Origin of the sequence: Luteibacter sp. UNCMF366Tsu5.1, assembly GCF_900119235.1 — a bacterium.
GTDB classification, from domain to species: domain Bacteria; phylum Pseudomonadota; class Gammaproteobacteria; order Xanthomonadales; family Rhodanobacteraceae; genus Luteibacter; species Luteibacter flocculans.
This window is the reverse complement of the sequence record NZ_FPIS01000001.1, coordinates 2,000,429-2,058,099: the sequence shown is the minus strand read 5'-3', so window position 1 is coordinate 2,058,099 and position 57,671 is coordinate 2,000,429. Positions and strand designations below refer to the sequence as shown.

The following is a 57,671-nucleotide window of genomic DNA, read 5'->3' as shown; positions in this document are numbered from 1 at the left end:
GATCAACGGCGAAGGCACCGGCAAGGGCCTCGGCAAAGGGTTTCCGTACGTGATCGCTGGCAAGAGCGGTACGGCGGAGCGCTTCTCGCGCACTACCAACGCGTACAACGAAAACAAGAACACGGCCTATCTCGCCACGCGCCACCGTGCGCTGTTCATTGCCTACACGCCTGCCGAGGATCCGCGCATTGCGGTGGCGGTGGTGCTCGAGGCCGGTGCGTGGGGTGCGAAGGATTCCGGCCCCATCGCCCGCAAGATCCTCGACCAGTGGGTCGTGGACGAGGGCGGCCAGCGACCGACCGATCTGTCGCCTGCCGACGTCGTCACGTCAGACGCCTTGCCCGAAGCGGCACCTGCCAGCGAGGGCACGGCGCCCGCCTCGGCCGCGAGTGCGCAGGCATCTCCCGACGACGACAACGTCGAGGACCAGGGCCAATGATCCAGAACCTCTCCGCCCGGCTCAAACGCTTCGGCCTGCGCCTGCTCACCCGGCCGCGGCTCGACCTGCCGTTGTTGCTGGCGTTGTTCGTGCTCGGATGCACCGGCTTGGCGACCTTGTACAGCGCAGGCAACGGCAATCTGTCGCTGGTGACGGGACAGGCGGCGCGCTTCGTGCTCGGCGGTCTGCTGCTCGTTGTGATCTCGCGCATTCCGCCGCCGGTACTGCGGTCGTGGACGCCATGGCTCTATCTCGGCAGCACCGCGTTGCTCGTGGTGGTGGCGGTGCTCGGTGAAGGTCGCGGCGCGTACCGCTGGCTGGACCTCGGTGTGATGCGCTTTCAGCCGTCCGAACTGCTCAAGCTCACCATGCCGATGATGGTGGCCTGGTATCTGCATCCGCGCCAATTGCCGCCAAGCTGGAAGGACATCATCGTCGTCGGCTTGCTGATCGCCGTGCCTGCCGGGCTCATCGCCGAGCAGCCCGATCTGGGTACCGCGCTGCTGGTGGCAGGCGCAGGCGCGTTCGCGCTGTTCCTTTCCGGCATGGCATGGTGGCGCATCGGACTGCTGGTCGGTGCCGTGGGCGCTGCCATTCCCGTCGCCTGGCAGTTCCTCCACGAATACCAGCGTAACCGCGTGCGCACGCTGCTGGACCCGGAGTCCGATCCGCTGGGCAACGGCTGGCACATCATCCAGTCGAAGATCGCCGTAGGCTCGGGTGGTGTATTCGGCAAAGGGTGGCAGCACGGTACGCAGTCGCGCCTGGAATTCCTGCCTGAGCACACGACCGACTTCATCTTCGCCGTGTTCTCCGAAGAGTTCGGCTTGGTCGGCGTCATCGCCATCATGCTGCTTTACGCGTTCATCATCGGCCGCTGCCTGTGGATCGCGATGAATGCGCGCGACACCTATTCGCGCCTGCTGGCCGGCGCCATCGGCATGAGCTTCTTCGTCTACGTGGCAGTCAACGGCGGCATGGTCGCCGGCATCCTGCCCGTGGTGGGCGTACCCATGCCGCTCATCAGCTACGGCGGTACGTCTGCCGTATCGTTGCTCACCGGCTTCGGCGTGCTGATGTCGATACACGCCAACCGCAAATTACACGACTGATCGATGTAATTCTTCGCCAAAGGGGGTGCTACGTGAATTCCAAGTTGCTGGGAACGGCGAGGTTCTACGCGTTGCTCTGCGCTGGAGGGATGCTATTCGGTTCAAAGGCATTTTCGACCGAGGTGTCCTCTCCGGTCATTGTCGCCACCTCGGCAGAATTGACGCAGGGTACGCTTGCCAATTCACAGCCAGACGCGCCGCTGTCCTCCTATAGCGTCGCGGGAACTCGCTACTGGCTGGGGTCGCAATGGAATTATTCGGGCAAGATCATCCAGTCGCTTATGCAGGGAGACGCTGAACATCCCTTCGGTTCAGTGCTATGGACGAAATCGACCTGCAATCTGGATCCTGCCACGACATATTGCGTCAACGGCCCCAACGCCGCGTTCACCAAGTTAAACCCTGTAGATGTGCGTAGCCTTTGGTTCGTCGGCTTGTATCAACCCCAACCGAATGACGGCGGCTTACTGGCGATCATCCACGAGGAGAACGCTGGGGCAGCCCACCGCAATCGCATTGGGCTCGCATGGTCATCGGACAATGGGAATACGTGGAATTACCTCGGTCGCATCATTAGTCCCTATGGCGATCCCGACGGTGTGAACATCCAGGGTGCACCTTATTTGATCAAAGACGGGTTCCTTTACGTCTACTACACCGATGTGGGCGACGAAACGCTACCTCCTGGGTCAAACGGCTTGTCCGTCGCGCGAGCCAATTTGAACGATGTGCTCAGCGCAGCAAGGTCGGGTGGCATCGGGACGAATCTCTGGCACAAGTACTATGGCGGGAGCTTCTCGGAGCCAGGGCTCGGGGGGCGCGCAACGCTCCTTGGGCCTTACGGCATCACTCATACGCAAGCAGTCCATAGTCAGTACACGGGTAAGTACTACGTTCTCTTGTCTGTCATGGCCTGGGGTGGCGCGAACTCGTTCGTGAAGCTGTACGAGTCGACCGACGCCATCAGCTGGACGCCAAGTGCGACGTTGGCTGACGAGGCGGCCGCCAGTCTCCGTCCCAATGGAGGTTATCAATACTGCAGCATTGTCGATCCGGGCGGTGTCGCCAACGGCGAGGCGAACGATATTTTCAACGTCTATTGCGCGAAAGATCCCCTCTCAAGCGACTCGCCGCATGTGGCGCTATATCGCTGGCGCGTCAACTTGTCCGACCGGCCGGAGTACTACCGCCAGTCTGTCAATTACTCGTCACAGCAGGGGCCTCGGTGGTGGTATCAGACGGGTCGCAATTCGACGATCTATGACATGAGTTTCGAGAACGGTTTCTGGCAGGGCACGGATCGTTGGTCGGCCATATACACCGATTCCATGCACCCAGCAGAAAATGAGATTCCCGTTCTGAAATGGGTCGCCCCACGCGCAGGAACAGTCAGGATCGAAGGAACCGTAAGGGATGCCGACGTTGGCTGCGGTAACGGCGTGAGCACTTCGATCGTGCATAACGGTTCATCAATCTTCGCCGCCGATATCGATAACGGGGATACCGTGGGTAAAAGTATCGACGTGGTTCGACAAGTCGCCGCGGGCGATGGCGTTTTCTTTATGGTGGCGGCGAGAGGGACGGATTATTACTGTGATAGCACTCGCTGGGATCCTTCCATCGAGTATCAGTGATCTGCCCGAACGCCGTCACTCGACGCCGTATCGCTGCTTACTGGCTCGCGGTGCTGTATGACTAGCGTCGTGCAGCACCGCGAAGCCGGTCTGCTCGTCAGCGACTGAGGTTGCTCAGCGCCAGGTCCACAATGGAGTCGCCGCGGCCGCTCATCACGGCCTTCAGCGCGTAGAGGCTGAGGCCCTTCACTTGCTCGCCGCTGATCTTCGGCGGGATCGACAGCTCGAGGCGGTTGCTCACCACGTCGAGCAAAGCCGGGCCTTCATGAGCCAGCACCTCGGCGATGGCCGACGGCAGATCGCTGGCGCGGGCAACACGGCGACCGTGGATGCCCATCGCATTCGCCATGGCGGCGAAGTCGGGGTTCTGCAGCGCCACGCCGGTTTCGAGGAGACCGGCTGCCTTCATTTCCAGCTCGACGAAACCCAGCGTGCCGTTGTTGAGCACGATCACTTTCACGGGCAGCTTCTGCTGCGCCAGGGTGATGAAGTCGCCCATCAGCATCGTGAAGCCGCCATCGCCCGACAGCGAAATCACCTGCCGCTCCGGATAGGCTGCTTGCGCGCCGATCGCCTGCGGCATCGCGCACGCCATCGAGCCATGGACCCAGGAGCCCAACAGTCGGCGCTTACCATTCATGCGCAGATAGCGGGCGGCCCAGATGGTGGGCGTACCGACGTCGCAGGTGAACACGGCATCCTCTTCCGCCAGCTCGCTTACCAGTCGGGTGACCTGCTGCGGGTGGATGAGATCGTGGCCTGGCTCGATCCGCGCCAGTTCGTCCAGGTCGTGACGGGCGCGCTCGTAATGCGCAAGGCAGCGATCCAGATGACCACGCACGCGCTTGGGTTCGATGCGCGGTAGCAGGGCGCGGAGGGTCTCGCCAACGTCGCCCACGATGCCGAGATCGACACGGCAGCGTCGGCCGATATTGCCGGCGCGGATGTCTACTTGGGCGATCTTGGCATCTTCGGGGTAGAACTGCCGATACGGGAAATCGGTACCGAGCATCAGCAGCGTGTCGCAGTCTTCCATCGCGTGGTAGCCCGAGCTGAAACCGATCAGGCCGGTCATGCCCACATCGAACGGATTGTCGTACTCCACGAATTCCTTGCCGCCCAGCGCATGCACGATCGGTGCTTTCAGCGCATCGGCCAGGGCAATCAATTCGTCATGCGCGCCCGCGGTCCCACGACCGCACAGCAGTGTGACCCGCTTGCCTTCGTTGAGCAGGGCCGCGAGCGCATCGAGCTGGCGCTCGGCCGGCACGACGCGCGGCGCTGCGGGCAACAGGCTAGCGGCAGGCGTTGCGGCCTTCACCGGTGACTTGCGCATCGCGACGTCGCCTGGAATCACCACCACCGCCACGCCGCGTTGGCCAACGGCGGCACGAATCGCGGCGTCGATCACGCGCGGCATCTGCGCCGCGTCGGAAACCATCTCGCAGTACACGCTGCACTCGCGAAACAGTTCGGTCGGATGCGTTTCCTGAAAGTAGCCGTTGCCGATTTCCGCGCTGGGGATGTGCGCTGCGATCGCGAGCACCGGTGTGCGCGAGCGATGGCAATCGAACAGACCGTTGATGAGATGCAGGTTGCCCGGACCGCAGCTGCCGGCGCACACGGCAAGCTCACCGGTGAGTTGCGATTCGCCACCGGCGGCAAAGGCGGCGACTTCCTCGTGGCGTACGTGGACCCAGTCGATGCGTTGTCGCTGGCGCAGGGACTCGGTGATGGCGTTGAGGCTGTCGCCGACGACGCCGTAAATGCGGCGGACGCCGGCTTCTTCGAGAGTTTCTGCGATCAGGTCAGCGACGTTGGCAATGGACATCGATAGGCTCCTTGGGCGCGAACGGCCATTATGCGGCCGTCGCTATCAAGGTGCCGTCGTCGTGCCATGCCATTCGTAGAGGAAGTCCCATACGCCGTGGCCGAGCCGCATGCCGCGACGCTCGAAGTGCGTCTCCACGCGCCATGCGGGACGCTCCGCTGTCAGCCCCGGCCCGAGGCGGTTACGCCAGCCCGGCGCCGCTTCCATCGTTTCTCGCATGTGCTCGGCGTACGCTTCCCAATCCGTCGCCAGATGAAGCAGGCCGCCCGGCGCCATGCGCGACGCAAGCAGCGCCACGAACGCCGGCTGGACGAGACGACGCTTGTTGTGACGCTTCTTGTGCCATGGGTCGGGAAACCAGATACGGACTTCGGACAGGCTGCCGGCAGGGATCTCGTGCTCCAGCACTTCTACCGCGTCGTGCTTGTAGAGACGCACGTTGCTGGCATCGCGAGCCGCGAGCGCATTCATCAGCCGACCGACACCCGGGCCGTGGACTTCCACGCCGACGTAATCGCGAGCGAGATCGTGCTCGCTGGCCCACGCGAGCGCTTCACCGTTGCCGAAGCCGATTTCCAACACGCGCGGCGCATGGCGACCGAAGGTCGCGTCGAGGTCGCGTTCCGTGCCGGTGTAGTCGAGGCCGAAGCGCGCCCAGTGATCGTCGAACGCGCGCTGCTGTGCGGGCGTCATGCGTCCCTCGCGCAGCACGAAGCTGCGGATGCGGCGGTGAAACGGCGCGTCGCCGGAGGTCTCGTCGTCGTGGGTCATGACCATGCCGTTCCGCCGAAAGAGGATGAGCATTCCGCAACGCGATGCACAGCGATGCGGGGCAGGGAGAGTGAGTTCATGCAGGCTATCCGTCGAAGGGCGCGGCATGGCCGCTGCCTATGGCGTGAATCGTTGGGTGGCGACTCCGGGGAGTCGCACGCGGAATGAGGCGACAGACTCGACCTGCGATGTGTTTCCATCCCCAATGCACTGGGCCTGGCAGAAGCACATCGCAGCGGCGCGCATGCGCGTCTGGATGTCGGGTCGTCAACGGACAGGCATTGTAACGGCCGGTACGCGTGGCCGCAGCCGCTGGTGGCGTAGATCAGCGGCCGTCGCCGCGCCAGCCGCCATGCAGAGGAACGCCGGTACCTGGCTGGTTGCCCGAGCCGATGCCCGTGCCAGGCTGGGGGCCGCGGCTGTTCGTTCGGCCGGTGCCCGGCTGCGGCGCGCGGCTGTTGGTCATGCCCGTGCCGGGCTGCGCGGCGCGCGCGGCGTCCTCCGGCCGCACGGGCAGGTTGTTGCCGTAGCCGGGGTTCCAGCCGTGAGTCCAGCGGTCGCGATCCGACTGTCCCGGCTGGCGCTGTGGTGCGAGCTTCACGCCCGCGCCGCTGGCCGACGGTGCGCCACCACTGCCGGCGGCAAGGCTGAGGGGGCGTCCTTGATCGCGGTCGTTATCGCCATGGTGACCATCCGGGCCATCGTGATCGTGGTCATGGTCGGGCCGATCGTGGCCGCGCCCATCGCGATCGTTCCAGCCATAACCCGGCGGGTAGCCGCCGCCGTAGTAGCCGCTGTCGCCGTAGTCGTCCTGCTGCTGGTAGCTGCCGCCGCCCACGGGGACCTGGCCGCCGACATAGAGCCGGGCCGGCTGGGGCAGGGTGCCGGTGCTCACCGTCTCCCGACGCACGGGCGCCGACGGCCCCGAGATATAGCTCACCCCCGGCTTCGGCATGTCCGCCGTGGACACGCTGCGGGATTGCGCAGCGACCGAACCCGCGGCAAGCGCCAGGCCCGCGACGATGGAAAGCGAAAGTATCCGATGCATGCCCCGGCCCTCATGGGATTCCCGGCAAGATTATGCGCGCCCCGCCGACACGTAGCGCAGCCGCCACCGGATACGTTCAGCGACCCGCCACCTTCCCCCCATCGCCGCACTCGTATTACCATCCAGGCCCGACGCGGGTGTAGCTCAATGGTAGAGCTGTAGCTTCCCAAGCTACTGACGAGGGTTCGATTCCCTTCACCCGCTCCAGCATCCCTTGTAGCCTTTGCGGCACATCGGTTGCAGGCAATCAGCGATACCCGGAAACGGCCTTCAAAAAGGTATCGTTTGAGGTATCGCCTTCGTGCCAAAGCCCCTTTTCCTGCATCGCCCTGCCGGACTCTACGTCCGCTTTCGTGTGCCTGCGGACCTGCTGCCCGTGGTTGGCTCCCACTTCTTTGTCCGCCGCCTGCGGTTGGTAACCGCCGGCTTCTCATGCCGCTCCGTGAGGTGTGTAGGAAATCCCTGACAGACACGGGTGCGAATGAGCTGGATGATTTCCCAGATGGGGTTGCCGGATGTGCATGCCCTGCTAACTGGGGAAGGGACATGCAGAACGCTTCAAAACTGGTCCGAATGACCATTCGCAATATCGGATGCGTCGGGCCGGACGGCCTGACGGTCGAGCTCGACAATGTTGTGTGTTTGGTTGGCAAGAACAACGCCGGCAAATCGACAGTCCTAAAGGCTTACGCACTTGCCGTTGGAGCAGAGACTTTTTCCGCCGAGAAAGACCGGTGCCAGCACTCGAAAGATGATGAGTTCAGTGAGGTCGAGCTTGAGGTACACATTCCCAAAGGAATTGGCAACGTCGACGAAAAATGGAAGCGGCCAGAGGGCGAACTCCTGATTGTTCGAAGCCTCTGGCGATGGGCGGCGCCTGCATATAAAGCAGACCGTTGGACTTGGGATCCTGAGACGGCTGAGTGGTCAACCGAAGGCAAGGCGGGAGGCGCAGACAATGTCTTTAAGTCGCGACTGCCCAAGCCCATCCGCATCGGTTCCCTCCAGGACGCCGAGGGGATGGAAAAGACACTGTCGACCATGGCCCTTGCTCCGTTGCTGGCAACCATCGAACTTGAAAGGGCGAATGCAGGGTCTCAACTGGCTGGGGCCATTGCTTCAGTCGCCGAAAAGCTTGCGGGACTCGGCAATGCACATGAGCAGCGTTTCAATGAGATATCCGAAAAGGTCGGGCAGAGTTTCCAGGGTGTCTTTCCCGGGCTAGGAGTTCGCCTTACCGTTCAGCCGACCCAGGTTGTTCCAAAGGTTGAGTCTGGCCTGAAGGTCAAGGACGGCGACGCTGAAACAGCGATCCCCCAGCAGGGCACGGGTGCCCGCCGGGCGCTGTTCTGGGCGATGGTTCAGGTCCACAACGAGCTGACCCGGTCGGAGAAAACCCGTTCGACGTATCGGGAGCGGCTCGTCAAGCAGTTGGCTGAGGCCAAGGCTCCGAAAGGGAAGAAGGCTGTTGTGGACGAGGACGCCGTGGCGGCCCTGCAAGCACAATTCGATGCTTTCGAAGCTGGAGGTGCGATTCCAGAGGATGCCGATGACCCCGCCTTTCCAGGTTACTTGCTGCTCATCGACGAACCAGAGAATGCCCTTCATCCCATGGCGGCGCGTGCCGCCCAGAAGCACCTCTATCGGTTGGCCGAAAGTGCGGACTGGCAGGTCATGATGACTACTCACTCTCCATATTTCGTCAATCCGTTTGAAGACCACACCACCATTGTCCGGCTGGAGCGCGGCGGCGACGGCAAGAGGGTGAGTCCGAAAACATATCGGTCGGACGACATCACCTTCGAGGGAGAGCAAAAGCAATGGCTCCAGGCCATGCAGCACATTGACCCGAGTCTTGCGGAAATTTTCTTTGGGTCCTATCCGGTGCTTGTCGAGGGCGACACGGAGCATGCGGCATTCATGGCTGCCGTCCTCGAACAGGAGCACCAGCTCGCTGACAAGGTCACAGTGGTTAGGGCTCGGGGAAAAGCCATCCTGCCAGCGCTCATCTCCATTATGGAGCACTTCAAGATTGACTTTGGCGTTGTCCACGATTGCGACACGCCGTTCAGGAAGGACGGATGTGCCAATGGCATGTGGGCGCAAAACGAGACCATTCGGGCCGCCATAGAAAAGGCGAGGGCCGTCGGAATCAATGCGCGCCATCGGGTGAGCGTGCCTGACTTCGAGAGGTTTCTCGGTTACGAGGAGCAATCGAAGGACAAGCCCCTTTCAGCATATCGGGAGGTTGCGAAAAATGCGGAGTTCAGGGCGAAGGTACAGGCCCTACTCGATGGTCTGACCACTGGAAATGACCACGACCCCTATCCCACCGAGGGTATCCAGAAGGAAGGTTATATGACGCTTCTTCGGGCTTCGATTGATAAGTGGGCGACGGAAGCGGGCGTTGAAACCAATCCGCGTTTCAAGGGGAACACTTAATAGTCACCAAGCGGAGCAGTGTGCACGCCCCTTCCTTGAGGATACATAGTCACCGACCACGCAATGAACAAAATGTTAGAGAAAACCGGAATGGTGTTGGTGAAGGGTGCCCAAGTTGTGTTGGTTGACGAGGAACGGGGCATCGTTACTGTGATGCATCACGGTGAGCCCTCGCTGTTTAGATTTTCGTTCCGAAGATGCCAGAGACTTGGCCACGAAGGGTGCTGATGGGACTCTTGATCGACGCCGAGGCAACAATGGTGACTCATTCAAGTTCAGACAATTCCGGTCCCGATATATGGCAGTAGGAGCCTTTTTCGCAGGGTTCCCGGACGTCCGCGACGAAATGCATTGGGTCGACGAGGTCGAGTCGCCAATGGAGATTGAGGTCGTGTCCGTGGGAGAATAATTTTTCTCACACGTTGAGACGGCGGTTGGCCACGCTTCGCGGCTGGCCAGATTTAATCGGTCAACCGCCACCACCGGTGAAATGTCCATGCGAAAGACCGAACAAGCCGCCTGGTTCAACCCCCACGCCTCGCCCCTTGAGCGTTACATGGCCTGCAAGGCCATGGCGAAGGGGTATGCCGAGAGTCGCAAGACCGACAAGGCCCGGCTGAGCCATGCCCGGGCATTTTGCGCAGCCGTGCTCGATGCCTACTGGGCTGCAATGTGCAAGCAGAACGCCTCCGGCATGAAGGCCAAGGCATTCGAGGCGGACTTTGCTTCGTTGCCGGCCGAGGCGGGCTCCATGGCCGGACAGATGGGCGAACTGGTAGCCACATTCCCGGTCGAGGACGCAGGGTTTCTGGTCGGTTCGATCTATACCGTTATGCTTCCGGACGCCCTCCGGTCCAGTCTTGGCGCGTTCTATACCCCACCCCCCTTGGTCAGCCGACTTCTGGACCTTGCCGAGGACGCGGGGTTCGATTTTGTCTGCGGCAGCGCGATTGACCCGGCTTGCGGTGGGGGGGCCTTCCTCGCCCCCGTAGCGCTGCGCATGGTCGCAGCGGCCGAGCAAGCAGGGGAGGAGCCGAGCTGGATTCTGGCCCGACTTGGCAAGCGTCTGGCCGGCGCAGAAATCGATCCCTTCGCCGCCTGGATGACCCGGGTCCTCCTGGACGCCGCCCTTATCCCCCTGTGCAAGGCCGCCGGCCGGCGTCTGCCGGACGTGGTCCGGGTTGGGGACTCCCTCCAGGGTGACCTCGGGGAGGGCTTTGACCTTGTGGTGGGCAATCCTCCCTATGGCCGGGTGACCCTGGGCGAGGACATGCGGGCAACCTACGCCCGGTCGCTTTTTGGCCACGCCAACCTCTATGGCCTGTTTACCGACCTGGCCCTCCGGCTTACTAAGCCGGGTGGGGTGGTGGCGTACCTGACCCCGACGTCCTTCCTCGGCGGCCAGTACTTCAAGGAGCTTCGTCGCCTGTTGACCACAGAGGCCCGGCCGGTCGCCTTCGACCTCGTGGCCGACCGAGACGGGGTCTTTGACGACGTCCTCCAGGAGACGCTCCTGACCACCTACCGGGTCGGGGGTGGGGCGGCTCCGGCAACCGTCTCCCTGGTTGTCCCGAAGGGACTGAATGCCGCCACGGTCCGCCCCCTTGGTCCGGTGTCGCTCGATGCTTCGGGTGACCCCTGGCTCCTGCCCCGATCGGAGGCGGATGCAGCCTTCATGGGGACCATGGCCGGCATGGCGACCCGCCTGGCGGACATCGGCTATGCGGTCTCCACCGGACCTCTCGTGTGGAACCGGCACAAGGACCAGCTCCGTACCAAAAAGACCAAGGGCGTTTTGCCCATCATCTGGGCCGAGAGCGTGACTGGGGAGGGCTTTGCCTTCGCCGCTGACCGCCGGGGGCACGTGCCCTTCATCGAGCTTAAGACCAGGCAGGATCACCTGGTCGACACCCAGGCCTCCATCCTTGTTCAGCGGACGACCTCCAAGGAGCAGGCCCGGCGCATCATCGCTGCCGTCATGCCCCAGGACTTCATCGACCGGTTCGGTGGGGCGGTGGTCGAAAATCACCTCAACCGCATCGTGCCGACCACGCTGGTGCCGCCCGCAATCCGGCCAGAGACCCTGGCCGTGGTCCTCAACACCGAAGTCGTCGACCGCGCGTTCCGCTGCATAAGTGGGTCGGTCGCGGTTTCGGCCTATGAACTCAATGCCATCCCCTTGCCCTCCATCGACGGGCTCCAAGCCGTCGAACGCATGCTGGAGGAAGGTGCACCCCTGGTCGCCATCGAACGGAAGGTGGCTAGCTTCTATGGATTGACCCTATGACGTTGCCCGTTGTCCCGCCTGTCTCCCTCATCCTTGAACGTCTGTCCCTGATTTTCCCGGAAGGGACCGAGCACCGGAACTACGTGGTCCGGACCATGGCGGCCAACACCGTGTTCGTCATGCTCTATGTGGGGGCGGTGGAAGGCACGGATCGGTTCCTGCGACCGAGCCAGGTCACCGACATGTCCGACGCGCAGGCGGAGCGGCTTGGGGACGACGACCGGGAGGCGTGGACCAAACTGTCCCTATCATCCACCAAGGACCGACCAGCCAACACCTGGTACAAGCCCAATACCCGGGAGCCCATCCGGGACGAGACCTTGCGCCTTGGGTTGATTCCTCTCGGTGCGGTGGTCGAGCGGACGGATCTCCCGACGACGTCGGCCAAGCCGAAATACGCCCTTGCTCGGGACTTCGTTGCCCTGTTTGATGAGGATCTGATCGGAGATGCGCTGGAAACGGCCATTGCCGCGTGGCGTCGGGCCCACCTTTCCCAAGCGGCCATGGCTCGCATGCACATCATTCGGGAGGGGCGAGTTCGTTACAACGACTCCGTGGTTGTGACCTTCCCCAGCGGAGAGACCAGGTCGATGAAGGCGGGCAAGTCCAGCGTCATCACAAAAGCGGTCATTGAGGAGTACGCGGTTCGCTTCCTGAAAGACCCAGTGGTGCTCTGGCTGTCGGAGTCGGGCAACAAGGTCGTCCAACAGGATGACAATCTGGCCCGGAGGTTGAAGCTTCGCATCGACCCGTCGAAGGCGCTCCCGGACATCATCCTGGTCGACCTTGGTGAACAGGTCGATGGGTCGGAGCTATTGGTGGTTTTCGTGGAGGTGGTGGCAAGCGATGGTCCTGTGCATGCACACCGCAAGAAAGCCCTTACCGAGATTGCCATCCAAGCGGGATTTGAGTTGTCGAGCCTGCGGTTCCTGACCGCATTCGAGGATCGGAGCGACCCCGTATTCAAGAAGACGGTGTCGGAGCTGGCATGGGACACGGCAGCATGGTTTGTGTCAGAGCCAGCGCACATCGTGCTATTTGAGTCCTCCGTCGCTTCAATCATGACGAAGACAGACACATGACCAGTCTTTGGGAAAACACTATGGCGGCAGTGCTGGGGGAAGCGGATTCGGCATGTGAACCACGGTGGCAGTTTGCTTCCCGACGGACTGCTCTGGTTGCCGGACTGAAAGGCTGAGTAACTCTATTTCTGGCCGATCCGTGAAAGTCAAATTTGGAATGGAATCGTAATGAACTTCAAAACATTTGCATCTGGTCTCATGGTATTGGGATCGTTGTGGATGTCGCAGCTTGCACTGGCGACGCCACAGTCCGGAACGAAGTTGCCCTCTTGGGCCATAGGCTTCTGGAAGATCTCGTACAACGAAGACGCGCTCCCGCCAGACACATTCGAACTCACCGCCGACGGACATTATGTGTCGCAAGGCATGCATTGCGATGCTCACTACGTCGGAGACGTGCACGTGTACAAGGGGGAGTTCTATGTCAGAGGGGTCATCCCAGGGAAGGGGCCTATGGCGTTCCTGCTTGTGCCAAATGAACACCACCAACTCGGCTTTACATCTACGCGAACAGGGAACAATGCGGTCTACAGCAAGCTCGCTGAAAACCCATGCAAAGAGGCTGCCGCCGCTCCGCTGTCGCGCTGACCGCTGTATTCAATCCAAAAGGCGTGGTGGTTTGGAGAGGGCTAAGGCACAGATTCAATCTCCACGGACGAGGGCGTTCACCCAGACTCAAGACGCGATGTCCGCGTCCGCGCGAACCGCGTGCGTGTAGCGCGATGCTCATGCGCGACGGTGCGGCATCGGCGAAGGCCCCGTAGCCCGGAAGATAGGTAGGCATGGGCGTACCCAGCAGGTCACGACTGCACGTGACGTGATCGAACATCTGCACCTTCGGACCGCATCGACCATCGCTTCAGGCCGCTCAATGACTATGGAGCGGCGCGGCCACTACACGGCTACATGCCATGCCCACCGTGAGACATGACCGGACCTTGCGATTGCATCTGCTGCTGCGTCACCTGCTGGCCTTGCGCCTGCTGTTGCGCTTGTTCGAACTGCTGCATGGCTTGCGGCCATTTGGCGCCGCTCTGCTCCATCGGCGTCATCGCTTCCGCCGTGGGCACGCTCGTCCGCAAGTCGAACAAATGGTCCGTTCGCCCCGGCGGGGTCTGCACCGACCACAGCCGCTGGCCGTCGGTCGATAGCGCGACCATGTCGATGCGCTGCAAGCCATCCGCGCGGGCTTGCACGGCGGCCGCCGAAGCCAACTGGTCGGTGTGAACGTCCGGGGTTCGGCCCAAGCTCTGGTCTAGGGCGACAACATGCCCACGAGCTTGTTGGTAAAGCGCATGGTCCGGGTGCGACGGATCGTCCAGGCGCTGTGGCGCCACGGGCACATGCTGGTATTGATGCGGACCGTCCGCCGTGTGGTCGAACGCGTGCTGAGTGGCCGGTTGGGTGCTGCTATCCAGATACGGGATGGACTGCTTCGAAGGCGCCAGATTTAGCCCTGCCTTCTCCATCATGTCCTCGTACAACCCGGCGTGTTGCATGTTGATCTGAATTTGCGGCGCCGGGCCTCTGCCGTGTGAGGCGGCTCGCTCTTCGGCGCCGATGGTTGCCACTGCCCAGCCGGCGTAATAGTTCGGGTAGTCCTCCACACCGCTGTGTGCCAAGGCCATCGGATTGCGGTTGTCGCCCGGCTGTCGATGTGCGGCCGTAGGTCGATCGAAATAGTTGTGGCCCATTGCGGCAACGTTCGCTGGCGTGAAGGGCATGCTCAAGTCAGGATTGAGTTGAACATTGCCATGGGCGACAAACCCCGCCCCATGCCGCTCGATGAAGTCAGCCGTCCGCGCAGGCAATGCATTGGCCATGTCGGTCAGCGTGACGTGGCCTTGGTCGTGCTGCACGCGGCTGCGCAGCGCATTCCACCCGGCAATTTGCGCGCCGGCTTCGTCATCACGCCCACTCTGAATGTGCCGCTCGATCAACGCGGTGTAGTCATGCACCGGACCGGGCGAGGCAGCCATCGTGCGCACATCATGAACAAACACGGTCCTTGCTTGCGCGGCAGCTTGTGCGTTGAATCCGTGTTGGACTTCATGCCCGATGACGAAGGTCAAATCATGCGGGTTGTAGGTGCCCGAACTGTGCGCACCTCGGGTCATCAGCGATTCGCTGACCAGGTTCATGGCGTGGTCGGAGGCGTTGAAGCTGCCTCCTACGCCCGCACCGGGTGCGGTGAACGCAAAGGATTCGAGGATGCGGTGCGACGGTTGAAGTGGGTCGGTCGTCGTGGCGGCTCGCTTGATTTGTTCAGCCAATGCTGGCGAATTGTTGAGCGTGCCTTGCAAGTTATTTAGCATGTCCGGGGTGACCGCTTGGCTCACCCCCGCGGCGTCGGTGTAACTCTTTGCGCCAAACTCCGTGACCATCGCTTGCACGCGCAGCACGGCACCTACGTCAGGGTGCGAGCCGGCGAAAGCGGATATGGGTAAGGTCATCGTGCCAGTCGTGCGGTCGTATTCGCCCACGGGGCGATCGGGCGTGCCAGCGGCCGCGAGTGCAAACCCGTTCAGCGCACCGCGCGCCGCCTGCGTATCCAGGCGTTGGCTCACGTCGGGGTCGGCGGACAACGCAGCGCGAAGTGCCGATACATCGGCGAGGCTGACGCCGGGCTGTTGAGCAAACTGCTGGACCGCCGCATCAAGAGCCGGATGGGGTGCTGCCATGGCAATCCTTTTTCGGTCAGTGACCGTCGCTGGTCTGGATGGCGAGCACGCAGGCGGTGCCGTCGATGTCCGTGCCGTCCCGCGGGGTCAGGGTCAACACCACATCGTTCTTGCTGAACTCGATGGCCAGGATGCTTCCGATTTCGGAAGGCACGGGTCGCTCGACCCAGCCGTGGGCAGTCAACGTGCTGCGCAACCGGTCAAGGGGCAATGCACACACCGGCGTGGCATCAGCCGACCGGTCCGGATGGTCGAACCAGAAACGGAAGCCGTTCTTCATCGACGGTCGGGCATCGGACTGCTGCACCCAGTAGGTCCAGCCTCGGCCGATATCCGGGCTGTGGTAGACCGTCCAGCCCGCACCGTTTTCGGAGTCGGGGCCGAGCGTCACACCGAAGGCATGTCCCAGCGGTGCGGGCTTGAGCTTATCGGTGCTGTCCAGGGTCGTCAGGAAAGCCAGCAAATGGTCAACGGCGTCGCGCGCCCCGGGCAGCGCGTGGGCTTCAAGGGAAGACGGCATGGCATGGTCCTGGGTGGAGAGCGGAGCCGGGCTGGCGGGAGTGCGTGGCGCGACTTGCTGGGCCGGTGTGGCGCAAGCGACCAAGATCGAGGCCAGAAGGCTAGCCAGTAGCGAGGCAGGGCGCGTCATCGAAGCATCGTCCGTGGCTCCTATCGGATTAGCCGCCTTGCGGGCGGGTGGTCCATCTTAACGAACAGCTCGCGCGCTTTTGTAGGACGTGGCGAACGGGGTTGACCCCTCATCAAAGGCTCGCGCCATCAACCTATCGCTTTATCGACGCTGGTAGACCACGCCCTGAACCAAGACCTGTTCGGTATCCGGCTTCTCGTCAAAACGTCTATGTGCATGGGCAATGGCGGCTTGGTTCTCGTTCGCCCAGTCGACCAGCGCCATGACCGGCTTCAGCAGCGTTCTTCCCAATTCAGTGAGTTCGTAATCGACGCGGGGAGGAATCGTCGGATACATCGTGCGCGTGATCAGGCCATCGCGTTCGAGTCCTCGCAGGGTCAGCGTCAGCATGCGTTGCGAAATGCCGTCGATGCCACGCTTCAATTCATTGAAACGCTTCGGACCGTTCGCCAGCGTGGCGATGATGTAGAGGCTCCACTTATCGCCGATGCGATCCAGGATTTCGCGGGTTGCCAAACAGCCGCCATCGTCTGGGGCGGGCATATCGCTAGGCTGCTCAATGTAACCAGGTGACATGCGTGTGCCTTCTTGTGAGGAAAGGGTAGGAACCATACGATCCTTCGTATGAGCTGGTAAGTAAAAATAAAAAAGCTACTTAGTTCTTACTTTATACCTTGGAGCGTTCATGAGCCATATCCTGCTCGTCACATCCAGCCCGCGCGGGGCTGAAAGCCTCTCCAGCCGCTTCGCCACGGACATTGCCGAAGGCATCCAGTCGCGCTTGGGTGGCTCGTTGACCGTGCGCGACCTCACCGTGAATCCGCCGCCGCACATCACGTCGGCCTATATCGAGGGCCGGACTGCGTCGCCTGACGATCGCACGCCGGAACAGGTGGAGGCGGTAAAAGTCGCCCAACATTTCGTCGATGAGTTGAAGGCCGCCGATGTGATCGTGCTCGGTTCGGGCATGATCAACTTCGGCCTGCCCACACAGCTCAAGGCGTGGTTCGATCATGTCACCTGGCCACGCGTCACGTTCGGCTATGGCGACACCGGGCCGAAGGGGCTGCTGACCGGTAAGAAGGTCTACCTCGTCACTGCGTCGGGTGGCGTGTTCTCGGAAGGTGCTTGGGCACCGTTCGACTTTCAGACCAACTATCTATTGCACCTGCTCGGTTTCATCGGCCTGACCGACGTTGAAGTAGTGCGTGTCGAAGGCACTGTCCTGGGCCCCGATGCGGTCAATGCCGCTATCGCTGACGCCGAAACGACCATTGCGGCGCTGCTGACGAAGGCGGCGTGAACTGATGGCCGAGAAAAAAACGATCGCGTTGTTCGGTGCGACCGGAGTAACCGGCAGCTACATCATCGAAGAAGCCTTGAGGCGTGGCTACAACCTGTCGGTCTATGCGCGCGATCCCAAGAAGCTCGCATCGTACGCGGGAAAGGTCGATATCGTCGTGGGCGATCTGCAGGACCGCGGTGCTATCGCGCAGTGCGTCAAGGGTGCCGATGCGGTCATCAGCGCGTTAGGTCCCAACAGCCTCAAGGTGCAGGGAGATAAGCCTGTCATGCACGGTCTGACTAATATCATGGCCGCCATGAAACAGGTCGGCGTGCGTCGCCTCATTCAGATTTCCACCGCAGCCTATCGCGACCCGAAGGATGGGTTTGCCTTCGGCACCCACGCATTCGCGTTCCTGTTCAAGGTGATTGCGCGGAAGGGATTCCAAGACGTCAAGGCGACGGCCGAGCTGATCGCTGGTTCGGATCTGGACTGGACGCTGGTACGCGTCCCGAACCTGAAAGATGGCGCCGCGAACGGCAGCGTCGATGCGGGTTGGTATGGGCAGACCAAGCTCGGCTCGAAGCTTTCCCGAGGCAATCTTGCGAAGTTCGTGGTCGGCCAGGTGAGTGACACGCAATTCGTGCGTGCCGCGCCAGGCATTGCCGATCATTGACGCAGAACCCCCCTCAGAAAGGTGAGGAAGGCACATGGATGAACCTCTGCGATGTACGCGCCCTCCACAAGCCACGACGCTGGCTCAGGAGCCTCTTTTCATGACCATCAATAATGCTGTCGCGGGGCACGCACCATGAGCGGATTTACCGATGCCGAAGTCCCCAATCAAGCGGGAAAGACGTTCATTGTCACTGGCGCAAACACCGGCATAGGTTTCGAAATAGCGAGCGCGTTGGCAGCGCGGCGAGCAAAGGTGCTTCTTGCATGCCGCGACGAGGCGAAGGCGCGAGCTGCCATGAGCCGGATTCGTCGTAACCATCCGGACGCGTTCCTGGTCTTCTTGCCACTTGATCTCGCCGACATGACGAGCGTACGTAACGCGGCACTATTGGCGGAAAAGGAACCTCGCATCGATGCGCTCATCAACAATGCGGGTGTGCAAGGGCCTCAGCTAAGACACACGGCGCAAGGCTTCGAACAGACATTCGGCGTCAATCACCTTGGAACCTTCGCATTCACCGCGCTCATGGTGCCCAAGCTGGCGAGGAGCCCGGGTTCGCGCGTCGTTGTCACGAGCAGCGGTCTGCATAAGGGCGCGAAGATCGATTGGGACGATCTTGATGCGGCAAAGAGCTACCAGTGGATGCCGCGCTATGCAGCCAGCAAGCTTGCGAATCTGCTTTTTGTCTTCGAGTTGGATCGGCGACTGCGGGCGGCGGGTTTACCTGTGATGGCGGTGGGCTGCCATCCAGGCCTTGCCGGAACCGACCTTGCGCGTAATAGCTGGTGGGGCAATATCGCCATGTCGATGATCGGTCTGCTCTTCAATACGCCAGCCCAGGGCGCGTGGGGAGCACTGCAGGCGGCGACTGGCCAAGTAAAGGCCGGCGGCTACTACGGGCCGACGAAAGCTTCGGAATTGCGCGGACCGTCTGGCGAATGCAAGCCGTCGGAGGACGCGCGAAACCCGGAGTTCGCAAGGCGACTGTGGGACGTATCGGTTCAACTGACCGGAATCGATCTCGAACTGCCCGCACATTCGTAGCGGGAATATCAGTCACGACGACGAAGTGAAGAGATTGCCTCGGCAATACAGGCTAGCCTTCGATGCGATCGCTCTCTGACGATCGCCCGCTGCTCACCTTCATGTCATGTTGCGCGCAAGCTCATTTGAGGTCTGGTGGTTCGAGCGGCGTCAACTTACGGGTGGGGCACAAAGTTACTGAACGCGCAACAGCACCTGAGCCACCGCATCGGCTACCGCTTCCGGCCGCTCGATGACCATCGCGTGGCCGGTACCTTCAATGATGAATTCGCCCTCTGCCATGTCGCGTAACCGTGGCGGCACACCCATTCCCTGAGGGGTGCGCTCGCCGTAGATGAGGAAGGTGGGGACGTGGGCCATCACCATCATCACGTCGGCCGAATATCCAGGGCGTAGCGTTTCCATCAGTACCGCACGGGCTGCGGCGTGGATCGTCTGGGCGTTTTGATGATTGAGCAATTCGCTCAGGCGTTCGAGGGCCTTACCGCTCAAACGGTACCCGTCTGAGGTGAGCAGGCCGCCGGGGTCGCGTCTGGCACCTTCGAGCCAATCCGCCACACCTTGCACCGTCATGGGCGCGAGGCGAGAGGAGAGAAACGCATCGCTCGGCGCGAGATTGCCCTCGGCGCTGACCAGCGCAGTGATGCGATGCGGGTACTTGCGCGCATAAGTGATGGCAACGGCGGCACCAGCGGAATGAGCGACCAGCACCGGAGGCTTTCCACCCAGTTCTCGGTCGATCCATTGAGCCAGATGGTCGACCTGATGCGCGATACTCATGCGCGATGGGGCAGCATCGGCGTACGGCCCATAGCCTAGAAGATCGGGGGCGTGGACGTACCCAGCAGGCAACCCCGTCGACAGCTCCGGAAAGCGCAGGTGTCCAATGAATCCATGGATATAAACAACCGGTGTATGCATGCGCTCCCTCCCTGGTCTTTATCGGCCAAACGGTGATTCTCTGCAACGGGTAACGGTGCACGGGAGCGGCACAATGCAATGTGGTCCCGCATGTACTTCATGATCGCCCGTTGCGTGCCGGTGCGTTCGGGAAAGTGAATTTGGAACGCTGATCTGGCCACAACTTGATCACTATGAGATAAATCGGTCGTCAGGATGTGGCTTGGTGATTCGTTACCGCTGACGGGTGGGTTTGCTGCTCCTCGCACTGACCGCATGTGTGAATCGTTCGATATCGGTGGCTGGCAGTAGGCGCACGCGTGAGGGTCAATGAACGATTGGGGGGGCGGATGAGCGGTCGCAGCACGCTACAGGTCGTTTCGATCATGGTGATCGCCCTCGCTATCTCTGCATGCAGCTTCTTCGACGTCACACCGGCCAAGCCGGACGCGACAGGCGTCGTTCGCATCGGTTGCAGCATGATGAGCGGGGGAGGTTCTGACGAGATGGCTTTCTGTGACCAGAAGGCGCGGGAGGCATGCGATGGACCGGCGTTGTTGCTGGAGTCGACCTTCGGGGCGCCCCAGGCTGACCCCAAGACCGGATTTCCCGTTGCGGGTTCGATGCGATCGGGCGTAGCGCGTTATCAATGCACACCTCGGTAGCAGGTAGCTCGCGTTACGACGATCGGAACCGAAGCGAAGGGAATAACGCGGTCGAGACGTTGAGACGGTCCGCACGTGCTTGGAGGCGCGGGTGAAGACTTTTCTGCTGGTTGCCATGTGGCTACCGATGATCGTTCTCGGTCACGTGCTTGGCGCGCTGTTGTTCGAGGAGGGAACGCCCGCCAGCTATGCATTTTTCATTGCCTGGCCGATCGCGAACATCGCTCTCGCCTATAGGCTCTGCCAGAAGGACGGCCACATTCTGGTGGTGCGATTGATGACGTTCTTCCTGGCAGAGTTTGCGACTCTCGCCATCGTTCTTCTCTACTTCGGCTAGGCGCTCACATGCACGCCAATACGTTGGGTCATAGCCCATAGGTCACGTTGGCACGACACTCTGCCGCCTGTAGCCTGACTACACATGTAGGCAATCAATGGGGATGACCGTGCGCAGCGCAATGACAGCTTTATTCGCCTTGCTATCGGTATTCGCTTCCGCCGTATCGCAGGCCGATGAGGTCTGGATTCTCCGTACCGACCTGTGGCGATCGCCGGCCTTTTCGACGCTGCGCGTGCATGAGGACGCGAGCCGATTGAGCGGCACGCTGGACGGGGATGCCATCGAGGGGAAGGTGGAGAAGGACTGGTTATCGATCGCCAGCACGGACAAGCAAGGCCAGGTGTCGCGCTATCGGCTTCAACGGATGGGCGCGTCCGTCACGGGCACGGCGGACCTGCCGGACCCCAACGACGCCACGCGTCGCGCGACGCATGCAGTTACAGGCTGGCGCGTACCCGAGCGACAGGGACCGCCACGAACCATCGACTATCACCCCACGGATTACTCCAATACCTGGGACGCCGACCGTCATCCCGTGCTCGTCGTATGGCCGGGCGACACCATCCATACCACGACGATCGACTCGGGCGGCGTCGACGAGAACGGCAAGACGCAAGCGCTGTTCGGCAATCCGCAAACGGGACCGTTCTTCATCGCCGGTGCGGAGCCGGGTGACACGTTGGTCGTGCATATCCGTCGATTGCATTTGAACCGTGATTACGCGGACAGCCTCGATACGGTAGTGGGGCGAGCACTCGGCATGTCGCTTGCCAATGGCGCCGCGGCGCTTGGTAGGCCGGTGCGCTGGACGCTCGATCGCGAGAAGGGCCTCGCCCGTCCTCAAGGCGCCACGGGCGCGCTCGCTGACTTTGCCGTCCCAGTGAAACCGATGCTCGGTGGCCTCGCCGTGGCGCCCGGCTTCGGCATGCCGCCGATCTCCACGGGCGACACGGCGCGCTTCGGCGGCAACATGGACTTCAACGAAGTGATCGAAGGCAATACCGTCTATCTTCCCGTGCAGCAGCCGGGTGCGCTCCTCTACATGGGCGACGCGCATGCGTTACAGGGCGAGGGGGAGACATCGCAGTACGCACTGGAAACGTCGATGGACGTGACGGTCACCGTCGACGTCATTCACGGGCGCAGCGTGTCCATGCCTCGCGTCGAATCGCCGTCGCAGATCATGGTGCTGGGGCAGGCGGGTTCGCTCGACGAGGCGTTGAAATTTGCCAGCACGGGCATGATCCAGTGGTTACAGCAGGACTACGGCATGACCCTCTCGCAGGCGGCGCAGGTGATGGGTTCGGCCGTCCATTTCACGGTGGCTAATCTGGCCGGGCGAAGTGTCGGCGTGGCGGCGAAGCTGGACAAGTCATTGCTTCCGGCGCCCCGTCGGGAATGAGGACGCCTACGACGTGCGGGTTCGCATAAACGCATCGTTTCGGTTGACGTTGATCGCGTGCCGCGCTTTCATCGGAATTCGTCCCCGTTGGATTCCCCACCCAATGTCATTTCGCATGCGTCGTCTCCTGGCCGGCATGGCCTTGTCCCTTGCCGCCGGCAGCAGCCTGGCCGCTCCTGCACCTGCCGCCCCGTGGTGGAAGCACGCCCTCATTCTTGAGGTGTATCCGCGCAGCTATGGCGACAGCAATGGCGATGGTGTGGGTGACCTACAAGGCATCCGGCAGCACCTCGACGATGTGCAGAAACTGGGTGCCGATGCCATCTGGATCACGCCGATGTACCCATCCCCGCAGGTCGACTTCGGCTATGACGTCGCGGATTATCGCGTCGTCGATCCGACCTACGGCACGCTGGCGGACTTCGATCGGCTGATGGCCGATGCGAAGCAGAAGCACATTCGTGTCCTCCTCGACATGGTGCTCAACCACACTTCGGACAAACACGCCTGGTTCGTGGAGTCGGCGTCGTCGCGCGACAACCCGAAGGCTGATTGGTACGTGTGGAACGACGGCGTCGATGCGAACGCGGCGAGCGTCACGCCGTTCCAGAAGCGCTTCGTGCATGACGGCAAGGTGCCGCCCAACAACTGGGAATCCGTGTTCGGTGGTTCCGCGTGGGAATGGGTGCCGGCTCGCAAGCAGTTCTACTACCACCGTTTCTATCGCCAGCAGCCCGATCTCAACTGGCGCAACCCGGCGGTGGAAAAGGCCATGTTCGACGCCATGCGCTTCTGGCTCGACCGCGGTGTGGCCGGCTTCCGGCTCGATGCGATCTCCACGCTGTTCGAGGACCCGCAGTTGCGTAACGACCCCGAGCGCGGCGGTACCAATGCCTATGGCGATCCGAACCTGCACACCCAGTACAGCGACAATCTTCCGGACGTGCACGACGTGATGCGTCGCCTGCGCAAGATGGTGGACGGTTATCCGGGCGATCGCGTGCTGATCGGCGAAACGTATACGCCGAAAACCGCCGACCTCGTGCCATGGTACGGCGGTGCGCAGAAGGACGAGCTGCACCTGCCGATGGATTTGATCCCCGGCTTCGGTTGGCAGGCCGCGTTCGACGCCAACTGGTTCCGCAAGCACCTGCGCGATGCGCAGACGGATCTTCTCGGCGAGCCTCCTCTGCTGGTCTTCGACAACCACGACAACCCGCGCTCGATCGATCGATTCGGCGACGGCAAGCATGACCTTGCGCGCGCGAAGGTGATCGCCGCCATGCTGCTGACGAATCGCGGCGTGGCGCTTACCTATTACGGTGCCCCCATCGGCATGACCACCAGCACGCCTACGCGCAAGGAAGACGTGCGCGACCCAGTGGGCATCACTGGATGGCCGAAGGATAAAGGGCGAGACGGCGAGCGCACGCCGATGCAGTGGACGACAGGACCTCAGGCCGGTTTTTCGACGAATCCAGCGACGTGGTTGCCGGTGGCGTCGAACTATCGCACCGTCAATGTCGCGAGCGAGATGGCCGACAGCGGATCGCTTCTTCAGTGGTATCGCACCTTGATCGACCTGCGTCGCAGTAACCCGTCGCTGCACGACGGCGCGATGACCTTCGTCGATACCCAGAACCCCCACGTGTTGACCTATGTACGTGAAGGCGCGGAGCCGGTGCTTGTTGCCATGAATTTCAGCGGCGAGCCGCGTCCGTTGGCCTCGGGGATCAAGGCTAGCGCTGTCCGTACGCTGGCTGCCAGCGACGATGCGCTGAAGGCGGCGCACTCGCTCGACGGCACGACGCTGCCGCCGTACTCCGCGTGGATTGTCGCCTTCAAGCGGTAGTCGCGCTGTTCCAGCCGGTGCGGTGCGCTCGTCGACGAGCGCACCGCACCCACCGATCACTCGGCCGCCGGGAAATCCACGTCCGTATCGTTGATGCGGTTGAACGTATTGGTGAAGGTGATCTGCGAGATCGCGAAGGCCATCGCGACGAGCTGTGCATCGCTGTAGCCGGCCTCACGGATGGCGGTCACCGCTTCCGTCGGAAGCGTGCCACGCGTCTGCATCAGCGTCAGCACAAACCGGGTCAACGCATCGCGCTTCGCATCGCCCGTCGGCTCGAGATGGCGCAGGGCGCGGACGTCTTCCGCGCTAAGCCCGGCCAGCTTGCCCAGCATGTTGTGTGCAGCCACACAGTAGTCACAGCCGCTCTGCGCGCTCGCCACCAGCTTGATCGTTTCCAGGTCCTTCCGCGCGAGGCCGGCACCGGCAAGTACGGCGTCCGCGTTCAGATAGGTGTCGAGCACGGCGGGCGCGAGCTGGCCGAGGGTGGCGTATACGTTGGGCAGCTTGCCACCGGTTCCCTTGCGGACCTTGGCATAGACCTCGGCAGTGGAGCCGGTGGCGGTATCGACGGCGGGAGTGGCGATGCGGCTCATGGGGTGTCTCCGGGTGGGTTTGAAGTTGGGACCAGTTTGCTCGTCAGAATTGATCTCGACGAGATCGAAAGAAATCAATAAAGTGCTCAAAAAGCTCACGAGCGTCCCTTCATGCCCACCGATATCGATTGGCTCAGCCGTTTTCTGGGGATCGTGACGGTGGCTGGCCGTCTGGAGATTCGCTGCGCGTATGGCGCGCCATGGCGGATCGCCCAGGAGGCGTCATTGCCGGGCGAGATGCCGTATCACGTACTCGCTCGGGGCACCGCCCACCTGAATGCGCCGGATGGCAGCGTGACCGCCCTGCAGGCCGGCGACATCGTGCTTTTCCCGCATGGTTCGGCGCATGTTTTCGTGGATGGCAGCGGTCTACCTCCCGCGCCGACGCACGAGCGCGAAACGCTCAACGTGCTGGTGAGTGAGAACGAGGGGCAGGGCGAGCGGGTCGACATGCTATGCGGTCGCTTCACCATCGCCGCGCCGCATGATCGCTGGCTGCGCAGCTATCTGCCGTCGACGCTGGTCGTTCATGCCGGACGCGATGCCGAATCTGGGGCGGCCGCGTTGCATCTGGCGAATCTGATCGAGTTGATGCGTTCGGAGTCGGTGAACGAACGCCTCGGTGGTTATGCCATGTTGAACGCGTTGTCCGCCGCGCTGTTCGCTCTGGTGCTTCGCGTGGCGAGCGATGCCGAGGCGCCGCCACCCGGGCTGCTCGCCTTGGCGGCACATTCGCGTCTGGCGCCGGCCATCACGGCGATGCTCGCCGATCCGGCGCAGGTATGGACGATCTCGGAGCTCGCCGCTCTGTGCAGCATGTCGCGCGCGACCTTCATGCGTCACTTTCAGGACGGTCTCGGACGTTCGGCCAGCGATTTCTTGCAGGACATCCGCATGAGCATGGCGGCCAATGCGTTGAAGAACCCGGCGCAATCGACCGAGGCGGTGGCCGAAGCCGTGGGTTATCAGTCCGTTTCCGCGTTCCGCCGTGTCTTCGCCCAATGGGCCGGTGTGACGCCCGGCGCGTGGCGCAGACAATATCGCGAGGACGCGGCGGCGTGATCGCAGAACGACCGCACAGTCTCGCGTATCGACGCGCACAACGCCTTGCATTTTCGACACGCGCGTGCGCATTCCGTGCGCGCGTTCACCGTGGCAGTCGACTCGCGCCCATGTCGCTTGACCATGTCGTGCCGCTGCTCATTAATAGCGGTCTTGGCGACATCGCCCGTCCTCTTACGGCTAAGCCCATTCTATGAGCGTCATCCCCGAGTCCGATCTCACCGAACGCCGGCCCCTGACCCGTGGCGACGCCAAGACGTTGCTTCTGGCGGCACTGGGCGGTGCGCTGGAGTTCTATGACTTCGTGATCTTCGCGTACTTTGCGAAGACGCTCGGCCATCTGTTCTTTCCGCCCGGTACGTCGGACTGGCTGGCGCAGTTGCAAGCGTTCGGCATCTTCGCGGTGGGTTATCTCGCGCGCCCCATCGGCGGTCTGGTCATGGCGCACTTCGGCGATCGCGTCGGTCGCAAGCGCATGTTCACGCTGAGCGTCTTCCTCATGGCGGTACCCACCTTGCTTATCGGTGCGCTTCCCACTTACGGCACGATCGGCGTATTCGCTCCGGTGCTGCTGACCTTGCTGCGCATCGTTCAAGGCATCGCCATTGGTGGCGAAGTGCCCGGTGCCTGGGTATTCGTCGCCGAGCACGTGCCGAGGCATCGCATCGGCCTGGCTTGCGCCAGTCTGAGTTGCGGGCTCACCGTCGGTATCCTCATCGGCTCGCTGGTGGCGGCCGCCATGAATGCGTACCTGTCCGAGGCGGCCATGCTTGCCTACGGTTGGCGTATTGCCTTCGTGCTCGGCGGTGTCTTTGGTTTCTTTGCCGTCTACCTGCGCCGCTGGTTAAGCGAAACCCCGGTGTTCACACGCCTGCGTGAGCGCAAGCAGCTGACGACCGAGCTGCCTGCGTGGGTCGTGTTGCGCGATCACCTGCCGGGCGTTGCCTTGTCGATGGTCGTGACCTGGGTACTCACCGCGGCCATCGTCGTCGTGATTTTGATGACCCCTACGCTCATGCAGACGGCGTTCCACGTCGCACCGGATCGCGCCTTTGCAAGCGGCAGCCTTGCGGCGTTCGCGCTGTGCGTCGGTTGCCTGCTCGGTGGGTTGCTCGTCGATTGGCAGGGCAAGGCGCGAGCGATGCTGGTCGCGTCCATCGGACTTGGCGTCAGCACGTATGCGCTGTACGTGGACTTGAAGTCGGGCGGCGCACTCCTGTTCGCGCTGTATCCGCTCGCAGGTCTGTTTGCGGGCGTCGCGGGCATCGTGCCTTCGGTGCTGGTGGCCTCGTTTCCGGCAGCGATTCGGTTCTCCGGTATCTCGCTGTCCTATAACGTGGCCTATGCCATCTGCGGCGCGGCGACGCCCGTCGTGGTCGGCTACCTCGCCAAGACGGCCGGCGGGCTGGGGCCGGCGCATTACGTCGCTCTGGTGAGCCTGGTCGGCGTGGCCAGCGCGATCTACATGCTGCGCTCACGCCGTTGGTTCGGCGCATAAGTCGGCCACCTTAAACGTTTCACGCGTTTTTCATGCGCGTGACGATCGCAGGCCCAACTGGCTTGCATGATCCAGTTGCGTCGGCCCCGCCGCTTCGGCATCCTTTTCCCATCGTGGCAGCCGCCGCGAACACGGCGCGTTCCCCTCGCGCCATCGTCGTCCCCCAACCGTCGCTCCAGACCATGACTGACGTCATCACCCTAGGCTGGCGTGAACGGCTCGCACTGCCGTCACTCGGCGTCCCTGCTCTCAAAGCCAAACTCGACACGGGAGCGCGTTCGTCGTCGCTGCACGTGGAGTGGCTTGAGGTGGATGAGCGCGCCGACGGCACGTGGTTGCGCTTCCAGGTCCGCGTCACGCGCAAGGGTGCGTTGTCGGAGCCGTGCGAGGCGCGCGCCACGGGGCGGCGTTCGGTGACCGACTCGGGCGGGCATACCACCACGCGCTGGTTCATCCTTACCGAGATCGAACTGGCCGGCCATCGCTTCATGGCCGAGGTGAACCTCACCGATCGGCGGCACATGCTGTTTCCTCTTCTGCTCGGCCGCACCGCGCTCCTTGGGCGCTTTGCGGTCGATCCTTCGCTCTCCTACTCGCAGACGCCGCGCCGCGCCGTCCGGGAATCGTTATGAAGATCGCCATCCTGTCGCGCAATGCGCGGCTGTATTCCACACAGCGGCTGGTGGAGGCCGCGCGTAAGCGCAAGCACACCGTGAGGGTGATCGATCCCCTGCGCTGCTATATGAGCGTCGCGCCGCAGTCCTTCGCCATTCACTTCAAGGGCAAGCCACTGGGGCCCATGGATTGCGTGATCCCCCGCATCGGCGCGTCCAGCACGTTCTACGGTACGGCGGTGCTGCGCCAGCTCGAGCTGATGGGGGTGTTTACGCCGAACCCGTCCGATGCGGTGCTGCGCGCGCGCGATAAATTGCGCTGCCTGCAATTGCTGGCGGCGCGCGGCGTGGACATGCCGCTGACCGCCATCGGCGACAACCCCGACGACACTGCCGACCTCATGGCCATGCTCGGCGACCCGCCGCACATCATCAAGCTGAACGAGGGTACCCAGGGTGCCGGCGTGGTCCTGGCCGAGAAGCGGTCGGCGTCCCAGAGCGTCATCGAGGCGTTCCGTGGCCTCTACGCCAACTTCCTCGTTCAGGAATTCATCCGCGAGGCCAACGGCCAGGATCTGCGCTGCTTCGTGGTGGGCGACCAGGTGGTGGCCTCCATGCAGCGGTCGTCCGCACCGGGCGAGTTCCGCGCCAATCTGCACCGGGGCGGCAGTGCTGCTTCGGTCGCCCTGTCCGACGACGAGCGCCGGGTAGCGGTCGAGGCCGCCTCCGCCCTGGGTCTGGAAGTGGCAGGCGTGGATCTGCTGCGCTCCTCGCGCGGCCCGCTGCTGCTGGAGGTCAACGCGTCCCCGGGGCTGGAAGGCATCGAGGGCAGCACGGGCGTAGATGTGGCGGATGCCATCATTGCCCATTGCGAGGCGAGGCTGGCCGAGCGCCCGGTGGTGCCGAAAGTGCGCCGCGCCAGGGCCCGCAAGGGGTTAACAGCGATTTAAAGGGTGCTCCCCTATAAAGATCCCACTGTGATTCCGCGAGGCGGGGTAACGGTATCGGGGCAGTAGTTCTTTCGGCCCGGGCGGGTTCTCCCGCCCGGGCCTCTCTTTTGCTGCTGTCCGCTTCACGCTTTCCCCGTTAAGCTTGCAGTCGCAATACTTGTAAGACTCAAAGCGACCGCACAACGGAGTGCCGCATGCGCGTTCTGGTCATCGAAGACAACACAGACATCGCGACCAACATCGGGGATTACCTCGAAGACCGGGGCCACGTGGTGGATTTCGCCGGCGACGGCGTCACCGGGCTACACCTGGCCGTCGTTCACGATTTCGACGTCATCGTGCTCGATCTGACCCTTCCGGGTATGGACGGGCTGGACGTGGCGAAAAAGCTCCGTCACGAGGCGCACAAGCAGACCCCGGTGCTCATGCTCACCGCCCGTGACTCGCTGGAGCACAAGCTCACCGGCTTCGAGTCCGGTGCCGACGACTACATGACCAAGCCTTTCGCGCTGCAGGAACTGGCCGCGCGCCTGGAAGTGCTCGCGCGCCGCGGCAAGGGTCCGCAGAGCCGTGTGCTGAAGGTCGGTGGCCTGACCTACAACCTCGACACGCTCACGGTCACCCGCGAAGGCAAGTCGATCCAGTTGAACCCCATTGGCCTCAAGCTCCTGCAAGCGCTGATGGAAGCCAGCCCCTCGGTGGTCACCCGCCAGGACCTGGAGCAGCGCGTGTGGGGCGAGGAACTGCCTGACTCCGACTCGTTGCGCGTGCACATCCACGGTCTTCGCGCAGCCATCGACAAGCCGTTCGAAAAGCCTTTGATCCACACGCGTCACGGTATTGGATACCGCATGGTCGATCCGGATGCGGTCCAGACGTAAGCTCCGCTTCCGACTGATCGTCACGTTCACGCTGTTCGGGTTCGGCCTGAGCGCGCTGTTCGCGTTCGCGGCGCTGAACATTCGTGCGCGCGTGGAAGAGCAGTTGATCAATTCGACCATGCAGGACGAGGTCGATTCGATCAACGAGAAGGTGCTCGCCAATCCGAATGAGGCGCCGCCGATCGAGATCGTGAAGGGCGCCACTTTCAGCGATCGCACGATCTACAAGGCGCCGCTCGCGTGGCAGTCGCTCGACACGGGCGTGCACGATATCTACGAGGTCGGCAAGGACGGGAAGAACCACCATTACAAGGTGGCCGTTCGCCGTAAGGGCGGCATCATCAACTTCCTGCAGTTCGACGTGTCGCGCGACGAACTGGGCAAGCGTCAGTTGCTGACCAGCGTGATCGCGGCGGTGTTCCTGTTCGGTTTGATGTCGCTGGTACTCGGTGTGTGGCTGTCGTCGCGCGTGTTGCGTCCGGTGACCGACCTCGCGCGCCGCCTGCGCGACTTCCGCCGCGTGGGCAAGGCAGAAGCGCTGGCCCCCCATTTCGCGGACGACGAGGTGGGCGAGCTGGCGGTGGCGCTGGATGAATACGCGATGCGCCTCACATCGGTCGTCGAGCGCGATCGCGAATTCAATTCCGACGTCAGCCACGAGCTGCGTACGCCGCTTGCGGTGATTGCCAGTACGACCGAGCTACTGCAGGGATCGCCGGATCTCACCGACAAGCTGCGCGAGCGCCTCAAGCGCATCGAGCGCGCATCGCGCCAGGCCACCGAACTGATCGAAGCGTTGCTGCTGCTCTCCCGCGCCGAGCGCCGTGGGCCGACGCGCGGCGAGACCACAGATGTGGCGAAGGTCGCTGCCGACGTCATCGAGAGCCAACGTCCGCAGATGGGCGGCAAGCCGATCGAGATCGAATTGATCGCCGACGGCTCGGTCACTGTAAACGCACCGGCCTCGGTCGTGTCGGTCGCCCTCACCAACCTGATCGGCAACGCGATCAAGTACACGATGGAAGGCATGGTGACGGTGCGTGTGCTCGAAGGGCGCATCGACGTCATCGACACGGGCCCCGGCATCAAGCCGGAAGACGCGGAGAAACTCTTCCAGCGCGGCATCCGCGGTGAGAGCGCCACGGGCGGTGGTGCGGGTCTCGGCCTCGCCATCGTGCGCCGCCTGTGCGAGCTGTATGGCTGGGACGTCTCGCTGCGTCCGCGCCCCGAAATGGCCGGTGCCATTTCCACCATCGACTTCCGCTGACCGCACCACCCTGGTGGCGAAAAAAGCCAACGAAGCGGTGTAGCGACGAGGCAGGCTCCCATCGCCAGCAGGCTGGCTCCCACCGGCAAGCTCATTGCCAGCAGGCTGGCTCCCACCGGCAAGCTCATCGCCAGCAGGCTGCTACCACCGGCAAGCTCATCACCACCGCGCGGGCTTCCAACGGCAAGCTTCCCTCGCCGCCATGGCGGCTCCCACGCCCTGTCATCTCCACTGTCATAAGATCTTCATTCAGACGTCCGAACATGCGTCGCTTCACGACGCGTGCCGGGCTGCCTCAGGGGAGGAGTGCTGCGGCGTGTCAATGCAGGGAAGGACCGCCCCTTGTTCAAGCAGACTCTTCTGGCCGCCGCTCTCGGCTTGGCCTTTGCGCCCGTGGCATGGGCGACCGACGACACGGCGACCACCCCCGAGGGCGATAACGCCACCGCCAATCGCGCCAAGGCACAGGATCTCGACGCCGTCTCGGTCATCGGCAGCGGCGAGACGCGGCAGGTGCAGCGTCTGCGTCCCGCCGATCAGAAGGTGTTGCCGCCGGGCACCAGCCTGCAGAAGGCGCTGAACACCTTGCCGGGCGTGAATGCGCAGTCGGTGGACGCGTTGGGCACGAACGAGCAGTCGATGACACTGAGCCTGCGCGGCTTCAGCGGCACGCGTCTGGGTTATACGCTCGATGGCATGCCGCTCGGCGACAGCGCCTACAACAACTACAACGGTCTCTCGATCAATCGCGCGCTGATCTCAGAAAACTTTGCCGGTGCCGAGCTTTCCGAAGGCATCGGCAATCTCGGCACGCCGTCCACCAGCAACCTGGGCGGCACCATCGCCTACACCTCGAACGATCCCGCCAAGACCATGGGCGGCCGCGTCGTGCAGAGCTTCGGTAGCGACAACAATCGCCGCACGTTTGCGCGCTTCGATACCGGCGACTACCACGGCTTCTCGATGTACCTGTCCGGTGCGCGTACCACGTCCGACCTGTTCAACAATCAGGACGCGTACAACGGCTCCACGACGAAGCAGTTCAACGGCAAGGCCGTATGGGACTTCGACGGTGGCCGCATCACCGGCTTCGCCGATACCTCGCGCACGTCGCAGGCCGACTACTTCTATCTTTCGAAGAGCGAGATGGCGCGTGGTCTCGGTTGGGATTGGGGCGGCTACGCGCCGGATTGGCAGCGGGCGGTCGGCAAGGCCTACTGCAACGCGGGCACGCTCAACGCGAAACTGTGCGACAAGAGCGGTGCCGACAAGGACGCGGACGGTGCGTTCACTGCCGGGCAGATTCTCCGCAGCGACGACCTGTATTACCTCGCTGGCGACTTCTTTCCCAGTGACACCGTCACGATCCACACGCAGGTCTATCACCACGAAGACGCGGGCGAAGGCCATAACTGGAACAGCGGTACGTATTCCTATCCGGGTACGCCGCAGCAGCTGCCGATCATCTTCCGCAACACGCTTTACACGATCGATCGTTCCGGCGCGATCCTGTCGGCGTCGTGGGATATCGACAATCAGCACATCGAAGGCGGTGTGTGGTACGAGCACAACGTATCCAGTGCAGCCCGATACAGCAGCTATGTCACCGGTCCACGTGACCTCAGTGGGCCGATCGATACCACGCCGGACCTCGGAGTCTTCGATCAGCGCACCGTGTGGAACACGCGTCAGGCGTTCCTGCAGGACACGATCCGTTTCCTTGATGACGCGCTGACCGTCGACGTGGGTGTGAAGAGCCCGCATGTGACGTCGCAGGCCACCGCGCTGCCGGGTGATGCCGTGCAACCGATCAAGCCGACCTCGAACAACCAGTTTGCCAGCGGCAAGCTCAGCGCGAGCAAGGCCTTCCTTCCGCAGTTCGGCGTGCGCTACCGCATTGTTGACGGACAGGAGGCGTTCGCCAGCTTCGCGAAGAACATCGCCATGTTCCAGGGCGGATTCAAGCTGGGTCCGCAGGCCGTCAGTCAGGCGATCTGGGACACGCAGGCCGACCTGAAGCCCGAGAAGTCGCGCAGCCTCGAGGCCGGCTACCGCATCGAGACCGGTCCGATCGCCGCTTCGGTCGCAGCGTACTCGGTGCGCTTCGACAATCGTCTGCTGCAGTACAACCCGTGCGACTCGCGCCAGCCTGTGGGTCCGACGTGTGGCAACCGCTTCTACAACGTGGGTGGCGTCGACAGCCACGGCGTGGAACTGACCTTCGTCTGGACACCGACGGACCATCTGCGCTGGTACAACTCCGCGTCGTACAACCGGTCCACCTATGCCAGCGACTACGTGCAGGCCGGCGTGGTGCAGCCGACGAAGGGCAGGATCCAGACGGACACGCCGACCAAGCTCTTCGCCTCACAGATCGATTGGTCGCAGGGTCCGTGGTTCGCCTCGCTCCGTGGCAAGTACACGGGCAAGCGTTACTACACGTACACGAATGATCGCGGCTTCGGTGGTTTCACCGTGTGGGATCTGTCGGGCGGCTACGACTTCGGCCCCGTGTCGATAGCGAAGGACGTGCGGCTTTCGCTCAACGTGACCAACGTTGGCGACAAGCGCTACGCGAGCAACCTGGATTCCAGCGCGTTCGTGCCAAGCGATCCGGCCGGCACCGCTTATGTGTTCCACGCGTCGGCGCCGCGCCAGTTCTTCGCCACGCTCGACGTGCGCTTCTGAGCATGCGTCGGTTTAGCGGTCTCGCCGCTGCCCTCCTGATCGGCAGCGCCGTCGCGGGGCAGGGCACGGTGCTCGTGCCTGACATCGTCACGACCCCTCTGCCACGGAAGGTCGAGATCGGCGGCGCCGAGTACGTGGACAAGGGCCTCGTCGCGACAGGCGCATTGCCCGCGGGCACGATCGATTTTCTCGGCGACACCTTGGGCTCCTTCTCGTCGCTGATGATCGAGCCCGGTACGTGGAAGCGCGAAGGAGACACCTATACCGGCGTGCTCTGGACCTTGCCGGATCGTGGTAGAAACGATCCGGAGCATGGCGTCTTCTTCGACTACAAGGGACGGTTGCACCGCTTTCGCTTCCGGATGACGGTGCCGTCGGCTCCTGGCGAGAGTTCGAATATCGTGCTGACGCCAGACAGCGGGCGCGTGCTTGCCGACTTCGACGGCAAGCCGTTCACGGGCGCGGAGCCCGGTACCGGCACCCGCGTCGAACGCGGCATCGTGTTTCCGTCGCCTGCGAAAGGCATCGGCGTCGGAAAGATTTCACTGGATGCCGAATCGCTGCAATTCACCCGCGATGGCGGTTTCTATATTGGCGACGAGTACGCCGCCAACGTCTACCGGTTCGACAAGGGCGGCCGCTTGACCGGCGTGATCGTGCCCCCGCGCGCGGTACGTCCATTGGATGCGAGCGGCAAGCCGGACTTCACCTCCCTACGCCCTCCAGCGAGCGGGCGTCGCAATAATCAGGGCGTGGAAGGCATGGCCTTGTCGCCCGACGGGGCGCGCCTGTTCGTCGCGCTCCAGAGTGCGCTAGTGCAGGACACGCAGCCCGGCAACGCGGCCGGCCGCACATTGACTCGCGTGCTCGTATACGACGTAAGCCGCAACGCCGTGCCACAGCGGCCGATCGCGCACTATGTGGTTCGCCTTCCCGCGTACGACGCCGATGGCGCGGGTGGCACGCCGAACCGTACGGCCGCCCAGAGCGAGATCCGCGTGCTGGACGACCACCGCTTTCTCATGCTCGCGCGCGACGGTGCCGGGCTGGGCGCCGAAGGTGGCAAGCCGATCGTGTTCAAGACCGTGCTGCTGGTCGACACCACGGATGCGACCAATCTCGCGGGCACCGCTTATGAGACCGGCACAACGTCGCTCCTGGGGACGGACGGCGAGCTGCGGTCCGGCATTCGCGTGGCGCCATGGCAGCCGCTGGTCAACATGCTCGATCCGGTCGACCTCGCCCGTTTCGGTCTGACCCTCGACCCTCATGCGGAAGGCAAGACGCTGCTCTCGGAAAAATGGGAGGCCATGGACCTCGTACCTGTGCTCGATCCGGCACATCCGCGCGACTGGTTTCTCCTCGTCGGCAACGACAACGACTTCATCGCGACGCATTGCGTCATGGACGGCAAGCGCTGCGATTCGGACTTCGATAACGACAACCGCATCCTCGTGTATCGGCTGAGCCTGCCGGACACACGTTCCACCAACGCTTCCCACCACCGCTGAAGGGTCATGCGCATGATGAAACGTACCGCTCTCTCGCTGCTGTCCGCCACGCTCCTGCTCGGCGCCACGGCCAGCCACGCCAATTCGCCGGCCTACGTCGACAGCAAGGAATACAAGGCGCTGCTGGATGCTTCGCGCTTTGCCAGCAACCCGTCGAGCGCCGCGACCACGCTGCTGCACGACCTGTCCTCGCGTCTGTCGGCGCTGGGCTTCGACAAAACCGTCACGGGCAACTTCAGTGCCGGCGACCGCGACACGCTGGCGTATTACGACACGCCGCACAGTTGCTCGCTGATCAATCGCGGTTACACCGTGCGCACGCGTGCCGGCGATCATTCGGATATCCAGTTCAAGTTCCGCCATCCGGACGAGGAGCTGTCGTACTGGACCGATGTGTCGGGCGCAGGCAAGAACAAGCAAACCAAATTCGAAACGGACGTGACGCCGGGCAACCTCGTGCTCGCGCATTCCACCAAGCAGGATGCGACCACCACACCGACAACGGTGGCCGCGCTGATCAAGCAGTTCCCGGGAGCGTCTGCGCTCTCCGATATCTCGAGCGCCGGACTGGCGCCGGTGGCCGGTGTCACGGTGACCCAGCAGGAATACGATGGTCCGCAGTCGGACATCGGCCAATCGGTAGCCGAGTTCACCCTCACGCTGTGGTATGTCAATGGCGCCGCCACGCCTGCACTGGCCGAACTGTCGTTCCGCGTTGAAGCCGACGAGGACAGCTACTTCACGACGCCGGTACTCACTCGCTCGCAGGTGCTCAACACCGCCATCGGCTCCCTCGGTAACGGCTGGAACATCGCGAACGATGGCGGCAAGACGAGCTGGCTCTACGCCTACCGTTCTTCGTCGTATCCGAACGGGTTCTGCAACTGACAACATGCCGCTCCTGCCTTCGGGCAGGAGTGACACTGGCGATGGTACAAACCTCGGCATCTATCGGTCCATGAGTGACTGGTAGATGCGCAGATAGTCGTCTGCCATGCGATCGGACGTAAATCGTCTTTCAAACGCTTTCCTTATGCGTGGATGCGAAAGATGATCCACGTACTGAACGGCCGCGGCAGCCTCATCTTCATCGGCAACGACGAAACCGGTCACGCCCTCTTCGATAACCTCCGGCACCGATCCTCGCCTGAAGGCGATGACGGGGGTACCGCACGCCATAGCCTCGATCATGACGAGCCCGAATGGCTCCGGCCAATCGATCGGGAAGAGCAGGGCACGCGCACCTGAAAGAAACGAGGTCTTGTCTTGTTCGTCGATCTCGCCGATGAATTCAACGAGTGGCGAGTTCAGTAGTGGCCTGATCTGGTGTTCGAAATACGACTCGTCGAGGGAGTCGATCTTGGCGGCGATCTTGAGCGGGACATTGCATTGTTCGGCAATCCGGATTGCCTTGTCGATGCCTTTCGTAGGCGTAATTCTTCCAAGAAAGGCCAAGTAGCTGCGTTCGATTTCCCTGGGTGTATGAAGATGAACAGGGAGGCCGTGATAGACGTTTCCGACCCAGTTTGCTGCATCTTTTCCCACACGTTGGGCATGGGATATCGAGACGATGGGCATGCTGCCGAAGGTGTCGGAGAGTATGTCCTGCTCCGGGAGCGACAACGGTCCATGCAGCGTCGTGACATAGGGCGTGGATTGACGGCTGAACGTCGAGAACGGGAAGAAATCCAGGTGGAAGTGAATGACGTCGAACGTGTCGGCGCGTCGTCTTACCTCCTCGATCATCCTCAGCGTCGGCACCGTGGCATTCAAGTCGCCGTAATGCAAACGTAGCGCCTTGGGCCACATGGGTTCGAGTCTGGCCGCCGTGACGGAATCTCCGCTGGCAAACAGTGTGACGTCGTGGCCGCGCGCCACGAGTGCCTCGGTCAGATAGGAAACTACTCGCTCCGTCCCGCCGTACAGCACGGGCGGAACGGATTCGTAGAGCGGCGCTACTTGCGCGATTCGCATCAAGCCCTCCTGGCTCGCGTGGGTTTCCATTCCGTTAGCGCATGCCAGGCGGCGCCCTCTTTGCTCCGTCGACATGCGACGGGTCGATCCACGCCGGCATCCATCAAGCCGTGCTTACGGAGGATTCACCATGGCAGCGTGTGCAGCAATAGGCCGTAGGCTGTAGGGTGCGCGCGCGGCATGGGAGGCACTATCTCTCGATCGGTGATCGACGCGTGCTGTGAAGCACCTGCGCGCATTGCGTCGCGCAGGTGCCTGGGTTGCTCGCCTTACAGCGGTTCCAGCCAGCCCCAGCGATCGGCCGTCTTGCCGTTGAACAGGCCGAAGAACAATTCCTGCAGACGACGCGTGATCGGGCCGGCCTTGCCGCTGCCGATCTGCTTGCCGTCCACCGAACGGATGGGCGTGACTTCCGCTGCCGTGCCGCACATCAGGATCTCATCGGCGAGGTACAGGTATTCGCGCGGGAGGTCGCGCTCCACCACGTCGATGCCTTCCTCGCGAGCCAGCGTCATCAGCGTATGACGGGTGATGCCCGTGAGGATCGAAGCACTTGCCGGTGTGGTGTGCAGCGCGCCGTCGAAGACCAGGAACAGGTTCTCACCCGCGCCTTCGCTGAGCAGGCCGGTGGATGCAAGGGCAATGCCTTCACCGAAGCCGAGGCGACGCGCTTCGCGCGCGATGAGCTGGCCGGAGAGGTAATTGCCGCCGGCCTTGGCGCCGGCCGGAATCGTGTTCGGAGCGAAGCGCTGCCAGCTCGACACGCATGCATCGATACCGTTCTCGAGCGCCTCGGGCCCGAGGTAGGGCCCCATGGGCCACGTCGCCACGGCGACGTCGGTGGGGCATTCGGCGGAAAGGCCGAAGCCGCCCAGGCCGCGGAAGGCCACCGGGCGCAGGTAGGCCGTCTTCAGGTCGTTCTTCTTCACCACCTCGCGGCAGGCTTCCGCCAGTTCGTCCAGCGAGTAGGGAATGGCGATGTCGTAGATCTTGGCCGAGAGGTACAGGCGCTTCAGATGGTCGGTAAGACGGAAGATCGCCGCGCCATCGGGTGTTTCATAGCTGCGGATACCTTCGAATACCGATGAGCCGTAATGCAGCGCATGCGCCATCACGTGGACGGTGGCCTCGCGCCAGGGCTTGATCTGCCCGTTCTGCCAGATCCATTCGGGGTAGTTCTGCGACATGTGAGCGCTCCGGAGGGGACCGCCCATGATACCGGGTCGTGCTGGCGCCCACATGGCGCGATGCGTCAGTGCGCGGGCGGATGGCGGGCATGGGGTAAACAGGCCTTAGCCGGGCGGGCGCAGCCAGAGGCAGCCCGAATCCCGAACGACGCCGAAGTGCGTCCGCCGCGTACCGCCGTCGCCGCCCCCGGCGCCGAGGTGACCGCGTCGATGCCCGTCCCTTCATTGCCTTCCAGCGACACCAGCGGCTGGCGGACGAGAGCCTCCATCACCCTCAGGTTGTCCACGGCGCCGCTGCTTCCGTAGCCGTTCCAGAGGATGAGCCCACCGACCCGATTGGCGCTGCGTGCCGCGAAGGCCTGCGCCAAGCCTTCGCGCAGTTCGGTGAGGTCCTTCGCGCACAGCAGTCCGGTCGATGGCGCGCCGTCGGATCGCGTCGGCGCGCTGCCGGCGGGCGCGGGTAGCACGGAGGTCGCGCCGACGCTGGCGCAGGGCTGGTCGCTGAAGACCGGCCGCCCGTCAGTACCGATGCAGCGATGGATGGCGAATTGCGCGTGGGCGGGGAGGGGGGCAACGAGGGCAAGCAGGAGGAGCGGGGCGATGGCGCGGATCACGGGCGGCAGAGGGTGGCGAACGGTGCGTCATCATCACCGGCCGCGAGCCCACGAAGAGTGATGGCGCGCACGTTAACTGCGGATGCCAGTGCGCTCAGAGACGTTCGAGGACCGACACCGTCGCCCGGGCGCGATTGATCGTATAGAAGTGCAGGCCCGGCGCCCCCCCGGCAAGCAGGCGGCGGCAAAGCTCTGCGACGACGTCGGCGCCGAGTTCGCGCACCGCTGCCGCGTCGTCGCCGTGCGCCTGCATGCGCTTCACGATCCAGCGCGGGATCTCGGCACCGCATTGCTCGGAGAAGCGGCGCAACTGGCTGAAATTCGCGATGGGCATGATGCCCGGCACGATCGGCACGTTCACGCCGAGCTTCGCCACGTCGTCGATGAAGCGGAAATAGGCGTCAGGGTTGAAGAAGTACTGGGTGATCGCCCCATTGGCGCCGGCATCGACCTTGGCCTTGAAGTGGCGCAGGTCGACCAAGGCATTTTCCGCCTGGGGGTGAGTCTCGGGATACGCCGCCACTTCGATATGGAAATGGTTGCCGCTGTGTTCGCGGATGAAGGCCACCAGCTCAGCGGCGTAGCGGAAGTCGCCTGGCGTGGCCATGCCTGAGGGCAGGTCGCCGCGCAATGCCACGATGCGCCGGCAGCCGGAGGCTTTGTATGCGTCCAGAAGAGCGGCGATCTCGGCGCGTGTACCGCCCATGCACGAGAGGTGCGGTGCGACGGAGAGCGCGTGTTCCGCCCGCAGCCGCCGCACGGTTTCGTCGGTATAGCTCAGCGTCGAACCGCCCGCGCCGAAGGTCACCGATACATATTCCGGTGCATGTGCCTTGAGGCGCTGAACGGCCGCGTCGAGCTGCTCGCGCTGTTCGTCGGTCTTGGGCGGGAAGAACTCGAAGCTGATGGCGGCCATGGGCGATCTCGTCGGACTGGCTCGCAGTATAGATATCTTTCTATCCAGATGGAAAGATGGCTGCTTGGGATCTGTGCTGCCGCCACCTGCGCACAGCATGGCGAGCACTCGTTCAGGGTCGGCGGCACACAGGAAACCTCGGCGAAAGTTGCCTACGGTCAGATGGGCGCGCCCTCCCCAGGAGATGCTCGATGATTCGTCTTTCGTACGCGTTGCCGTTGTGCCTGCTGACCGTCGTGGCGGGGTGCGCTCCGCCGCCGCCTCCGCGTCGCCCGCCTGAGCGCGTGGTGGTCGTCGAGCCTCCGCCGCCGCGCATGTATGTCGTACGTGTCACTCACGAGCCCCCGCCGCGGGTCGTGGAGGTGGAGCCCCCGCCGCGGGAAGGCTGGGTCTGGGCGCACGGCTACTGGAAATGGGAAGGCGATCACTACGTCGCCGTGCCCGGACACTGGGAGCGGGTCATCGAGGGCCACCATTACGTGCATGCGTATTGGGAACATCGCGATGGTCAATGGTGGCTGCACGAGGGCTACTGGGCCCGCAACTGACACCCAGCAAAAAAGAAGGCCGCCCATGGGCGGCCTTCTTCGTTTCGACAGCGGATGGATCAGTAGCGGTAATGGTCGGCCTTGTACGGGCCTTCCACCGGCACGCCGATGTAGTCGGCCTGTTCCTTCGTGAGCACGGTGAGCTTCACACCGATCTGCTCGAGGTGCAGGCGGGCGACTTCCTCGTCGAGCTTCTTGGGCAGGCGGTACACCGTCTTCTCGTAGGTGTCCTTGTTCTTCCACAGGTCGATCTGCGCCAGCGTCTGGTTGGAGAAGCTGTTCGACATTACGAAGCTCGGATGACCGTGAGCGCAGCCCAGGTTCACCAGGCGACCTTCGGCAAGCATGTAGATGCTGTGGCCGGAGGCCTTGAACGTGTAGCGATCCACCTGCGGCTTGATCGTCTCGCGGGAGACGTCTTTCGCCGTGTTCAGGCGATCCATCTGGATCTCGTTGTCGAAGTGGCCGATGTTGCAGACCAGGGCGTTGTTCTTCATCTTCGCCATGTGTTCCAGCGTGATGATGTCCTTGTTGCCCGTGGTGGTGACATAGATGTCGCCGATGCCGAGGGTGTCTTCCACAGTGGTGACCTGGAAGCCTTCCATCGCTGCCTGCAGGGCGTTGATCGGATCGATCTCGGTGACGATCACGCGCGCGCCGAAGCCCTTGAGCGAATGCGCGCAGCCCTTGCCCACGTCGCCGTAACCGCAGACCACGGCAACCTTGCCGGCGACCATGAGGTCGGTGGCGCGCTTGATGCCGTCGGCCAGCGACTCACGGCAACCGTAGAGGTTGTCGAACTTGCTCTTGGTGACCGAGTCGTTGACGTTGATGGCCGGCACCAGCAGCTTGCCGGCTTCGGCGAGCTGGTAGAGGCGATGCACGCCGGTGGTGGTTTCTTCGGAAACACCGCGCCATTCGGCGGCGATCTTCTTGAACCAGCCCGGACGCGCCGCGGCCGTCTTCTTCACCAGATCCTTGATGACCTGCTCTTCGTGGTTGCCGCTGGGGGTGTTGACCCAGTCGCTGCCGTCTTCGAGTTCCACGCCCTTGTGGATGAAGAGGGTGGCGTCGCCGCCGTCGTCAACGATCAGCTGCGGGCCCAGTTCGCCCGGATGGGTCAGCATGTCGAGCGTGCAGTCCCAGTACTCCTCCAGCGACTCGCCCTTCCAGGCGAACACCGGCAGGCCGCCGGCAGCCAGCGCGGCCGCGACATCGTCCTGGGTGGAGAAGATGTTGCACGAAGCCCAGCGCACCGAGGCGCCGAGTTCGCGCAGCGTCTCGGCGAGCACGGCGGTTTCCTTGGTGACGTGCAGCGAGCCGGAGAGACGCACGCCCTGGAGCGGCTTCTCCTTGGCGTAGCGGGCACGGATCTGCATGAGACCCGGCATTTCCTCTTCCGCCATGCGGATGCGGCGGCGGCCGAGGTCGGCCTGCGAGATATCGCGGACCTTGTAATCCTGGAAAGCGGTGTCTTTGGTGACGGCGTTCATCTGGCGTAGCTCCGGAGTAAGCACGGGGGCGCCGTTCGGTGGGACGCCGCGCCGAGCCTGGCCTATGGGACGTGTGCCCCACGGTCGCAGCGCCCCTCGGCGGGCAAAACGGTCCGAGTATTGTATCGCGGAATCCGGATGCAGGGATGAACACACTTTTTTGGGTACCCTGGGGTCTTTCGACCCAGACCGAGAGCCCGATGGAAGCTGCCCGCGATCCCGAATTCCTCCCTCATGACGATCCCCTGCGGGAAGACGTGCGCCGCCTTGGTGCGCTGGTGGGCCAGATGCTGGCGGAGCAGGGCGGGCAAGGCTTCTTCGATCGGGTGGAGCACGTGCGGACGGCCGCCATCCACCGCCGCCGCAGCGGCGCGGCGGTGGATGCCCTGGCCGAATCCCTGACCGGCCTGGACGCCGCCGACGCCGAGGGGCTGGCCCGTGCCTTCGCCGCGTATTTCCAGGCGGTCAACACCGCCGAGCGCGTCCACCGCATTCGCCGTCGCCGGGACTACCAGCGCGAGGGCGGTGCATCCCAGCCGGAATCGCTGGCGGCCGTGCTCGCCCTGTTGAAGGACGACGGCGTGAGCCGCGATGAATTCATCGATTTGCTCGGTCGCCTGGACGTGGAGCCCGTGTTCACTGCGCATCCCACCGAGGCCGTACGTCGCTCGCTACTGGAAAAGGAGCAGGAGATCGTGCGCGCGCTGGTGGACGAGTTCGACCCGTCGCGCACGCCGCAGGAACGTCGCGACGACGACGCGCGCATTCTCATGGCGCTATCCGCCGGATGGCAGACCGCCGAGGCTTCGCCGGTGCGTCCGAGCGTGCAGGACGAGTTCGATCACGTGGGCTTCTACCTCGCCCGACCGATCTATCGCGTGTTGCCGGCGCTCTACGAGTCTCTCCAGCAGGCCATTTCGGCGGCCTATGGCGACGACGTCGCGATTCCCCGCGTGTTGCGCTTCGCGACGTGGGTGGGCGGCGACATGGACGGCAATCCCAACGTCAACGCCGACACCATCGCCGCGACGCTCTCGGCGCAGCGGTCGCTCGTGCTGGAACGCTATATCGAAGACGTGGACGCGCTTGGTCGCCTGCTGAGCCAGACGGAGGATCGCGTGCAATTGGACACGCGCCTGCGCGAGCGCATCGATGCGTATCGCGAACGCCTGCCCGACGCTGCGGCGCGCATCCGACCGCGGCATGCCGACATGCCGTATCGCGGCTTTCTTACCTTCGTTGCCGCGCGGTTGGAGGCCACCCTGCACGAACAGGCAGAGGCATACACCTCGGCGGATGAATTCATCGACGATATCGCCCTCGTCGAAACCAGCCTGCTCGAACACGGCGGCCGTCATGCCGGTGCGTATGCCGTGGGCCGGGTGCTCTGGCGTGCGCGCACCTTCGGCTTTCATCTTGCGCGATTGGATGTTCGTCAGGACGCGCGCGTACACGACGAAGCGCTGGCCGCGCTGCTTGGCGATGCCGACTGGGCGCAGCGCGATACGGCCGCACGTGTCCAGGCCTTGCGCCCGTACGCCGCGGGCGAGCGGAGCTTTGTCGCCGGAGACGACCACGAGGCCGCGGGCATGCTGCGCGAGGTGTTCGCTACCTTGGCGGACGCGCGCACGCGCTACGGACACGAGGCTACCGGCCTGTACATCATCAGCATGGCCGAGACCGCGGCGGACGTGCTGGCCGTGCTGGCGCTCGCACGTCGCGGTGGACTGCTCCACGAAGGCCGGGTGCCGCTCGACGTGGCGCCGCTGTTCGAGACCATCGACGATCTGGCCGGTGGCGCGGAAACGTTGCAGGCGTTGCTCGACGATCCGGTCTATCGCGCGCACCTCAAGGCACGTGGCGATCGGCAGTGGGTGATGCTCGGTTACTCAGACAGCGGCAAGGACGGCGGCACCGTTGCGTCGAAGTGGAGCCTGCAACGGGCGCAGGTGGAACTGCTCGAAGTGGCCGCGAAGGCGGGTATCCGTATCGCGTTCTTCCATGGTCGCGGCGGCTCGGCCAGTCGCGGCGGCTCGCGTATCACGCCGGCGCTGATGGCGTCGCCACGGGGTTCGGTGGGCGGCGTGCTACGCGTGACGGAGCAGGGCGAGGTGATCCACCGCAAGTACGGCATTCGTGCGCTGGCGCTGCGCAATCTCGAACAGACGCTCGGTGCCGTCATGCGCGCGTCGTTGCGTCCGCGCGAAGCCGAGGTGCGCGAAGCGTCCTGGAAGGAAACGATGGCCGCGCTCTCGGATGCGAGCCGCAAGGCGTATCGCGCGTTTGTCGAAACCGAGGGCTTCGTCGATTACTTCCGCGGTGCCACGCCCATCGACGTGATCGAGCGGATGACGCTCGGCTCGCGCCCGGCGCGTCGACGCAGCATGAAGGGTGTGGAAGATCTCCGCGCCATTCCCTGGGTATTCTCCTGGACGCAGTGCCGCGCGGTGCTCACAGGTTGGTACGGGTTGGGCGCCGGCCTGGATGCCGTGGTGAAAGACTGCGGTGAGGAATCCCTGGTCCGCATGGCACGCGAGTGGCCGTTCTTCTCCACGATGCTGGACGACGTGGAAATGGTGCTTGCCAAGGCCGACATCGACATCGCGGAGGCGTTCTCGACCCTGGCCGGCCCGTTGCACGACCGTTTCTTCCCCATGGTGCGAGACGAGTTCGAGCGTACCGTGCGCTGGGTCTTGAAGCTGAAGGGTGCGAGTGAGCTGTTGGCAGGCGACCCGCGCCTGGCAACGTCGATTCGCCTGCGCAATCCGTATGTGGACCCGATGAGCCTGCTGCAAGTCGACCTGCTGCGTCGCTGGCGCGCGACGGACGGCAAAGACGACGCGTTGCTCAACGCGCTGGTCGCATGCGTCAACGGCGTGTCGCAGGGTTTGCAGAACACGGGTTGATTGTCTCGCCGCCATGGCGGCTCCCACAGGTAGAGGTGCGATGCCGTTGTAGGAGCGGCATGCCGGCGAGGCAGGTTGCCTCAGTGCGCGGTTATCGAAACGGCGTGTCGCAGAGTCTGGAAATTGCGGTTGGATTGTCTCGCCGCCCGCCCGCTCGAACCGGTTGTTGAGTTGCTTTTGCCCCCTTCGCCAGCAGGCTGGCTCCCACCGCCAGTACCGGCGCCGGGCCAGCCTGCTGGTGAGCCAGGGTGTGTAGTGGTGGGGAACTAGTCTGCTGGTGATTGAGGGGAACTGGTGAGCCAGGGTCTGCCGTGGTGGGAGCCAGCCTGCTGGCGATGGGAGGTGCCTCAGTGTGCGGCTACCCTCAACCTTCCAGCTCTTCCCACCGCGCGAACGCCGTTTCCAATTCCGCCTGCAGTTTCGCCAGCTCTTCGTTCGCGCGCGTGATGGCCGCCGCATCCTGCTGGAAATACTTGGGATCGTTCATCGCTTCGGTGCGCTTGGCGATCTCGGCTTCCAACTGCTCCAGTTTCGCGGGAAGCAATTCCAGTTCGCGTTGTTCCTTGAACGACAGCTTCTTCTTCGGCGCAGCAGGTGCTGCCGCTACCGGAGTGGCCACCGTTTTGGCAGCGGCCGGCTTCGCCAGTGCAGCAGCAGGCTTCTGCCGCAGCCAGTCACTGTAGCCACCCACGTATTCACCCACATTGCCGTCGCCTTCAAGCACCAGCGTGCTGGTGACGACGTTGTCGATAAAGTCGCGATCGTGCGAGACGAGCAGCAGCGTGCCGGTGTACTCGTTGAGCAGTTCTTCCAGCAGTTCCAACGTCTCCACATCGAGATCGTTGGTCGGCTCGTCCATCACCAGAAGATTGGACGGCTGCGCGAACAGCTTCGCCAACAATAGACGATTGCGCTCGCCGCCGGAGAGACGGGTGATCGGTGCGCGCGCCCGTTCGGGCGAGAACAGGAAGTCCTGCAGGTAGCCGATGATGTGCTTCCGCTGGCCGTTGAGCTCGATGTACTCGCGGCCTTCGGCCACGTTGTCGAGCGCATTCATGCGGTCATCGAGCACGGAGCGATGCTGGTCGAAGTAGGCGATCTCGAGGCCGGTACCGAGCGTGACCTCGCCTTCCTGCGGCTTGAGCTCCGCGAGCAGGATCTTCAACAGCGTGGACTTGCCTGCGCCGTTCGGGCCCATGATGCCGACGCGGTCGCCGCGCATGATGGTGGTGGAGACGTCGCGCAGCAGCGTGCGTCCGCCGTAGGCCTGGGTCACGTGCTTCGCCTCGATCACCTTGCGGCCGGAAGCCTGCGCGGTGGCGAGCGTGATGCGCGCATTGCCGGACTGCTCGCGGCGTTCCTGCCGCTCGCGGCGCATCGCCTTCAACGCGCGCACGCGACCTTCGTTGCGCGTGCGCCGCGCCTTGATGCCCTGGCGAATCCAGACTTCTTCCTGGGCAAGCTTGCGGTCGAAGTGCGCGTTGGCCTGCGCTTCGGCATGCAGGCGTTCCTCGCGGCGGCGCAGATAGTTGTCGTAATCGCCCGGCCAGCTCGTGACCTGCCCGCGGTCGATTTCTACGATACGCGTGGCGAGCGCGCGCAGGAAGCTGCGGTCATGGGTGATGAAGACGATGCTGCCGGTGAAGCTCTTCAGGAACCCTTCGAGCCATGCGATCGCTTCGATGTCGAGGTGATTGGTGGGTTCGTCGAGCAGCAACAGGTTCGGGTCGCGCACCAGTGCCTGACCAAGCAGTACGCGACGCTTCATACCGCCGGAGAGTTCGCTGAAATCGGTATGCGCGGGCAATTCCAGGCGTTCAATGACCTGCTGCACGCGCGAGTCGAGATCCCAGGCATTCTGGGCCTCGATCTGTGCCTGCACGTCGCCCAGGCCATCCATGTCGCCTGCGTCGAGCAGGTGGTGGTAGCGGGCGAGCAGATGGCCGAGTTCGCCGAGCCCGTCCGCCACCACGTCGAACACGCTGCCCTTCGTGTCCTGCGGCACCTCCTGCGTCAGCCGCGCGATGCGCGTGCCGCCCTGGAGGCGAATTTCGCCGTCGTCCGGATGCAGTTCGCCGGCAATGAGCTTCAACAGCGTGGACTTACCCGCGCCGTTGCGGCCAACGACGCAGACGCGCTCGCCGGCATCGAGGGAGAGATCGACCTGTTCGAGCAGGAGCGGGCCGCCGACGCTGTAGTCGACGTTGAGGAGTTGGATGAGCGACATGTCGCCATTGTACCCGAGCACCCGAAAACAACGGCGGGACCGACTGTGGGAGCCGCTATAGCGGCTCCCACACAGCACTCAGAGAGTGTCCACCCGGTAGCGCGTGTGCTGCCGCCATACCGTGCCGGGGCGCAGAATCGCGGCCTCGGCATCCGGCCCGTTCACCTGGTCCGGAAATGCCTGGGTTTCCAGGGCGAAGCCCGCGAACGGACCGTAGCTTTCCCCGTGCCGCCCGGGTTGACCGGTCAGCTTCTGGCCGCTGTAGAACTGCAGGCCGGGGCGGTCGGTCTCCACGGTGAGACGGCGGCCGCTGGAAGGCTCGGTCACCACGGCCACCACGCGGAGCGAGTCGTCCGCCGTTGCGTGCGGCACGTAGCAATGATCGAAACCGCCCACGAGCCGCAACTGAGGGTCGGGCCAGTGCAGGCGCGCTCCGATCGGTGCGGGTTCGCGGAAGTCGAACGCGCTGCCCGCCACCGGCTCGCGGCCAGTCGGTATCGCCCCCGCATCGATCGCGAGAAATTCGTCGGCGTCGATGCGGATGAGGTGATCGCGGATGTCAGGGCGGCGATCGTTGAGATTGAAGTACGGGTGCGCGGTGAGACTGAGCGGCGTGGGCGCGTTGGTGCGTGCCTCATAGCGCAGGTCGAGCGTGCCGTCGTCCTCCAGCCGCATGCGCAGCTCCACATCGACCTCGCCGGGGAAGCCGCCATCGCCTTCCGGCGACACGAGACGCAGCACGAGGTCATCGCCCTCCGGCTCCACGTCCCAGCGGTGGAGGTGAAATCCATCATGCCCGCCGTGGAGGTGGTTGCCGCCGTCGTTGCGGTCCACTTTGTAGTCGATGCCATCGAGGCGGAAACGTCCGCCTCGGATGCGGTTCGCCCAGCGTCCGACGATGGCGCCCATGTAGGCGTTCGAGTCGATGTACTGCGAGGCGTCGGCGTGGCCGAGCAGCACCTCGCCCCTCCGCCCATGGCGATCGGGCGTCTGCCAGGAAAGCAGTGTGCCGCCCAGGTCGCTGACGTCGATCTGGGTGTCGCGGGCGTTGCGCAGGGTCCAGCGGTGAAGCGGGCGGCCGTCGGGGAAGTGACCCCAGGCGGTGGCGTTGGATACGGGCATGAAACGTTCCGAACGGATGGCGATCAGGTCGCAGCCGTCTTGCGGTGGAGGTCGAGGTACTGGCGCGGCGTGCAGTCGTACTCACGCCGGAATACCGCATACATGTATTGCAGCGATGTGAAGCCGCAGCGAAGCGCGACGTCCGCCAGCGGTGTATCGGTGTTGGCGATGAGATCGCACGCGGTGTCGAGTTTGTGCTTCAGGATCACCTGATGCACGGTCTGCTTCAGCTCACGTTTGAAGTGTTCTTCGAGCACGGTGCGCGATACGCCGACGTAGTCGGCGACCTGCTCGGTCTTGATGCCGAGGCAGCCGTACTGGCGGATGTAATGGCTCGCACGCATCACGTGCGGGCTGCGCATCGGTTGATACCGGCTGGAGACCTGCACGTTGATGCCGACCGGCGGCACCAGCACGCGCGTGGATGAGCAATCGATACCGCGCAGCATCTGGTGCAGCAGATGCGCTGCGGTACGGCCCATTTCTTCGGCGCCCTGGATCACCGAGGTCAGCGGGATACGCGTAAGCAGTTGCGCCATCGGGTCGTTGTCGATGCCCACGATCGCGATCTGCTCGGGTACGGCGAAGCCGCCCATCACGCACGCCTGCAGCAACTGCCGCGCGCGGGCGTCGGTGACGGCGATGATGCCAATGGGCTTCGGCAGTTCGGCCAGCCAGGTCACCAGTTCCTCGACGGCGGCGCCCCAGCCGCCCGCGCTGGTGGGTGATCCTTCGTAGACGAGGCCTTCGACCGATTCCTCGTCCACGATGGCCCGGAACGCGTGTTCGCGTTCCTGCGCCCAACGGCTGCCGGGGTGGGGCGGGATGCCGTAGAAGGCGAAACGGGAGAGACCCTGCTCGATCAGATGATCGTAGGCGAGTCGTACCAGACGTGGATTGTCGGTGGCGATGTACGGCACGCCGGCCGGGTAGGCGGCCGGATCGTGGTACGAACCGCCCACTGCCACGACCGGAATATGCAGGTCGCGCAGCGCTTCCGGTGCTTCCGGATCGTCGAAGTCGGCGATGACGCCGTCACCGCGAAACTGGTGGATGTCGCGCATGCGGCTACGAAAATCCTCTTCCATGAAGAGGTCCCATTCCACGCGCGTGCTGTTGAGATAGTGACCAATGCCGGCGATGACCTGACGGTCGTAAACCTTGTTGGCATTGAACAGCAGGGCGATGCGATGGGGAGCCATGGGTTTCCGGGACAACGGTCGACGCGCGCGATGGTGTATACCACCCCGCGAAAAGCTAACAGGCTTCACCGCGCCTGACCATGACGCGGCGCGGCATCGAAAAAGACGCGGGCGCCGAGGGATATCGCAATTGCATGTCGGGTGCCCCCCTCGTCAGCATCGTCGGGATTCGTCCCCACGTTTGTCAAGGAATTGTTATGTCGTACTTTTCCAGCATCCCCGCCATCCGCTACGAAGGTACCGGCAGCGAGAATCCCCTGGCCTTCCGCCACTACGATCCGACCAGGCTGGTGCTGGGCAAGAGCATGGCCGAGCACCTGCGCCTCGCGACCTGCTACTGGCATACCTTCGTCTGGCCGGGTTCCGACGTGTTCGGTGCCGGTACGTTCGAGCGTCCCTGGCAGCAGGCCGGCGAGCCGATGGCGAAGGCGCGCGAGAAGGCCGATGCGGCTTTCGATTTCTTCTCCCGCCTCGGCACGCCTTACTACACCTTCCACGACACCGACGTGGCGCCGGAAGGCAACAGCATCGCCGAGTACAAGAACAACTTCGCCGCGATGGTCGACGTGCTCGAGAAGAAGCAGGCCGAGACCGGGGTGAAGCTTCTCTGGGGCACGGCCAACGTGTTCAGCAACCCGCGTTATGCCGCGGGTGCCGCGACCAATCCGCAGCCGGAAGTCTTCGCCTATGCGGCGACCCAGGTACGCCATGCGATGGAAGCCACGCATCGCCTCGGCGGCGCCAACTACGTGCTGTGGGGTGGCCGCGAGGGCTACGACACGCTGCTCAACACCGACCTGAAGCGTGAGCGCGCCCAGCTCGGTCGTTTCTTCCAGATGGTGGTCGAGCACAAGCACAAGATCGGCTTCAAGGGCACGATCCTCATCGAGCCGAAGCCGCAGGAGCCGACCAAGCACCAGTACGACTACGACACGGCCACGGTCTACGGTTTCCTCAAGGACTTCGGGCTCGAGAACGAGGTGAAGACCAACCTCGAGGCGAACCACGCCACGCTGGCAGGCCACTCGTTCCACCACGAGGTGGCCACCTCGATCGCGCTCGGCCTGTTCGGTTCGATCGACGCCAACCGCGGCGATCCGCAGAACGGCTGGGACACCGACCAGTTCCCGAACAGCGTGGAAGAGCTGACCCTGGTGGTCTACGAGATCGTGAAGGCCGGTGGTTTCACCACGGGTGGTTTCAACTTCGACACCAAGGTCCGCCGCCAGAGCAGCGCGCCGGAAGACCTCTTCCATGGTCACATCGGTGCGATCGACGCCCTGGCGCTCAGCCTGGAGCGGGCGGCGAAGATGATCGAGCGCGATGCGCTCGCCGACTTCAAGGCCAAGCGTTACGCCGGATGGGACGCCGACTTCGGCAGCAAGATCCTGAGCGGCGGTTACACGCTCGCCTCGCTCGCCGATGAAGCGCTCTCGCGCGACCTCCACCCGAAGCACGTGTCGGGCGGCCAGGAACTGCTCGAGAACATCGTCAATCGCTATATCTATGGATGATATGAAACCCGACATGGAAGCACGGGGACGTACCTGGCTCGGCATCGACCTCGGCACGTCCTCGGTCAAGGCCATCCTGATGGACGAGGCGGGGAGCGTGCGCGCGAGCGCCACGCAACCCCTGGCCATTTCGCATCCCCATCCGCGCTGGTCCGAGCAGGACCCGGAAGCCTGGTGGTCCGCCACCGAGGCCGCCGTCGCGGAGGTGCTCGCCGGTACCGACGCCCGCCGCGTGGCGGGCATCGGGCTCTCCGGACAGATGCACGGCGCGACGCTGCTCGACGCGTCCGATCGCGTCCTGCGCCCCGCCATTCTCTGGAACGACGGCCGCTCGGACGTCGAATGCGCCGAGTTGGAACGCGTGCCCGGCTTCCGCGCCATCACGGGCAATCTCGCGATGCCCGGCTTCACCGCACCCAAGCTGGCCTGGGTACGACGCCACGAGCGCGACGTGTTCGATCGCGTGGCGAAGGTGCTCCTGCCGAAGGACTATCTGCGCCTGCGGCTTACCGGTGAATACATGACCGACGCCTCGGATGCCGCCGGCACCCTGTGGCTGGACGTGGAGCAGCGCCGCTGGAGCGACGCGATGCTTGCGGCCACCGGGCTCGATCGCTCACACATGCCGCAGGTGCTCGAAGGCACGCAGCAGGCAGGGCGCCTGCGTCGCGAACTGGCGGAGCGCTGGGGCATGGACATGGTGCCGGTCGCGGCAGGCGGCGGCGACAACGCGGCCGGCGCGGTAGGCGTGGGCATCGTTCGCGGTGGTCAGGCGATGCTCTCGCTCGGCACCTCGGGCGTGTACTTCGCCGTGTCCGACGGTTTTCGTTCCAGTCCCGAGCAGGCCGTGCACAGCTTCTGCCACGCCTTGCCCGATACCTGGCACCTGATGTCCGTGATGCTCAACGCAGCGAGCTGCCTCGACTTCACCGCCCGCCTGACCGGCCAGCGCGACGTGCCGGCACTGCTGGCGGAAGCCGAAGACCGCGGGCTGTTGAAGGATGGGCCGATGTTCCTGCCGTACCTCACCGGCGAGCGGACGCCACATAACGACCCGCGCGTTCGCGGTTCCTTCACGCATCTTGGCCCAGATACCGACCGGGCGGACCTCGCCAACGCCACGCTCGAAGGCGTGGGGCTGGGCTTGCTCGATGGCCTGCTGGCGGTGGAATCCACGGGGCTCGTCGCGGAAGAAATCACCGTCATCGGCGGTGGTTCGCGCAGTGCCTACTGGACCCAGATGCTTGCCGACATTCTCGGCAAGCGGCTGGTGCTTCGCAGCGGCAGCGAGGTCGGGCCGGCACTCGGTGCGGCTCGTCTGGCGCGTCTCGCCAGCGAGCCGGGCGCCTCGTTGGAAGAGGTCTGCCCCATGCCTGCGATCACCGCGGCGCGCGAGCCCGATGCAGCGCGTCATGCTTATTTTCTGCAAACGCGCCACCCTTTGTTCCGCCTTTCGTACGACCGCTTGAAACCCTTGTATTCCGACGCCGCTCGCGGCGACGATTTCCGCCCCTCGTAAGGGGCGAACCCTAGACGCATGGAGAAGACGATGAAGCAGAAGGCTCTACACACTTTGCTGGCCGTATCGATGGTCGCGGCCGGTGTCTTTGCGACCCCGCAGGCACACGCGAGCAAGGAAAAGCCGGTGATCGGCTTCTCCATCGACGACCTTCGCGTCGAGCGCTGGACCCGCGACCGCGATTACTTCAAGGCGGCCGCCGAAGCCAAGGGCGCCACCGTGTCGGTGCAGTCGGCCGATGCCAACGAGCAGAAGCAGATCCAGCAGATCGAGAACCTGATCTCCCGCAAGGTCGACGTGATCGTGATCGTGCCGTTCAACGCCAAGACGCTCACCACCGTGGTGGCCGAGGCGCAGAAGGCCGGCATCAAGGTCATTTCCTACGATCGCCTGATCCTCAATGCCGACGTCGACGCGTACATCTCGTTCGACAACGACAAGGTCGGCCAGATGCAGGCGCAGGGCGTGGTGGACGCCACGGGCGGCAAGGGCAATTACTTCCTGCTCGGCGGTGCCCCGACCGACAACAACGCCAAGATCCTGCGGGAAGGCCAGATGAAGGTGCTGGACCCGCTGGTCAAGAGCGGTGCAGTCAAGATCGTGGGCCAGCAGTGGACCAACGAGTGGCTGGCTTCCAACGCGCAGTCGATCATCGAGAACGCGCTCACCGCCAACAAGAACAACATCCAGGGTATCGTCGCTTCCAATGACGGCACCGCGGGTGGCGCCATCGCCGCATTGAACGGTCAGAAGCTGGCCGGCAAGGTGGCCGTGTCCGGCCAGGACGCCGACCTCGCTGCGATCAAGCGCATCAAGGCGGGCACGCAGACGATGACCGTGTACAAGCCGATCAAGCAGATCGCCACCGACGCGGCGAACCTCGCCGTGGATCTGGCCAAGGGCACTCCGGCCAAGTTCACCTCGAAGATGAACAACGGCAAGAAGGATGTCGATACCATCCTGCTCACCCCGACCCTGTTGACCAAGAAGAATGTCGACATCGTGGTGCAGGACGGTTTCTATACCCAGGCACAGGTCGGCCAGTAAGCCGTAAGATCAGGCGGCGCCCGTCCGGGCGCCGCCACGACGAAGGAATTACCAGGTGAGCGAATACCTGTTCGAGATGCGTGACATCGTCAAGGAGTTTTCTGGCGTGCGCGCGCTCAATGGCATCAACCTGGCCGTACGGCCAGGCGAATGCGTTGGCCTGTGCGGCGAGAACGGTGCCGGCAAGTCCACCTTGATGAAGGTCCTTTCGGGCGTCTATCCGTACGGCACCTGGGAAGGCGAGATCCTGTTCGACGGCAAACCGCTACGGGCGCACTCGGTGCGCGACAGCGAGGATGCCGGCATCGTCATCATCCATCAGGAACTGATGCTGGTGCCGCAGCTTTCCGTGGCCGAGAACATCTTCCTCGGCAACGAGATCCGGAAATTCGGCGGCGTGATGGATTACGACGCCATGTATGCGAAGGCAGAGGCGCTGCTCGCACGGCTGAAGCTGAAGGACGTGAACGTGGCTGCGCCGGTGATGAACTACGGCGGCGGCTACCAGCAGCTTTTCGAGATTGCGAAGGCGCTGGCGAAGAACGCGCGCCTGCTGATCCTCGATGAGCCCTCATCGTCGCTGACCTCCTCGGAGACCGACACGTTGCTGTCGATCATCGAGGATCTGAAGCGCGACGGCGTGGCGTGCGTCTACATCTCGCACAAGCTCGACGAAGTGGCTCGCGTCTGCGACACCGTCACCGTGATTCGCGACGGCAAGCACATCGTCACCAAGCCGATGAGCGAGATGACCACCCATTCCATCATCACGGCGATGGTCGGGCGCGAGATCGAGAACCTCTTCCCGAAAGTCGAGCACGACATCGGCGAGGTCATCTTCGAGGCACGGCACGTCACCTGCTGGGACGTGGCTAACCCGAACCGCAAGCGCGTCGACGACATTTCCTTCCAGGTGCGCCGCGGCGAAATCCTGGGCGTGGCCGGTCTCGTCGGCGCGGGTCGCACCGAGCTGGTCTCGGCCGTGTTCGGTGCTTACCCGGGCCGCTACGAGGCCGAGCTCGTCCTCGACGGTCAGCCGATCAAGGTGCGTTCGCCCGAGCAGGCGATCAAGGCGGGCCTGTCGCTGGTGCCGGAAGATCGCAAGCGCCAGGGCATCGTGCCGATGCTGGGCGTGGGCGACAACATCACCCTGGCGACCCTCTCGCATTACGCGCGTGCCGGCCAGATCGACCGTCAGGCGGAACTGCAGACGGTGGACGCCGAGATCAAGCGCCTGCGAGTGAAGACGGCAAGTCCCGAACTGGCCATCGTCGGCCTGTCCGGCGGCAACCAGCAGAAGGCCGTGCTGACCAAGATGCTGCTGCCCAATCCGAAGGTGCTGATACTCGACGAGCCGACCCGCGGTGTCGACGTCGGTTCCAAGTACGACATCTACAAGCTGATGTTCGAGCTGGCAGCGAAGGGCGTCGCCATCATCATGGTCTCGTCCGAGATGCCGGAAGTGCTCGGCGTAAGCGATCGCGTCCTCGTCGTGGGCGAGGGCAAGCTCCGCGGCGATTTCCAGAACGTCGGCCTCACGCAGGAGCAGGTGCTCGCTGCGGCGATCTCGCACGCCGCCGAAGGCCCCGCACACGCGGCCTGATTCCTCCACCCATTCATCGCGTCACCAGGGAAGCTCCTTCATGCAGGCCCAGAAAGTCCAGCAACTGTTCGTTCGCTACAAGATCCTCGCGCTGCTCATCGCGGTGGCGGTCATATGGGTGTTCTTCCATGTAAAGACCGACCAGACCTTCATCACGCCGAACAACCTGTCCAACCTGTTCCGGCAGATGGCGATCACCGGCATGCTTGCCTGCGGCATGGTGTTCATCATCATTGCCGGTGAGATCGATCTCTCGATCGGTTCGCAGCTCGGCCTGCTCGGTGGCGTGGTGGCGATCCTCACCGTCAACATGGGCTGGGGCACGTGGCCTTCCATCTTTGCCGTGCTGGCGCTGGGTCTCGTGATCGGCGCCTTCAACGGCTTCGTCGTGACGAAGATGCGCGTGCCGTCGTTCATCGTGGGCCTGGGCGGCATGCTTGCCTTCCGCGGCATCGTGCTCTACATCACGGGCAGCTCCACCATTGCCCCCGCGCCGGACGATCTCATCGCGCTGGGTCAGGGTTTCGTGCCGCCGATGCTGTCGCGCTGGATCGGTGCGGTGATCTTCCTGGCGATGATCGCGTTGACGGTCCGTCGTCGCATGCGTCGCTCGAAGCTCGGCCTGCAGCAGGGCGCGATGTGGATCGACGTGGCGCGTCTCGTTGCCATCGGCGCCTTCATCTTCGCCTTCGTGCGCATGCTGAACGACGCCAACGGCATTCCCATTCCGGTGATGATCCTGCTCGGCCTGCTTGCCGTGTTCACCTATGTCTCGACGCAGACCGTGTTCGGCCGACACATCTACGCCGTGGGCGGCAACATGGAGGCGACGCGCCTGTCGGGCGTGAACGTGGCCCGCGTGAAGCTGGTGGTGTTCGCGCTGATGGGCCTCATGTGCGCTTTCGCCGGCATCATCACGGTAGCCCGCACGGGCTCGGGCTCGCCGTCGGCGGGCACGGGCGGCGAACTGGATGCCATCTCCGCCTGCTTCATCGGCGGTACCTCCATGCGCGGCGGTTCCGGTACGGTCTACGGCGCGCTCATCGGTGCGCTGGTCATGGCCAGCCTGGACAGCGGCATGCAGCTGATGGACGTCGACAACTCCTGGCAGATGATCATCAAGGGCGTGATCCTGGCCCTCGCCGTGTGGGTGGACGTGCTCTCGGGCTCCAACCGCAACGGCTGATTCCGTACGCACCGACGCCAAAAAAAAAACGGGCACCCGAGGTGCCCGTTTTCGTTGGTGCCTTGGCTCGGCTTACTTGCGGCCGACCTTCGCACCAAGGCCAGCGGCATCGCGCAGGATGTCGGCCTTGTCGGTCTTCTCCCAGGAGAACGCCGTGAACGTGTTGCCGTTCTTGTCGGTGATCTCATAGGGCTTGCGGCCGAAGTGGCCGTTGGACGCGGTCGGCTGGTACATCGGGTGCACCAGGTCGAGCATCTTGATGATGCCGTACGGACGCAGGTCGAAGTGCTTGCGGATCAGCTTCTCGATCTTGTCGTCGGCGATCTTGCCGGTGCCGAAGGTGGTCACGGAGATCGAGGTCGGCTCGGCGACGCCGATGGCGTAGCTGACCTGGATCTCGCAGCGGTCGGCCAGGCCGGCAGCCACGATGTTCTTCGCGACGTAGCGTGCGGCGTAGGCGGCCGAACGATCGACCTTCGACGGATCCTTGCCCGAGAACGCACCACCGCCGTGGCGGGCCCAGCCGCCGTAGGTGTCGACGATGATCTTGCGGCCGGTCAGGCCGCAGTCGCCCACCGGGCCGCCGATCACGAACTTGCCGGTCGGGTTGATGTGGAACTTGGTGCCCTTGTGCAGCAGCTTCGCCGGCAGCACGGGCTTCAGGATCAGCTCGCGCACACCTTCGATGAGATCCTTCTGCTTCACGTCCGGATCGTGCTGGGTGGACAGCACCACGGCATCGATGGCGACGGCTTCGCCGTTCTCGTAGCGCAGGGTGACCTGGCTCTTCGCGTCCGGGCGCAGCCACGGCAGCGGCGAGTTCTTCTTCTTGCGGACCTTGGTCTGCTGCTCCACGAGGCGGTGCGCGTAGTGGATCGCGGCCGGCATGTACTCGCTGGTCTCGTTCGTGGCGTAGCCGAACATGAGGCCCTGGTCGCCAGCGCCCTGTTCTTCCGGCTTCTTGCGGTCCACGCCCTGGTTGATGTCGGGCGACTGCTTGCCGATCAGGTTCAGCACGCCGCAGGTCTCGCCGTCGAAGCCGACGTCAGACGAGTCGTAGCCGATGTCGAGGATGACCTTGCGGGTCAGCGCTTCGAGGTCGATCCAGGCGCTGGTGGTGATTTCACCCGCGACGATGGCGACGCCGGTCTTCACCAGCGTCTCGCAGGCCACGCGCGCGCGCGGATCCTGGGCCAGGATGGCGTCCAGAACTGCGTCGGAGATCTGGTCGGCGATCTTGTCCGGGTGGCCTTCGGAGACCGACTCGGAGGTGAAGAGGTAGCTGCTCATCGCGGTGATATATCCTTCTTTACGGATAAAGAGATAAAAGGGCGCGCCATGATACACGCCCTTGTCCCGGTTTGCAGCGGCCAGGGTACGCCCGGGGGATGACGATTGCATGC

General features: G+C 63.6%; 46 protein-coding genes, 1 tRNA gene and 1 riboswitch (1 of these 48 cut by a window edge). Of the genes, 30 read left to right on the top strand and 17 right to left on the bottom strand.

Annotated elements, in window-relative coordinates:
• The 3 genes in view from mrdA to BT115_RS09175 are tightly spaced (at most 32 nt apart) and all read left to right on the top strand, a layout consistent with a single transcriptional unit that may run on beyond the window.
• Nucleotides 1-439, top strand: the end of a protein-coding gene (gene mrdA / locus BT115_RS09185) for a penicillin-binding protein 2 (RefSeq protein WP_072322137.1). It extends 1,571 nt beyond the left edge of the window; the window shows 439 of its 2,010 coding nt (coding positions 1,572-2,010); its start codon lies off the left edge, out of view; the stop codon is at nucleotides 437-439.
• Nucleotides 436-1,551, top strand: a complete 1,116-nt coding sequence (gene rodA / locus BT115_RS09180) for a rod shape-determining protein RodA (protein WP_072322136.1) — start codon at nucleotides 436-438, stop codon at nucleotides 1,549-1,551. The genes mrdA and rodA overlap by 4 nt, the downstream gene beginning before the upstream one ends.
• A gap of 32 nt (nucleotides 1,552-1,583) precedes the next feature.
• The gene (locus BT115_RS09175; RefSeq protein ID WP_072322133.1) at nucleotides 1,584-3,185 is read left to right on the top strand and encodes a hypothetical protein; all 1,602 of its coding nucleotides are present in this window, start codon (nucleotides 1,584-1,586) and stop codon (nucleotides 3,183-3,185) included.
• Nucleotides 3,186-3,282: 97 nt separating this feature from the next.
• Here BT115_RS09175 and poxB read toward each other — a convergent pair whose 3' ends face one another.
• The 3 genes from poxB to BT115_RS09160 form a co-directional block, all read right to left on the bottom strand.
• Nucleotides 3,283-5,016: a ubiquinone-dependent pyruvate dehydrogenase gene (gene poxB, locus BT115_RS09170; RefSeq protein ID WP_072322132.1), complete on the bottom strand. Its 1,734-nt coding sequence runs from the start codon at nucleotides 5,014-5,016 to the stop codon at nucleotides 3,283-3,285.
• Nucleotides 5,017-5,061: 45 nt separating this feature from the next.
• Nucleotides 5,062-5,787, bottom strand: a complete 726-nt coding sequence (trmB, locus tag BT115_RS09165) for a tRNA (guanosine(46)-N7)-methyltransferase TrmB (protein WP_072322338.1) — start codon at nucleotides 5,785-5,787, stop codon at nucleotides 5,062-5,064.
• A 325-nt stretch (nucleotides 5,788-6,112) separates the two neighbouring features.
• Nucleotides 6,113-6,835, bottom strand: coding sequence for a hypothetical protein (locus BT115_RS09160; RefSeq protein WP_072322131.1), 723 nt, complete (start codon nucleotides 6,833-6,835; stop codon nucleotides 6,113-6,115).
• A 133-nt stretch (nucleotides 6,836-6,968) separates the two neighbouring features.
• Here BT115_RS09160 and BT115_RS09155 point away from each other — a divergent pair.
• From BT115_RS09155 to BT115_RS09130, 5 genes are all read left to right on the top strand, one after another.
• Nucleotides 6,969-7,042 (top strand) — tRNA-Gly (locus tag BT115_RS09155).
• 339 nt (nucleotides 7,043-7,381) lie between these two features.
• On the top strand, nucleotides 7,382-9,277 hold the full coding sequence (locus BT115_RS09145) for an ATP-dependent nuclease (RefSeq protein ID WP_072322130.1): 1,896 nt from the start codon (nucleotides 7,382-7,384) through the stop codon (nucleotides 9,275-9,277).
• Nucleotides 9,278-9,773: 496 nt separating this feature from the next.
• Nucleotides 9,774-11,564: an HsdM family class I SAM-dependent methyltransferase gene (locus BT115_RS09140; RefSeq protein ID WP_072322337.1), complete on the top strand. Its 1,791-nt coding sequence runs from the start codon at nucleotides 9,774-9,776 to the stop codon at nucleotides 11,562-11,564.
• On the top strand, nucleotides 11,561-12,646 hold the full coding sequence (locus tag BT115_RS09135) for a BsuBI/PstI family type II restriction endonuclease (RefSeq protein WP_072322129.1): 1,086 nt from the start codon (nucleotides 11,561-11,563) through the stop codon (nucleotides 12,644-12,646). The genes BT115_RS09140 and BT115_RS09135 overlap by 4 nt, the downstream gene beginning before the upstream one ends.
• A 168-nt stretch (nucleotides 12,647-12,814) precedes the next feature.
• A complete protein-coding gene (locus BT115_RS09130) occupies nucleotides 12,815-13,234 on the top strand; it encodes a hypothetical protein (protein ID WP_072322128.1) in 420 nt (139 codons plus the stop codon).
• Between the two features lie 314 nt (nucleotides 13,235-13,548).
• Here the strand turns inward: BT115_RS09130 and BT115_RS09125 are convergent, their stop codons facing one another.
• From BT115_RS09125 to BT115_RS09115, 3 genes are all read right to left on the bottom strand, one after another.
• Nucleotides 13,549-15,327, bottom strand: coding sequence for an XVIPCD domain-containing protein (locus tag BT115_RS09125; protein ID WP_072322127.1), 1,779 nt, complete (start codon nucleotides 15,325-15,327; stop codon nucleotides 13,549-13,551).
• Nucleotides 15,328-15,343: 16 nt separating this feature from the next.
• Entirely contained in the window at nucleotides 15,344-15,847 is a 504-nt protein-coding gene (locus tag BT115_RS09120; RefSeq protein WP_072322125.1) for a hypothetical protein, read from the bottom strand.
• 270 nt (nucleotides 15,848-16,117) lie between these two features.
• Complete coding sequence (locus tag BT115_RS09115; protein WP_255369374.1) at nucleotides 16,118-16,588, bottom strand: winged helix-turn-helix transcriptional regulator; 471 nt, start codon at nucleotides 16,586-16,588, stop codon at nucleotides 16,118-16,120.
• Between the two features lie 73 nt (nucleotides 16,589-16,661).
• On the opposite strand from BT115_RS09115, the gene BT115_RS09110 reads away from it, so the two are divergent.
• The 3 genes from BT115_RS09110 to BT115_RS09100 all read left to right on the top strand — a co-directional run bounded on the left by BT115_RS09110 (nucleotide 16,662) and on the right by BT115_RS09100 (nucleotide 18,984).
• Complete coding sequence (locus BT115_RS09110; protein ID WP_072322123.1) at nucleotides 16,662-17,279, top strand: FMN-dependent NADH-azoreductase; 618 nt, start codon at nucleotides 16,662-16,664, stop codon at nucleotides 17,277-17,279.
• 4 nt (nucleotides 17,280-17,283) lie between these two features.
• Nucleotides 17,284-17,937: an NAD(P)-dependent oxidoreductase gene (locus BT115_RS09105; protein ID WP_072322122.1), complete on the top strand. Its 654-nt coding sequence runs from the start codon at nucleotides 17,284-17,286 to the stop codon at nucleotides 17,935-17,937.
• Nucleotides 17,938-18,072: 135 nt separating this feature from the next.
• Nucleotides 18,073-18,984 carry an oxidoreductase gene (locus tag BT115_RS09100; protein ID WP_072322120.1) on the top strand — a complete coding sequence of 304 codons (912 nt, stop codon included), beginning with the start codon at nucleotides 18,073-18,075 and terminating at the stop codon, nucleotides 18,982-18,984.
• Between the two features lie 174 nt (nucleotides 18,985-19,158).
• On the opposite strand, the gene BT115_RS09095 is transcribed toward BT115_RS09100, so the two are convergent.
• The gene (locus BT115_RS09095) at nucleotides 19,159-19,905 is read right to left on the bottom strand and encodes an alpha/beta fold hydrolase (RefSeq protein WP_072322118.1); all 747 of its coding nucleotides are present in this window, start codon (nucleotides 19,903-19,905) and stop codon (nucleotides 19,159-19,161) included.
• A gap of 735 nt (nucleotides 19,906-20,640) precedes the next feature.
• Here BT115_RS09095 and BT115_RS09085 point away from each other — a divergent pair.
• The 3 genes from BT115_RS09085 to BT115_RS09075 all read left to right on the top strand — a co-directional run bounded on the left by BT115_RS09085 (nucleotide 20,641) and on the right by BT115_RS09075 (nucleotide 24,143).
• The gene (locus BT115_RS09085; RefSeq protein WP_072322116.1) at nucleotides 20,641-20,886 is read left to right on the top strand and encodes a hypothetical protein; all 246 of its coding nucleotides are present in this window, start codon (nucleotides 20,641-20,643) and stop codon (nucleotides 20,884-20,886) included.
• A 121-nt stretch (nucleotides 20,887-21,007) separates the two neighbouring features.
• Nucleotides 21,008-22,291 (top strand): acetamidase/formamidase family protein, encoded by a 1,284-nt coding sequence (locus BT115_RS09080; protein ID WP_072322336.1) that lies wholly within the window; start codon nucleotides 21,008-21,010, stop codon nucleotides 22,289-22,291.
• Nucleotides 22,292-22,406: 115 nt separating this feature from the next.
• Complete coding sequence (locus BT115_RS09075; protein ID WP_083527398.1) at nucleotides 22,407-24,143, top strand: glycoside hydrolase family 13 protein; 1,737 nt, start codon at nucleotides 22,407-22,409, stop codon at nucleotides 24,141-24,143.
• A gap of 56 nt (nucleotides 24,144-24,199) precedes the next feature.
• On the opposite strand, the gene BT115_RS09070 is transcribed toward BT115_RS09075, so the two are convergent.
• A complete protein-coding gene (locus BT115_RS09070; protein WP_072322114.1) occupies nucleotides 24,200-24,739 on the bottom strand; it encodes a carboxymuconolactone decarboxylase family protein in 540 nt (179 codons plus the stop codon).
• Nucleotides 24,740-24,850: 111 nt separating this feature from the next.
• Between BT115_RS09070 and BT115_RS09065 the strand changes: the two genes are divergently transcribed.
• The 9 genes from BT115_RS09065 (at nucleotide 24,851) to BT115_RS09025 (ending at nucleotide 36,098) form a co-directional block, all read left to right on the top strand.
• The gene (locus BT115_RS09065; protein ID WP_072322113.1) at nucleotides 24,851-25,801 is read left to right on the top strand and encodes an AraC family transcriptional regulator; all 951 of its coding nucleotides are present in this window, start codon (nucleotides 24,851-24,853) and stop codon (nucleotides 25,799-25,801) included.
• 193 nt (nucleotides 25,802-25,994) lie between these two features.
• Nucleotides 25,995-27,299: an MFS transporter gene (locus BT115_RS09060; RefSeq protein WP_072322112.1), complete on the top strand. Its 1,305-nt coding sequence runs from the start codon at nucleotides 25,995-25,997 to the stop codon at nucleotides 27,297-27,299.
• Nucleotides 27,300-27,481: 182 nt separating this feature from the next.
• Nucleotides 27,482-27,931 (top strand): ATP-dependent zinc protease family protein, encoded by a 450-nt coding sequence (locus BT115_RS09055; protein ID WP_072322335.1) that lies wholly within the window; start codon nucleotides 27,482-27,484, stop codon nucleotides 27,929-27,931.
• Nucleotides 27,928-28,863 carry a 30S ribosomal protein S6--L-glutamate ligase gene (rimK, locus tag BT115_RS09050; protein ID WP_072322111.1) on the top strand — a complete coding sequence of 312 codons (936 nt, stop codon included), beginning with the start codon at nucleotides 27,928-27,930 and terminating at the stop codon, nucleotides 28,861-28,863. Before BT115_RS09055 ends, rimK begins: the two co-directional genes overlap by 4 nt.
• Nucleotides 28,864-29,057: 194 nt before the next feature.
• Nucleotides 29,058-29,744: a response regulator transcription factor gene (locus tag BT115_RS09045; protein WP_072322110.1), complete on the top strand. Its 687-nt coding sequence runs from the start codon at nucleotides 29,058-29,060 to the stop codon at nucleotides 29,742-29,744.
• Entirely contained in the window at nucleotides 29,728-31,011 is a 1,284-nt protein-coding gene (locus tag BT115_RS09040) for a sensor histidine kinase (protein WP_072322109.1), read from the top strand. The genes BT115_RS09045 and BT115_RS09040 overlap by 17 nt, the downstream gene beginning before the upstream one ends.
• A 342-nt stretch (nucleotides 31,012-31,353) precedes the next feature.
• Nucleotides 31,354-33,699 carry a TonB-dependent receptor gene (locus BT115_RS09035; protein WP_083527354.1) on the top strand — a complete coding sequence of 782 codons (2,346 nt, stop codon included), beginning with the start codon at nucleotides 31,354-31,356 and terminating at the stop codon, nucleotides 33,697-33,699.
• Nucleotides 33,700-33,701: 2 nt separating this feature from the next.
• Nucleotides 33,702-35,210, top strand: coding sequence for an esterase-like activity of phytase family protein (locus BT115_RS09030; protein WP_072322108.1), 1,509 nt, complete (start codon nucleotides 33,702-33,704; stop codon nucleotides 35,208-35,210).
• Nucleotides 35,211-35,222: 12 nt separating this feature from the next.
• Complete coding sequence (locus BT115_RS09025; protein WP_072322107.1) at nucleotides 35,223-36,098, top strand: hypothetical protein; 876 nt, start codon at nucleotides 35,223-35,225, stop codon at nucleotides 36,096-36,098.
• Between the two features lie 60 nt (nucleotides 36,099-36,158).
• On the opposite strand, the gene BT115_RS09020 is transcribed toward BT115_RS09025, so the two are convergent.
• The 4 genes from BT115_RS09020 to metF form a co-directional block, all read right to left on the bottom strand.
• Complete coding sequence (locus tag BT115_RS09020; RefSeq protein ID WP_072322333.1) at nucleotides 36,159-37,184, bottom strand: glycosyltransferase family 4 protein; 1,026 nt, start codon at nucleotides 37,182-37,184, stop codon at nucleotides 36,159-36,161.
• A 269-nt stretch (nucleotides 37,185-37,453) separates the two neighbouring features.
• Nucleotides 37,454-38,371, bottom strand: coding sequence for a branched-chain amino acid transaminase (locus BT115_RS09015; protein ID WP_072322106.1), 918 nt, complete (start codon nucleotides 38,369-38,371; stop codon nucleotides 37,454-37,456).
• A 65-nt stretch (nucleotides 38,372-38,436) separates the two neighbouring features.
• On the bottom strand, nucleotides 38,437-38,985 hold the full coding sequence (locus BT115_RS09010; RefSeq protein WP_072322105.1) for a DUF4124 domain-containing protein: 549 nt from the start codon (nucleotides 38,983-38,985) through the stop codon (nucleotides 38,437-38,439).
• Nucleotides 38,986-39,079: 94 nt separating this feature from the next.
• Nucleotides 39,080-39,901: a methylenetetrahydrofolate reductase [NAD(P)H] gene (gene metF / locus BT115_RS09005; RefSeq protein WP_072322104.1), complete on the bottom strand. Its 822-nt coding sequence runs from the start codon at nucleotides 39,899-39,901 to the stop codon at nucleotides 39,080-39,082.
• A gap of 191 nt (nucleotides 39,902-40,092) precedes the next feature.
• On the opposite strand from metF, the gene BT115_RS09000 reads away from it, so the two are divergent.
• Entirely contained in the window at nucleotides 40,093-40,449 is a 357-nt protein-coding gene (locus BT115_RS09000) for a YXWGXW repeat-containing protein (RefSeq protein ID WP_143144496.1), read from the top strand.
• A gap of 59 nt (nucleotides 40,450-40,508) precedes the next feature.
• Here the strand turns inward: BT115_RS09000 and ahcY are convergent, their stop codons facing one another.
• Nucleotides 40,509-41,942 (bottom strand): adenosylhomocysteinase, encoded by a 1,434-nt coding sequence (ahcY, locus tag BT115_RS08995; protein ID WP_072322103.1) that lies wholly within the window; start codon nucleotides 41,940-41,942, stop codon nucleotides 40,509-40,511.
• A gap of 19 nt (nucleotides 41,943-41,961) precedes the next feature.
• A riboswitch (S-adenosyl-L-homocysteine riboswitch) is annotated at nucleotides 41,962-42,046 on the bottom strand.
• Between the two features lie 96 nt (nucleotides 42,047-42,142).
• Here ahcY and ppc point away from each other — a divergent pair.
• Nucleotides 42,143-44,848 (top strand): phosphoenolpyruvate carboxylase, encoded by a 2,706-nt coding sequence (gene ppc, locus BT115_RS08990; protein ID WP_072322102.1) that lies wholly within the window; start codon nucleotides 42,143-42,145, stop codon nucleotides 44,846-44,848.
• A gap of 364 nt (nucleotides 44,849-45,212) precedes the next feature.
• Here the strand turns inward: ppc and BT115_RS08985 are convergent, their stop codons facing one another.
• The 3 genes from BT115_RS08985 to BT115_RS08975 all read right to left on the bottom strand — a co-directional run bounded on the left by BT115_RS08985 (nucleotide 45,213) and on the right by BT115_RS08975 (nucleotide 49,399).
• Entirely contained in the window at nucleotides 45,213-47,075 is a 1,863-nt protein-coding gene (locus BT115_RS08985; protein ID WP_072322101.1) for an ATP-binding cassette domain-containing protein, read from the bottom strand.
• Between the two features lie 78 nt (nucleotides 47,076-47,153).
• Nucleotides 47,154-48,197 carry an aldose epimerase family protein gene (locus tag BT115_RS08980; RefSeq protein ID WP_072322100.1) on the bottom strand — a complete coding sequence of 348 codons (1,044 nt, stop codon included), beginning with the start codon at nucleotides 48,195-48,197 and terminating at the stop codon, nucleotides 47,154-47,156.
• A 23-nt stretch (nucleotides 48,198-48,220) separates the two neighbouring features.
• On the bottom strand, nucleotides 48,221-49,399 hold the full coding sequence (locus BT115_RS08975; RefSeq protein ID WP_072322099.1) for a XylR family transcriptional regulator: 1,179 nt from the start codon (nucleotides 49,397-49,399) through the stop codon (nucleotides 48,221-48,223).
• A 197-nt stretch (nucleotides 49,400-49,596) separates the two neighbouring features.
• Here BT115_RS08975 and xylA point away from each other — a divergent pair, with 197 nt between their 5' ends.
• The 5 genes from xylA to BT115_RS08950 are packed head-to-tail and all read left to right on the top strand — an operon-like array spanning nucleotide 49,597 to nucleotide 56,268.
• Nucleotides 49,597-50,913, top strand: coding sequence for a xylose isomerase (gene xylA / locus BT115_RS08970; protein WP_072322098.1), 1,317 nt, complete (start codon nucleotides 49,597-49,599; stop codon nucleotides 50,911-50,913).
• 13 nt (nucleotides 50,914-50,926) lie between these two features.
• The gene (xylB, locus tag BT115_RS08965; RefSeq protein WP_072322331.1) at nucleotides 50,927-52,432 is read left to right on the top strand and encodes a xylulokinase; all 1,506 of its coding nucleotides are present in this window, start codon (nucleotides 50,927-50,929) and stop codon (nucleotides 52,430-52,432) included.
• 30 nt (nucleotides 52,433-52,462) lie between these two features.
• A complete protein-coding gene (xylF, locus tag BT115_RS08960; RefSeq protein WP_218184723.1) occupies nucleotides 52,463-53,479 on the top strand; it encodes a D-xylose ABC transporter substrate-binding protein in 1,017 nt (338 codons plus the stop codon).
• Nucleotides 53,480-53,534: 55 nt separating this feature from the next.
• Nucleotides 53,535-55,082: a xylose ABC transporter ATP-binding protein gene (locus tag BT115_RS08955; protein ID WP_072322096.1), complete on the top strand. Its 1,548-nt coding sequence runs from the start codon at nucleotides 53,535-53,537 to the stop codon at nucleotides 55,080-55,082.
• Between the two features lie 40 nt (nucleotides 55,083-55,122).
• Nucleotides 55,123-56,268, top strand: a complete 1,146-nt coding sequence (locus BT115_RS08950) for a sugar ABC transporter permease (protein WP_072322095.1) — start codon at nucleotides 55,123-55,125, stop codon at nucleotides 56,266-56,268.
• 72 nt (nucleotides 56,269-56,340) lie between these two features.
• On the opposite strand, the gene metK is transcribed toward BT115_RS08950, so the two are convergent.
• On the bottom strand, nucleotides 56,341-57,558 hold the full coding sequence (gene metK / locus BT115_RS08945) for a methionine adenosyltransferase (protein WP_072322094.1): 1,218 nt from the start codon (nucleotides 57,556-57,558) through the stop codon (nucleotides 56,341-56,343).
• Nucleotides 57,559-57,671 lie beyond the last annotated feature (113 nt).

What these genes read in the sequence shown, in the direction of transcription:
- BT115_RS09020 (WP_072322333.1), bottom strand. Translation starts at nt 37,184, where the DNA reads ATGCGAATCGCGCAAGTAGCGCCGCTCTACGAATCCGTTCCGCCCGTG.
- BT115_RS09055 (WP_072322335.1), top strand. Translation starts at nt 27,482, where the DNA reads ATGACTGACGTCATCACCCTAGGCTGGCGTGAACGGCTCGCACTGCCG.
- BT115_RS09100 (WP_072322120.1), top strand. Translation starts at nt 18,073, where the DNA reads ATGAGCGGATTTACCGATGCCGAAGTCCCCAATCAAGCGGGAAAGACG.
- BT115_RS09015 (WP_072322106.1), bottom strand. Translation starts at nt 38,371, where the DNA reads ATGTCGCAGAACTACCCCGAATGGATCTGGCAGAACGGGCAGATCAAG.
- BT115_RS09040 (WP_072322109.1), top strand. Translation starts at nt 29,728, where the DNA reads ATGCGGTCCAGACGTAAGCTCCGCTTCCGACTGATCGTCACGTTCACG.
- BT115_RS09120 (WP_072322125.1), bottom strand. Translation starts at nt 15,847, where the DNA reads ATGCCGTCTTCCCTTGAAGCCCACGCGCTGCCCGGGGCGCGCGACGCC.
- BT115_RS09140 (WP_072322337.1), top strand. Translation starts at nt 9,774, where the DNA reads ATGCGAAAGACCGAACAAGCCGCCTGGTTCAACCCCCACGCCTCGCCC.
- rimK (WP_072322111.1), top strand. Translation starts at nt 27,928, where the DNA reads ATGAAGATCGCCATCCTGTCGCGCAATGCGCGGCTGTATTCCACACAG.
- trmB (WP_072322338.1), bottom strand. Translation starts at nt 5,787, where the DNA reads ATGACCCACGACGACGAGACCTCCGGCGACGCGCCGTTTCACCGCCGC.
- BT115_RS08950 (WP_072322095.1), top strand. Translation starts at nt 55,123, where the DNA reads ATGCAGGCCCAGAAAGTCCAGCAACTGTTCGTTCGCTACAAGATCCTC.
- BT115_RS08980 (WP_072322100.1), bottom strand. Translation starts at nt 48,197, where the DNA reads ATGCCCGTATCCAACGCCACCGCCTGGGGTCACTTCCCCGACGGCCGC.
- BT115_RS09105 (WP_072322122.1), top strand. Translation starts at nt 17,284, where the DNA reads ATGGCCGAGAAAAAAACGATCGCGTTGTTCGGTGCGACCGGAGTAACC.
- BT115_RS09045 (WP_072322110.1), top strand. Translation starts at nt 29,058, where the DNA reads ATGCGCGTTCTGGTCATCGAAGACAACACAGACATCGCGACCAACATC.
- metK (WP_072322094.1), bottom strand. Translation starts at nt 57,558, where the DNA reads ATGAGCAGCTACCTCTTCACCTCCGAGTCGGTCTCCGAAGGCCACCCG.
- BT115_RS09110 (WP_072322123.1), top strand. Translation starts at nt 16,662, where the DNA reads ATGAGCCATATCCTGCTCGTCACATCCAGCCCGCGCGGGGCTGAAAGC.
- poxB (WP_072322132.1), bottom strand. Translation starts at nt 5,016, where the DNA reads ATGTCCATTGCCAACGTCGCTGACCTGATCGCAGAAACTCTCGAAGAA.
- BT115_RS09000 (WP_143144496.1), top strand. Translation starts at nt 40,093, where the DNA reads ATGATTCGTCTTTCGTACGCGTTGCCGTTGTGCCTGCTGACCGTCGTG.
- xylB (WP_072322331.1), top strand. Translation starts at nt 50,927, where the DNA reads ATGGAAGCACGGGGACGTACCTGGCTCGGCATCGACCTCGGCACGTCC.
- BT115_RS09025 (WP_072322107.1), top strand. Translation starts at nt 35,223, where the DNA reads ATGATGAAACGTACCGCTCTCTCGCTGCTGTCCGCCACGCTCCTGCTC.
- ppc (WP_072322102.1), top strand. Translation starts at nt 42,143, where the DNA reads ATGGAAGCTGCCCGCGATCCCGAATTCCTCCCTCATGACGATCCCCTG.
- BT115_RS09160 (WP_072322131.1), bottom strand. Translation starts at nt 6,835, where the DNA reads ATGCATCGGATACTTTCGCTTTCCATCGTCGCGGGCCTGGCGCTTGCC.
- xylA (WP_072322098.1), top strand. Translation starts at nt 49,597, where the DNA reads ATGTCGTACTTTTCCAGCATCCCCGCCATCCGCTACGAAGGTACCGGC.
- BT115_RS09065 (WP_072322113.1), top strand. Translation starts at nt 24,851, where the DNA reads ATGCCCACCGATATCGATTGGCTCAGCCGTTTTCTGGGGATCGTGACG.
- BT115_RS09095 (WP_072322118.1), bottom strand. Translation starts at nt 19,905, where the DNA reads ATGCATACACCGGTTGTTTATATCCATGGATTCATTGGACACCTGCGC.
- BT115_RS09075 (WP_083527398.1), top strand. Translation starts at nt 22,407, where the DNA reads ATGCGTCGTCTCCTGGCCGGCATGGCCTTGTCCCTTGCCGCCGGCAGC.
- xylF (WP_218184723.1), top strand. Translation starts at nt 52,463, where the DNA reads ATGAAGCAGAAGGCTCTACACACTTTGCTGGCCGTATCGATGGTCGCG.
- BT115_RS09135 (WP_072322129.1), top strand. Translation starts at nt 11,561, where the DNA reads ATGACGTTGCCCGTTGTCCCGCCTGTCTCCCTCATCCTTGAACGTCTG.
- rodA (WP_072322136.1), top strand. Translation starts at nt 436, where the DNA reads ATGATCCAGAACCTCTCCGCCCGGCTCAAACGCTTCGGCCTGCGCCTG.
- metF (WP_072322104.1), bottom strand. Translation starts at nt 39,901, where the DNA reads ATGGCCGCCATCAGCTTCGAGTTCTTCCCGCCCAAGACCGACGAACAG.
- BT115_RS09060 (WP_072322112.1), top strand. Translation starts at nt 25,995, where the DNA reads ATGAGCGTCATCCCCGAGTCCGATCTCACCGAACGCCGGCCCCTGACC.
- BT115_RS09125 (WP_072322127.1), bottom strand. Translation starts at nt 15,327, where the DNA reads ATGGCAGCACCCCATCCGGCTCTTGATGCGGCGGTCCAGCAGTTTGCT.
- BT115_RS08985 (WP_072322101.1), bottom strand. Translation starts at nt 47,075, where the DNA reads ATGTCGCTCATCCAACTCCTCAACGTCGACTACAGCGTCGGCGGCCCG.
- BT115_RS09115 (WP_255369374.1), bottom strand. Translation starts at nt 16,588, where the DNA reads ATGGTTCCTACCCTTTCCTCACAAGAAGGCACACGCATGTCACCTGGT.
- BT115_RS09030 (WP_072322108.1), top strand. Translation starts at nt 33,702, where the DNA reads ATGCGTCGGTTTAGCGGTCTCGCCGCTGCCCTCCTGATCGGCAGCGCC.
- BT115_RS09080 (WP_072322336.1), top strand. Translation starts at nt 21,008, where the DNA reads ATGACAGCTTTATTCGCCTTGCTATCGGTATTCGCTTCCGCCGTATCG.
- BT115_RS09070 (WP_072322114.1), bottom strand. Translation starts at nt 24,739, where the DNA reads ATGAGCCGCATCGCCACTCCCGCCGTCGATACCGCCACCGGCTCCACT.
- BT115_RS09145 (WP_072322130.1), top strand. Translation starts at nt 7,382, where the DNA reads ATGCAGAACGCTTCAAAACTGGTCCGAATGACCATTCGCAATATCGGA.
- ahcY (WP_072322103.1), bottom strand. Translation starts at nt 41,942, where the DNA reads ATGAACGCCGTCACCAAAGACACCGCTTTCCAGGATTACAAGGTCCGC.
- BT115_RS09130 (WP_072322128.1), top strand. Translation starts at nt 12,815, where the DNA reads ATGAACTTCAAAACATTTGCATCTGGTCTCATGGTATTGGGATCGTTG.
- BT115_RS08975 (WP_072322099.1), bottom strand. Translation starts at nt 49,399, where the DNA reads ATGGCTCCCCATCGCATCGCCCTGCTGTTCAATGCCAACAAGGTTTAC.